Genomic DNA, 55,824 nt, shown 5'->3' with positions numbered 1-55,824 from the left:
CTCGCCAGCTCACTCGTCGGAGATGGCCAGTCGCGCGGAGCGTTCGCGACGATCGAAGCTGCACGACGCGGCATGGCGGGCCTGAGCACATACGAGGTGGAACGGATCATGCAGGCTTCGAAGGACTGGACTAGTAGCCAGGGTCGCGAGCGCCTCGACCAGGCAGCGCGCGACATCGAGCGAGTGACGGACGAACTCGACGCCGATCAGCGCCACCTCCCCCAGAGCTGAACGCGCAGCAGATCACCACGACGTTTTCGAGGGGCAGGCACCTCCCGACAGCAGACGACGTGCCGGCTCGGGAACTGTCGCGGGTTGGTGAACCGGGCGACGACGCGCGGTCCACAAGGACACGCGACGAGCACGGCACGCATCGCCGCGGACAGGGCATGGCGCGAGAGCTTCGGCCGGTGCCGTCGAGTGGCGCCGGGCCACAGACGAGCCCCGACCACCAGGGGGACGCGGTCGGGGCTTCGTGTGCGCGAGCGCACGAGACCCACTGACACGACGCCGCCAGGGACCGCGCTGCGAGCCCGCCGCGGGCCGCGCCTGGAGTGTGGGTGGCTGGAGGTATTCTGATCTTGTCAGCAAACAAGACAGGAGGCGTCATCGATGAACGCACCCACCATCCGGCCCCTGACCTCCGACGAAACGCGCGCACTCACCGCGGCCCGGCTCGTCGCCCTCGAGCACGTGCCCTACTTCGCAGCCGCGCTGTTCGCGGTGCGACCCGTCGCTGCCGAGGGCCTCGGGACCTTCGCTGTCGATGGGCAGTGGCGGCTGTACATCGACCCGCAGACCCTGCGCGAGTGGGGACCGCAGCTGAGCGGCGGCGTGCTCGCGCACGAAGTGTCGCACCTGCTGCGCGACCACGCCGGTCGCGCCCAGGCGCGCGGCGCGCAGCGCGACCACGTGCGCTGGAACTATGCGACCGACGCCGCGATCAACGACGACCTCGTGGCTGCACGCATCCCGCTTCCGGAGGGGGCCGTCACGCCCGAGGCGCTCGGGCTGAGCCCGAACGGCATCGAGGAGGCGTACTACGCGGCGATCGCACCCCAGGACCCCGAGGACGAGGGTGGCTGCGGCTCGGGCGCCGGAGACCCCTCGCCGTCGTGGGAGCTAGACGGCGCAGCGCCCGCTGCGCCCGGCCTGAGTCCGGCCCGAGCGGCGATCACGCGCAAGCGCGTGGCCCAGCAGGTGCTCGACGCCTCATCGAAGGGCCGCGGCACCGTCCCCGCGGGCCTGCGCCGCTGGGCAGACGACGCGCTCTCACCAAGGCCGCTGCCATGGAAGCAGGTCCTCTCGGGAATCGTGCGTCGCGCGGCGGCGCTCACCAGCGGTCGCGTCACGTACACCTACTCCCGCCCGGGACGGCGCCACCTGCCCGGAATCGTGACCCCGGCGCTGCGCGCACCGCGCGTGCAGGTCGGGGTCGTCGTCGACACGTCCGGAAGCATGAGGCCGGACGACCTCGGCGCGGCGATCAACGAGGTCTCGGGGATCGTCAAGGCCGTCGGCGGCGGCGTGCAGGTCATCACGTGCGACGCGGAGGCTGGTGCGGCCCAACTCGTGCGCAGCGCACGCGACCTCAACCTCACCGGAGGCGGCGGGACGGACATGCGCGTCGGGATCGCCGCCGCCGAGGCGCTTCGCGAGCGGCCAGACGTGGTCGTCGTCCTCACCGACGGCATGACGCCGTGGCCCGACCGGCCCACGCGAGCGCGACTGATCGTGGTGGTGATCGGCGGCTACAGCACCGCCAACGTGCCCGCATGGGCGACGCCACTCGCCGTGCCCACCCTCACAGCCGCCTGACACGCGAGTGCGCGACGGCGCGTCGCCGTTGCGCACTCGCCACTTGGGGTCTAGTCTGATTTTGTCAGCAAACAAGACTCCAAGGGAGCACCCATGGCAACCCGACGAGCACGAGACGCGGCACCCGAGCGCCGCGACTGGAGCGACGCGGTCCACACGATCGCCCAACCCCTGCCGCTCACCCGGCACCGGGTCGTGCGCCACCACAAGATCCACGGAGCCCCGTGGCCGGCGCACCTCATCGAAGACCCGCGCACCGCACGCGTCACCCTCTACATCGAGGGCCGCAAAGTCTCGGACTACGCCGACGTCGACGCCGCGATGGCCGACGTCCTCGCCCGCGCGACCACCGCGCACACCCACTGACCGCCGCCGGGCGGCGTGACCCGCCTCCGCCGCCCGGCGAGCCCTCACCTCGATCGGAGCCCGTCATGTTCCGCACCGCCCACACCCGCGCCGCCAGCCACCTGAGCAAGGCGCTCAAGCACCTCCACCGCGCCAGCGAGCTCACCGCGAGCGACCCGCACCCCCACTGGATGATCAGCGAGCTCCTCACCCTCGACACGCTGCAGCACCTGCCCGGGAACCGGAGCCTCACCACCGACGCGACCCACGCGACCGCCGTCGTCCTCGCCGCCGCCCCCAGCCCCGTCCTCGGGGATCCCGCTGGCGGGATGTACGAGCGCCACGAGGACGAGGTGCTGGCGATCGCGGAAGCGGTCGGGGTCGTCCACGACCACCGCCGGCGCACCGCCGCCGGGAGGGCCGTCGTCGTTCCGCTGCGGCCTCGAGGGCAGGAGGGGTGATGAGCACCGCGCCCGTCGTCGCAGCCCTTTTGGCGGCGGTGCTCACCCTCGGACTCGTCAGCTCGCGAGCGGTCGTGGGCGACGCCGCCACCGCCGCCTGGACGCGGCTGACCATCGCGCTCGCGATCCTCCTGGTCGTCGCAGTCGGCACCGTCGGCGCTGTCGCGATCTCCTGAACCATCGGGACCCCGCCTCGCCGCGGGGTCCCGATGCGCGCGCCCATGTGGGTGGCTGGTTCTAGACTGGACATGTAAGCAACCAAGGAGGCCTGTCCATGACGAACCCACCACCGACCACCGGACTCGACGAGTACACCGAGCAGATCGCCACCAGCGTCGGGCGCGACGCCACCGAACTCGTCACCAGCGTCGAGCATGACGCCGCCAGCGAAGGCCTGGCCGCGCTCCGCGCCGGCTACACCCTGGCAGCGGCGGTGGGCCGATGAGCGCGACTCTCTTCGACCTCGGCATGCGCCTGCGCGCCGCGCACGAGCAGCACCCGGTCGCGCGCACACACCACAGCCTGGCGCTCCCCCCGAACGGAGCCCTGGCGGTCATGACCACCCGCGAGGACGGCGAGCTCACGGTGTCCGCGAGCGACGGTGACCACGAGGCCTCCCACGCCGGGGAGGACGCGCTCGAGGCGCTCGACGAGTTCGCGGTCTCGGTCGATGGCGCGCACAGGACACTGGTGGTCGCGGATCACGGCACGCTGCGCGACCTGCTCAGCCTGGCGCTGCGAGCACCCGAGCGGCCGTGCGCACCGGTCATCGCCTGGTGGGACCAGCGCGCCGACCACCCGGGGTCCGGCGCGGTGCACATGTGCATCGCGGCGGCGCGCGCACGGTTCGCCCTCGGCACGTCCCCGGAGGCCGAGCGGGACCTCGGGACGTGGCTGCGCTGGTTCGGCATCGACGACGCGGGGCCCAGTGCGCTGCTCCAGCTTGCCCGCGCCACGGCTGTCGGCCCGGTCCTGCCGGGCCTGCTGGACTGCGCCGGGGCGGACTCGCGGTCGTGGGACGCGTTCGCCAAGCGGCTGCGCAAGGGGCAGGACTGGCGACGACCCGACTCTCGAACCGACGCGGCCCTCGGCCTCGCGACGCGCAGCGACGCGGCCGAGCTGTTCGACTCCCTGCTCCTGGGTGATCCCCTCGCCGCCGTCGCCGCATCGTTCGCCGGGTCCGTGGTGTGCGGCACGGTGACCTCCGCGACGAAGGGACGCTTCACGGTCCGGGCGGACCGCCCGGTCTCACGCCTGCGCCCGGGAGCCCGGGTCGCCGGGTGGGAGGGCGAAGCCTGCGACGTCCAGGACAGTGAGACCCGTCTGCGAGACGGTGAGATCGAGGCCGCGGTCATGGGCACGGACGCCGCGCTCGACATCGCGGTGCGCGACGCGGTGTTCCGCCCCTCGCCGCTCGGGGTCGGGGACCGGGTGAGTCTGCGGGCACGGCCCGTCGATCCGTTCCAGCAGCAGCGCGCGCGCCGGAACCTCTCCCAGCGCCACCGCACGGCGGGGAACTGGCTCGCCGGACGCGGCACGCCGACGCCGCGGCGCGGGTACGTCCCGCTGGACGTCGTCCTCGCCGCCGCCGACGAGTCCTGAACCCTCCCGGTCGGGTGCCGTCAGCACTGGACGGCGGCACCCGGCGGGTGTAGAATGATTTTATGAGGACAGCGAGAGGCATGGTGACGGCCGAGGCGCCGCCGCGGGCAAACCCTCCTCGGGTGCCCGCCGCGCACGTGGCGAACCCGACGCTCGCCCGAGCCCTGTTCGCCATGATGGCCGGCGACCGGGCGGTCGTGGTCGACTCCCCGCCCGGAGCCGGCAAGACCCACCTCATCACGAACCTCGCCCAGCAGCTGCACGACCGCGCCGGGATGACCGTGGCGATCGCGGCGCAGACCCGCGCGCAGGCCCTCGACGTCGCCAACCGCACCGCCGAGACAGGGGCCGCGGTGTCGCTCCTGGTCAAGCACAAGTCCGTCCGCCCGCCGGGGCTGTCCCCCGACGTCACCCTCGTCTCCCAGGGCCGGCTGCGCCCGGGCCTCGGGATCGTCGTTGCGACCACCGCGCGGTGGCTGTGGACGCCGACGCACACGTTCCGGACCGACGCGCTCCTCGTCGACGAGGCCTACCAGCTGACCTACGCCGACCTCGGCGGGCTCGGGACGCTCGCCGACCAGGTCACCCTCGTAGGCGACCCCGGCCAGATCGACCCGGTGGTGACAGGCGAGACCCGACGCTGGGACGGCTGGGCCGCCGGGCCGCACCAGCCCGCGCCCAGCGCCCTGCTCGCCAGCGATAGCGACGGGCACGTGACGTCGCTCCGGCTTCCCAAGACCTGGCGGCTCGGCCCGGCCACGACCGACCTGATCCGGCCGCTGTACTCGATCCCGTTCGAGTCAGCGCGCCCGCCCAGCCACATCGAGGACTCCACCGGGCCGCTGCCGGAGTACTGGGTCCAGCACGTCACCGTCACCGGCGGCCAGGCCGACCCGGCGATCGCCCTCGCCGCCGCGACCCGGGTACGGGCCCTGCTCGCGTCCGGCAGCGTGCACACCCTCGACGGTGCGCGCCCCCTGACCGCGCGCGACGTTGCAGTGGTCGCCCCGCACGTGGAGCAGACCACCATGCTGGCCGCGGCGCTGGCCGACCAGCCCGACGTCTTCGTCGGCACGATCAACCAGGCCCAGGGCCTGGAGCGACACGCCGTTGTCGCGGTGCACCCGCTCGCCGGCTACGCCACGGTGTCGCCGTTCGCGACGGACCTCGGGCGCACCTGTGTCGCGCTCTCGCGCCACCGCTCCCACCTGACGGTCGTCGCTGACGACCGCACCTCTGCCGTTCTCGCCCGCACGCTGCGCGACCACCCCGAGGACACTGCGACGCGAACCCAACAGCACCTGCTCGACACCCTCACCAACCAAGGAGCCCGACCGTGACCTCCATCCTCGCCACGCTCACCGTGAGCACGGCCGCCGAGCGCGATGTGCTGCCTGCCGGCACCGTGGTGCGCTCGGCCTCAGGGACCATCGCCGGGCGCTTCGACGCCACCGTCGGCGTCGTCCTGGGCGATGAGCGGCCGTTCCCGTGGACCAACCTCGAGCTGCCCCTGACGATCCTCCATCACCCCGAGCTGGACGTCCCGGAGATCACCCGTGCCGCTCGAGCAGCGACGGCGAGCAGCGCCGTGCGCGCAGCGGCCGACCGCGTCGCCGCGTGGCCCGACGACGCCGCGGTCCCCGTCGGCGCGGTGCGCGCCCTCCTCGAGGAGTTCGCCGACGACCTCGAGCGGGAAGGGGCCGGACGTGACTGACCCGGCGCGGCAGAGCACCCGGGCTCCCCGCCGCACGACATCTACCCACCGCCGCCCCACCCAGCCGCGCGACGTCCCCACCGGCGTCTTCCTCACGGCAGATCGAGTCGAGGAGCCTACATTGCCCACCCCTACGCACCGCACCTACCGTGAACTTGTCCGGGCCGGCGATGGCAGGTACACCCGCACAAGCGGTTTGCTCGAGGTTGATAGCTCCCCGCAGTCCCCTCACGCCGGCCCGGACATCACCCCCACCCACGGAGCGCACGCATGAGCGCCGCGCGCGTCCCCTCCATGCCCGGGGACTGGGACCTCTTCCTTCGCGAGCTCGACTGGTGGGTCGCCGAGCACGGCAACGCCCGAGTACCCCAGCACGCCACCAGCCGCCCCGTCGACGGGAAGCCCTACCCGCTCGGACGACACGTCTCCAAGCTCCGCGTGAGGAAGGCGATGGACGGGCTCGACCCCGAGCTCGCCGCCCAGCTCGAGTCCCGGACCGGATGGGCCTGGGACGCCGCCAGCGCCCAGTGGCAGGAGAAGGCCGCCCAGCTGCGCGCCTACTTCGACGAGCACGGCAGCCTCGACGGGCTCACCGCCAACCAGCGCGCCGTCGGAGCGTGGCTGGTCCGCCAGCGCGCCCGGGTCGACGAGCTCACCGACGCCCAGCAGCAGGCGCTCCGGGCGATCCCGGGCGCGCTCGAGGACCGCAAGAGCATGGTCGACCCCTTCGTCGATCGAGTGCACACCTGGCTCGCCGCTCATCCCGGGGCGACCGCGGCCGACATCGCGGTGAAGACCACGCTCACCCTCGCCGACGGGACCGAGGTCGCTCTCGGCAAGCAGGCCTCGAACTACCGCACGCGCTACGCCGCCGGCAAGCTCGACGACGCGTCCGCACGCAAGATCGAGTCCCTGCCTGGCTGGACGTGGGGACCGCGCACGGACCTGTGGTGGCAGCGCCTGGGCGAGCTGCGCGCGCACCACCGCGCACATCGCTCCCTTGCCGGCCTGTCCGCGGCGAACCCCACGCTGCAGACGTGGCTGCGTCAGCAGCCCTCGCGCGCGCTGACCCCCGAACGAGCCGTGGCCCTCGCGCAGGTGCCGGGCGCTCTGCCCACCGTGTCGAAGACCGAGGAGATCGTCCTGGCCGCGCGTGCCTGGCTCGGTCAGGACACCTCCCGCACCCTGTCGAGCGTGACGACCCGGACCAAGCTCGAGCTGCCCGACGGGACGACCGTCCCGCTCGGGCGCCGTCTCGCCGAGCTGCGGCGCGCGCACGCCGCCGGCGAGCTCTCCCCCACCGACATCGAGACCGTAGCGACGCTGCCCGGCTGGACCTGGCAGCGCGGCGCGCACGCCTGAGCGGAGACCAAGATGGACGCGGACCTGCGAACCCTGGACGTGCTCGCGACCGCCGTCGCCAGCGGCAAGCTCGCCGACGCGCACGCGACCGAGTTGCTGCACGCCCTCACGCGCCCGCTCATGCGCGACGCGATCCTCGCCGCGGCGGTTGGCCGCCTCGACGACGCCCGTGCCCTGGCCTCAGGGCGCCGCGTCGACGCGCGGTGGCTGACGGCAGGCCCCCTCGATCCCTCGGCGATCGAGGCTGCACGTCCGGTCGTCGCCCAGCTGGAGGCAGCCGCGCTCGGAGCCGGCGAGCAGTACCAGTGGCCCGTCACCACCATCCTCGGGTACCTCGACTGGGCGACGGGGCGAACGCTGGCCGCCGCGACCCGACTGCGGCGCGTGCCGCCGTCGTACGCGATGGCCACCATGCTCAAGGAGGCGATCGCGCACCCGTTCATCCCGGCACCGCGGCTGCTTGCCCTCGTCGGGAGCCCGCGATGAACCCCGAGCAGTGGACCCCCGACCTCGTGCGCGAGCTGCTGACCGTGGTGTACGGGGGCACGCGTGACGAGGACGGGCGCTGGCACCCCGACATCGCGCAGGTCGCCCGCCGCCGCCGGGTCGCGCGGTCCACGGTCCGGCGCTGGATCTCCGGCACCCAACTGGCGATGCCGCCGGCGCGCCTCGAGCCGATCCTGCGACGTCGACGCCCGCTCCGGCGAGTGCTCCACCAGGAGGAGCTGCAGCACCGGCGGAACCTGAAGCTTCTCGAGCGGGCCGCGCTCGGCCGCGGTCGCGGGAACCTGCAGGAGTACGCGGGGCGCGGCTGGCTCGACCAGCACCTCGTCCTCGTCCTCGAAGACCCCGAGCGCCCGCTCCGCCGGATCGCGATCGTGCGCGACCAGCGCCGGGCACGTCAGGACGCCGCTCGTGGAGCACGCATCGTCGACGTGACGCTGGCCGACACGAAGTTCGCGGCTGAGGAGGTCCGCCACGAGATCCTCACCGCGGTCGAACCGTGGCGCGTCGTCGTCCCCCCGCCCGGCAAGCGGGGTCCTGGCACAGAGCGGCGCGGCCGCGGGCACACCCAGACATGGCTCGCGTCCGCTCCCATGCCTCCGACGCCGTTGCAGGTGCGGACACGACCGGACGCCTGAGCGCCGCTACTCCGCTGCCGACCTGATCGCCGCAGCGAGCTCGCCGTACGGCGTCGGGCCGCCACTCTGTGCCTGGACCCAGGCCAGCGACATCCCGGCGCCATCGCGATCCACCACGACCTGGCGGGGCAGCACGTAGAACGCCCACTGGGCGACGTCCAGGACGTCGTACGTGTCGTGCTCACGTGCGGTGTGCACGCACAGCACGTAGACGTCCGCGTTCCAGCCCGGCTTCCCAGCAGCGCCCGTCGAGTGGTCCCACGGGGCAGCAGGCTTGACCTTGAACGGCGTGAGCTGCACGCGCTTCTGCGCCCATGCCTGCAGGTACCCGCGAACCTTCACCTCGACACGCACCCCGTCCGGGGTCAACACGTCGTAGGCGTCCCACTCGACCCGGTTCCTCGTCGCTCCGACGGCGCGGGCCACAAGGAACTCGGCGAGGTAGCCACGCACGTTGTTCATGCGCAGGTCGCTCATCGCGAACCGCCAGAAGTCCAGCACGCTCGCGTCCACGCCCGCGAACTGTTCCGATCCGTCGAGCGCGATCGGGTCGGGCACCACCGTCATCTCGTCCACAGCGGACATCCAACCGCGCCGGGCCCACAGCGCCGTCGCTACGCTCGGCGCCATGGCGAACGACGACGTGGTCACCCCTGCCGACCTCGAGCGAGTGCTCGGCGTGCCCGCCAAGCAGATCCGCGATCTCCTGCGCGCCGAGTACGGCCGGCTCGCCGAGCAAGGCGAGACGCGCTGGGAGCTCACCGACGAGCAGGTCGCGCACGTGCGCCGCGCCCTCGGCCGTGGCTGACCGGGCTCTCACACCGCGTGAGCTCGCGCTCGAGCTCGACGTGTCGGCATCCATCGTGCGCCGGTGGCTGCGGACCAACGCCGTCCGCGGGAACACCGTCTGGCGCATCGACGAACAGACGGCCGCCGCCGCACGCACCCACTTCGCCGCCACCGCGGCCCGGCGACTTGCCCAGCGGCAGAAGTGCTCCGTCGAGGGGTGCGAGCGCACCGCGGTCGGCCGCGACCTGTGCCACATGCACTACCAGCGCCGCTGGCGCACCGGCTCGACCGACGGTGTCGAGCGCGGAGCTCACCAGAAGGCCAAGACGCACTGCCCCGCCGGGCACCCGTACGACGAAGCGAACACGCTGGTCTACTCCGACGGACGGCGTCGGTGCCGCACGTGCCGCCGCACAAGGCGCGCCAGCTAGACCTGACGGACGCCGACCGCATCTCGGGAGTCCGAGCCGTAGGGCGAAGAAGAGGCCCCCGACACCGTGTGGTGTCGGGGGCCTCTCCTCGCGGCGCCAAGGAGGGGGGCGGAGCGCCGCGAGCTGGGGGCGGCTATGCCTGGGCGCGGGGTGCGCGAAGGTGCCGCACGAGGGACCGGGCGCGGGTCGCGGCCCATGCGAGGAGGCCGAGGACGATCGCTCCCACGAGCGCGAGCCTCGGCAGATCGAGGCCGGCGCCCTCGGCTCCTGGGAGGGTCAGGACGACGCTCGTTGTCACGATGAGGTGGTGCTCGATGAGCCACTGCCCTGCGGCGGCCCAGATCTGGTCCCACTTCGCGACGACGACGCCGATCGCGATCGTGACTCCGACGAGCACCCAGATGTCGTCGTTCCTACGGTCCACTGTCCGTCCTTCCTCTGCGTGAAGTGCTCTCCTACCACCACCAACGGGCCAAGAAGAGGTGCGTGTGACACGTCAGCACCGATCGAGCACCCGCTCGATCGCCTGACGTTCGGCCGCCGTGACCGCGAGCCCGTAGGTCGCCTTCACGTTCACCTGCGCCGCGACGTACTGGCACCGGTACGCACGTGCCGGCGGGAGCCAGGTCGCGGCGTCGCCGGCACCCTTCGCGGCGTTCGTCGGACCGTCGACCGCCAGCAGGTTGTCCGGGTCGTTCGCGAACTGCACCCTGGTCTGCGGGTCCCAGCCCTGGGCTCCCTTCTGCCAGGCATCAGCGAGTGCGACGACGTGGTCGATCTGCACGTGCGCCGAGGTCGACTCGCCGCGCTGGAACGCGATCTCGCCCCCCGTGTAGGGGTCGAGGAGCGTTCCGGAGAGCACGACGCACTCGTGGGTTCCGGGCTTGTGCTCGACGTCGACAAGGTCGCGGTTCAGCACGTCGTTGCGGGTGTCGCACCCGTTGCGGTCGATGTCGGCCCAGGCCGTTCCGAACTGCTCGCGTGCGTAGCCGGTCAACGGGGCGCGCCCTGCGGTGCGCAACGCCGCCAGCTGGGTCCGTGCGCTCGAGACATCGACCGGGGTCGCCTCTGCGGCCACCGTCGTCGGTCCGGGGTTCGAGGCTTCATGCGCGGAGCCGTGGACGAACGCTGCGGCGGCGAGTGCAGCGGCGGCGAGCACGACAGGTGCGCGCCACCTCCGCTGCGTCATCGGGCCCGGCCCGGGCGGGACGCGGGCGCGGGCGCGGGCGCGGGGACGAGGCTGCTCATCGAGAGACGCGCTTCGTGATCGAGCGGACGTTGACCACGCGCCGGCGCGAGAGCTCCCACTCGCCCGATCGCAGGGCCGGGATGATCTGCTCGCTGCCGGTGCCGTCTGCCTCGATGCTCCAGCCGCCCCCGAGGGTGTTGAGCGAGGATCGGACGATCCCGTTGCCCGCACCGTTGTACGTGTAGTCCTGCCATCCCGTCAGGTCGACGACGGTGTACAGCAGGTCGCCCTTCGGCGCGAACGGCTGCTGGCGGGTGGCCACGATGTAGCGGTCGTCGCGGTCGCGCACGGTCCACCACGGACGGTCGGGGTCGAACCGGATCTGATCGCCGACCTTGACGTCCTCGGCGGTCTGCGGTGCTGCGGTGGTGCTCATCTCTCTCCTTCGGGTGTTCGGTCGTTGTCGAATCTCGCGGCGCCCCGGACCGGCACGCCCGTCCCTTGGCGTGATTCCTCACGGTCGCGGGCCGTTGGCTCAGAGGTCTTCGCGCTCCCCGGCTGCGGCCCGCTGCCGGTCGTAGACCGGCGTCACCGCGGGTCGGGCCTCCACGCGGCACAGTGCGCATCTGTGGGGTCGGGGGTCGCCGTGAGTGCAGCTGCGGTGGGCGGGACGCGGGTTGGCGGCGGCCAGCTGACCCAGGAGACGCGCGCGCTCCTGCAGCGTGACCACGGTCGTGGCACTCATCGAGGGCGACCCTCGCGGCTCGCCGTCGTGCCCAGCGAATCCGCGAGGGCGGAGATCTGATCAGGCCTGAATCCGCTCCAGGACTCGTCCCCGGCGACGACGACCGGGGCCTGGAGGTACCCGAGCGCGCGCACGAACTCAAGCGCCTCGGTGTCCTGGCTGATGTCCACGACGGAGTACTCGATGCCCTTCTTGTCCAGGGCCCGGTACGTCGCGTCGCACTGCACGCACGCCGGCTTGCTGTAGACCGTGATGCTCATGCTGCTGTCCTCTCGTCGTTGTCTCGCAGGGCGTGGTACAGATCGAGCCGGTTGGCCCGCATCAGACGCATGTGGAAGGTGTCGAGCTGGGTCGGGGCATAGCCGGTCTGGGCGAGCGCCTCGGCCATCCCTGCACCACAGATGACGAGCTCGCTGACCGCCGCGACGAACCGCTCGCGCACGCCCCCCTTGCTCGGCGTAGTGGCTGCGGCAGCGATGCGCTCTCGATATGCCGCGGTGAGTCCGGCGCGCATTCCGACGCGCTCGGTGCTCGGTGCGGACTCGAGCGACTCCGCGTCGAGGAGGCATGACGCCGCGACAGGGCAGAGCGCGCAGACGTCGCGTTGGGCTGTGACGGTCGCCGGCGCGGGTTTCGAGTTCGCGTAGAAGCGCTCGTCGCCGAGGCATCTCGCTTCCCAGCGCCACCCTCGTGCGATGCGGCGACGCGACGGCTCCCCCAGCAGGAGTTCGCGTAAGACGATGGCCCGCGTGGTCTTGCTCAGCGTTCGGGCCCCGTGGTGCCGCCCGGGGTTCTTCATCACGCGGCGACCTCCTCACCGGTGTCCCGGCTCGGCGCCGCGATCGTCGGGGTGCTCACTGGGCGAAGACCTCCTCCTCGATGTCGGCGAGAGGGCGGCGCACGACGAGGGCGTCGTCGACGCTCAGCGCGAGGTCTCCGCTGCCGTCCTCGTCGTCGCGCCAGGCGATGCTGACGAGGTCGTCGTCGACCTCGACCGCCTCGACCACGGCCCACAGCCCGAGCGAGTCGTCGTAGAGCACGAGGTCGCCGATCTCGACGTGCTCGGCCGCGGCGGTCTGCTCCTCGGCGTACCCCTCGTACTCGTCGGCGAGGTCCTCCACGACGTCGTCGACGACGTCGGACGTGCCGAAGTTCGCGCGCGGCACGGGGTCGCCGCCGCCCGCGGGCGGCGAGAGTCGGCGAGTGGCTGTGACGGTCGTGGCCGGCATCAGCTGCGCCTCGAGGATCCGGGCCCACTCCCCCAGTTCGTCGCCGTCGATGGTTCGCTCGTCGCCGAGCTCGACTGCGCACGCGACGTGCGAGACCGTCTCCGGCCGCAGCGGCTCGAGGAGGGCGAGAGCGGCCTCGTCCTGGTCGAGCTCGGCCCAGTGCGGGTCCGGGGTCCACAGCACCTGGACCTCGCCGGGAGTTCCGTCCTCGAGCACACCCGTGCCGCGGCCCTTGACCTTGCGCGGGATCGCAACGCCGACGGCGGTCGACTCCCACATCATCTGGGCGCCCTGCGGTGACAGCGGCCCGAGCGCGAGACGACCCTCGAAGTTGTCGCGGGTCGAGCCGCCGAAGAAGTCCGCGTCAGGACGTTGCGTCCCGATGATCAGGTGCACGCCGGCCGAGCGCCCCATCTCCGCGATGGAGTCCACCCACTCGAAGACCGGGCAGCGCGAGGGCATGCCCTTCTCCTTGGTCGCAGACTTCAGGGCAGCCCACCAGGCGGTCACCTGTCGGTGGAAGTTGCGGTACTCGTCGAGGACCAGGACGACGGGGTCGAAGTCTGATGGGCGTGCGGTGCCGCGGGTGACCGCGTCGTAACGCTGCATCATGACGTCGTGCGTGTCCTTGATCGTCGCGACCATCTCCGCGGGAGTCGTCGCGACGATCTCGACGTTCGGCCACGTCCTCATCCCGAGGAACTCGATCCGCTTCGGGTCGCAGATCCGCACCTTGAAGCCTCGCCGGGCCGCCTCCATCCCGATGCCGTTGATCGCGACCGTCTTGCCGCGGCCCGTCTTGCCGACGATGACCATGTGGGGCGTCATGGACAGGTCCCACACCACGGGGCGGTTGTCCTCGTCGATCGCGAGCGGGAGGCGGCGGCGGTTCTCCTTCGTCAGCGGCTCAGCGATGTGCGGGACGCTCGTCGGCATGACCGGGCGGCGCTCGATGCGCACCGTGCCCTGGGTCAGTTCCCAGTGCAGGCGCCAGCGACCCTCGACCAGAGCGTTGACCTTGTTGTCGAACGCGCGGCGCACCCGCGCTTCTGCTGCCCGATGCCCGAGCCCGTGCATCACGTCGAGCGCGTGCAGCTCGTTGTCCTTGCCGAGCTCGACGGACACCTGGGCGCGCTCGCCGAGGATGTCGCGCACGACGTTCTTGGCCGCCTGCACCTGCGGGTCGGTGCTCGCGGCGATCTCAGCGGGCGACGCCGTGAGCACCACGCGGCAGTGCCGCTGGTCGCGCTTGTTGACGGCCATCGTGAACTCGAGGCCCAGACGGCGCTCGACGGTCTTGCGCACCCTGTTCTGCCACTCCGCGGCGCTCTCGTCGACGACCGGTGCATGGGAGATCACGAGTCGAGTCGGGATGCCGGTCCACCAGCTGCTCCAGCGTGAGGCCCGGATCGCGGACGGTGCCGGGCCCCCGAAGCCCTGGAGCGGGGCGAGTGCCTGAGCGAGTTGATCGACGACCGCGGCACGGCATCGGGACCTCGCACCGATGACCGCGGTCCCGGTCGCCGCCGCGACGCCGCCGGCGAGCAGCGGTGTTGCCCACACCTCATGACCGGTCAGCGGCGCGATCCCGTAGCCCCCGACCCCGACCGCCAGCACACCGAGGGTGCGCGATGTCCAGGAGATCGGCCTCTCCCCCACACCCCGGCCCGCACGGTCCCTCGCCTGACCAGATCCCACAGCACGTCCTCCCTCTTCCGTCCACGACTGCCTCACCCACACCAACGGGGCGAGCGCGCGCCCGTGTGACAGCACGGACAGCCCGGGCTGTAGTGGACGGCTCGTGAGCGAAGGCGCTTCCGCGCACCGAGCGGGGTCCGCGGCCCCGTGACGGAGGACAGCTCACGAGGTCGATCACCAGCGATCCCGGTGTAGCGGCCGGCTCTGCCACAAGAGCCTTGCCCGCGAGCCATCGCGTTCTTGCGATGTTGTTGCCGCCCTACATTGACCCTCGGGCTACGCTCGCGATGACCGAACGGAGTTCGCAGCTGAGCGAGCGGTACCCCGCGGATCACCGCAGATCAGACCGTTGCCCGAGGTTCACCGGCAGCGAGGTCCTCACCCCAGCCCCGCGCGAGGAGCGCGTCGCCATCGGCTGTGTCGGTGCGGCGCTCCACACGCGAAGGGAAGCTCCAACACACCCCGGCGAGCATCGCCCAATGCATGCGCAGCGAGGTCTGGTCGAACGCCTCGCTCGGTGCGAGGCGTCGGCGCTCGGCCGCGGCCTTCACGAGGCACTTCGACGGCGCCGACGCTCCACCCCCAGCGGAGATCCGGCCGTGACCAGCCGCACCGAGTGCATCGCCAGGCGCATGTGCAACGGGTCGGGCAACAGGCCACCGTCGGTCCCCGCGGTCTCGCACGCGCTGTGCAACAGGTCGTGTGGGCGTCCGAAGGTGGCCCTCGACCTCCTGCGCGCCAGCTGCTGGCCGTGACCGGGCCACGGGCCGGGGAACCAGGCCGGGCCACCGGGCCGGGCCACCGGGCCGGGCCACCGGGCCACGGGCCGGGCCACGGGCCGGGCCACGGGCCGGGCCACGGGCCGGGCCACCGGGTCAGGCCACCGGGCCGGGCCACCGGGCCACGGGCCGGGCCACCCGGCCGGGCCACCGGGTCACGCCACCGGGCCGGGCCACCGGGCCACGGGCCGGGCCACCGGGTCAGGCCACCGGGCCGGGCCACGGGCCGGGCCACCGGGTCAGGCCACCGGGCCGGGCCACCGGGCCACGGGCCGGGCCACCGGGTCAGGCCACCAGGTCAGGCCACCGGGCCACGGGCCGGGCCACCGGGTCAGGCCACCGGCCACGGGCCGGGCCACCGGGTCAGGCCACCCGGCCGGGCCACCGGGTCAGGCCTCCGGGCCGGGCCACCGGGCCACGGGCCGGGCCACCGGGTCAGGCCACCGGGTCACGCCACCGGGTCACGCCACCGGGCCACCGGGCCGGGCCACCGGGTCAGGCCACCGGGCCGGGCCACCGGGCCGGGCCACCGGGTCAGGCCACCGGGTCAGGCCACCGGGCCACGGGCCGGGCCACCGGGTCAGGCCACCCGGCCGGGCCATGGGCCGGGCCACCGGGTCAGGCCACCAGGCCGGGCCACCGGGAACCCCGGTCAGGCCGCCGGGCCAGCACGGTCACCAGGTCCAAGGGCCAGCACGAGTCGTCGAGGTTAGGCAGATGCGGCCGAGGCCGACCCGAGCTGGATCCCACGCTCGGCCATGAAGGGTTCGGGATCGAGTTCCTTGCCGTCGATGGCGACCTCGAAGTGGAGATGGCAGCCCGAGCTTGTACCTGCGCCCTGAGGGTCACGAGCTCGGTCGCCTCCCATCGACGCGATCTGCTGTCCGGCGGTGACGGTGTCGCCCACCTTCACGAGGAAGGTGCCGGAGAGCACGTGGCCGTAGAGGGTGGTCACGCCGTTGCCGTGATCGATCTTGACCATGTTCCCGACCCCCCAAGGGGTCAGGCCGGCCGAGACGACGGTGCCAGCTGCGGCGGCGTGCAGCGAGGTGCCGCAGGTGTTCGCGATGTCCTGGCCCAGGTGATAGGTCGACGCACCGGGGATACCCGTGTTACGAGGCCCGAAGCCGCTCGCCTTGCGGCCGACTGCGGGGTTGGACCAGCCGTCGCTGGTCGCCACGACGTCCCCCGCGACCGGACCCGCGCACGGCGCGGAAGGGGCGGTGTCCGTGAGGCCCGGGATCTTCTCGAGCCCGGTCAGGGACTGCATGACGAGCAAGGCGTCGTCCCAGTAGCGCTGGTAGTGGAATGGGTCGGCGTTGCGCTGCGCCTTGTGAGCCGCGATCGTCGGCTCGAGGCTCTCCCAGCCCGGGACGGCGAGGAGGCGGTCGTAGTACCTGCTGCTCGACTCCCAGGGGTTCATCCGGCTCTCGACCGAGCCGTACCACTTCTGCTCCTGGAACATCCCGATCGAGCTGGTCAGGGTTCCGTCGGGGTTCCGTACCCCGTGGATGTCGTCGCCGTAGGAGAGGTTCCGCATCCCCGACTCACCCATCGCGGTCATGACCGCGATCGCCTGCGCTCGGACGGGAGCCCCCCGCTCTTCGCCGACCCGGATGATGATGCTCGCGTTGACGAGCTGCTCCCCGGCGTAGGCGCCGACGGCCCCGAGGCCAGCGACGGCGGCCTCGTCGACGGACCCAGCAGAGGGGCCCTCCGCGCTGCAGCCGCTCTGAGGTGTGGCAGTGATGACTGCCAGTACGCCGAGGCCCCCGACCGCGACGGGGATCGCCAGCGCGCCACCACCCAGCACGAGTGCGGCCGCGACGACGGCGCCGGTGGCCTTCTTCATGACTCCTCCTGGGGGCGGATCTCTTCGACCAGCCACGGGCTCGCGCCGTCGAGGCGCACCAGCACCACGGTGTAGGGGCCGCCGTCGGTGGGTACGCTCGCCCGCGCCAGCAGCGGGCTGTCGGCCTCCTCGACGTCGGGGGGGCCGGTCACCGTGCTGATGGGCACGAGGCGTACGTCGACGCTCTCGTAGATCTGCGCCGCGTTTCGCGTCAGATGCGGGTCCAGCTGGGCCCACCACGCATCCTGGGCGAGGTCGGTGCGCGCAAAGGTGGCTACCGCCGCGGCCGCCGCCTCGCTCGCCGTGCCAGCAGCCGCGGCGTCCCACACCGCCGGTGCCGGGGCCGCAGACACGTCAGCCTCGTCGAACCCTTCCTCGTGCGCGTCGTGGTCGTGGTCGTGCTCGTCCACGGCACCTACGTCGCCCGGCGAGGCCGAGGACGGCTGGCTCGGGGCCTGTGGTGCTCGCGGTGAGGACGACGAGGTCTCGGCCGGTCTCGGGTCCTCGGAATCCGTCGTCGTCGGCCATCCGTGCCAAGCCAGCAGCAGCACGCCCACCACGACGAGCGCGATCGCGAGCCTGCGCCTCACTGTCCGCCTCCCGAACTCGCGCGGCCGGCGAGCCGCTCGCGCAGCCGCGCCGCGACGGCGCCGGCACCGGGGTCGCTGACCTCGACCGGCTTCGGGCGCGCCACAGAGGGCGCCGGCGCGACGGTGGTGTGCTCGCGCTCGAAGAGCTCCACTCGGCCACCACCGGTCTCGACGGTCCGGGACCGGTATCGCACGCCCGTGCCCTCATCCACCGCGCCGCGGTCCGTGGGGCGCATCCGAGCCGCCTGCAGCTTCTCCCGCAGCGCCGCGTTGCGCTCCGACCGCGCGGCCCCGGCGACATCGACGGCGCCCTGCACCACCTTGGCCGCCCTCGCGACCTTGGCGGCCTTCGCGCTGGCAGTGGCGACCTTGGCGCTCGTCGCGGCTGCCGAGGTACCGCCCGAGGCGAGCATCGCCCCTCCCTGGGCGGCGAGGCTGACGGCCTTCTTTGTGCGCTGGCGCAGCTTCTCCGCGGCCGTGATTTGCGGGCGGCGCGGCGCTCCTCCGAGGAGCCCAGGGGTGGAGTTGCTCGGCTTGTCCACGCCTGATCCGCCCGGGGGCAGTGCCAGCGGCGCGGTTCCGGGCTGCAGCTCGGGGCGGACCCGCGGGGGCGCCTGGTTCGACGCAGGTGCGGGCAGAGGCGCGGGCGTCGTCCTCGGCGCGATCGGCGGCCGGCTGGGGATCGGAGGCTTCTTGCGGTGCAGCCAGGCCTGGTAGCCCATCCGCATGGCCTTGCCGGCGGCGGCCGACGCCGCGGGCATGAGGACCGGCTTCGGCAGCGTCGACGGCTTCGGGCCGAGGGCAGCAACGCGGGCCGCCAGGTTCGTCAGGCCCTTCTTCACCTTGTGCCTCATGAGGAACAGCACGATGAGGCCGACCACGAGCAGGGTGTTGAAGATGCGCATGCGCATCGCCCACGGGATCACCGTCGAGTTGGAGAAGTAGAGCTCGAGGAGCTTCATCCACCCGACGATGAAGACGGCGACCAGAGCGATCAGGACCGCGGCGTAGAGCGCCATCGCGAGCGACTTGAAGAGGGCAGCGCGCGGCGCGCCGGGCACGACGCCCATCGGGAGCAGGAGGATCGTCTTGATCCCCTGCCAGCCGGCTCCGAGGACCGTGGCGATCATGAGCGCGACGAGCACGTACGTGAAGAGGGCGAAGACGAGCGAGCTCGGGAACATCTCCCAGACGTTCGCGGCTCCGTAGGGAGACGGGTTGTCGGCGTAGGCCTTGAACCAGGGGTCGCACTCGCGGATGTTCTCGCGTGCGTCCTCTTTGCCGACCCACTCGTCGTAGGTCGCTTCGCAGGAGGTGCCGTCGATCGGCGCTCCGTAGTTCGCGATCTGATGCGGGATGCGGATCATCGTGTCGACGAGCTGGGCGCTGATCCCGGTGACGAAGGTGTCGGTGTCCGAACCACTCATCGACTCACCGTCGGTGGCAAGAGCGGTCGCCAGGTCGATACCCGCGTCGCGCCCGCCCATGATGAGCCCGTCGTCTCCGCCGATCACACCCATGGGGTTCGCGAGGATTCCGGTGGCCAGAGCGGCGACAGTGCAGCCGATGAGGAGCTCGGCGATCCCCCCGCCGTAGCGGCCGCGGAAGAGCCAGTACGCCACGACGGCGCCCAGCACGGTGAGCATGAGGGGCCCGATGCCGATCATCGAGACGGCGCGGTCGGTGACTTTGGCGAACCCGATGAGCGGCGCGAAGATCCAGTCGATCCACTCCATCCGCATGACCCACTCGAGCATGAAGATCATGCCGGCGACGTTGAGCTTGTAGAGCTCCCACCCGGCCTGCATGATCAGCGCCCACACGAGCTTGCCGGTGTCACCGGGGTTCAGCCGGTTGCCGTCGTTGAGGTCGAGGGTGAAGCTCGACAGCGGGATCCCGCGCGAGTCCTGGAGCAGGTCCCCGAGGCCGCCACCCTGGGTAGGCGCGGGGTCGTCGGCTGCGGTCGCGCTCGACGCGCCGACCGCCACCGCACCCACCGCGGCGGCCACGGTGAGCGCGGTGCGCAGGATGATGCGGCGGTTCACGCGGCCTTCTCCCCGCTCGAGGTCGTGGGCGTGGTCAGGACTGCCTGAGCTCGCGTCTCTACCGCGGGCACGAGGACCTTGACCCGCCCGACGCGAGCCTGGAAGTCGCGGACGAGACACTCGCCGCGGCGCTCGAAGGGGACGCCGTCGCCGTTGAGCACGGGCGATGTCTCTTCCGCGATGAGGCTGACGAGGGCAGGGTCGACGTCCTCGCCGGGGTTCAGCCCGAGCAGCCAGCGCAGACCTCGCTGGGCGAGGGTCTTGTCGCGGTGCCGCATCAGGATGCGGAACGGGATGAGGCCGCGCATGACCTCGTCCCCGAAGTCCGCCTCGGGGTCGTGGGAGCCGATCACGAGCGCGGCCAGGTGCTTGCGGCCGTCGCGGACGAAGCGGCGAAGCTCGCCGGCGCCCTCGGGCGAGCACGTGACGGAGTGCGCCTCGTCGACGACGAACACGCCGAGCTGGCTCGAGGAGGCGAAGCACCGGGCGCGGGCGATGGCGGCGACGAGGGCGTAGACGGCGCGGCCGAACACCTTCTCGAGCTTGAGCTGGGCGAACAGGTGCTCCTGTCGGATCTCGTCGGGGTCGGGAAGCTCGAGCAGCCGAGTCCAGAAGACGAGGGCGGGGGCGTCCATGTCGACGGGCGGCAGGGTCTCGTCGAACAGCGCGCGGCCGAAGTCTTTCGTCGAGAAGACGTGGATCTTGCGCGCGACGTCGTCGGACCCGGGGATGATGCAGTCCGTCGAAGCCAGGTGCTCGGTGAGGGTGCCGAGGCTGGTGATGCGGTGCCGCTCGAGGTAGGCGGCGCCGAGGACCTCGTTGAGCACGATGCCCTGGTCGCTGGTCGCCGAGACGTTGAGCAGCGCGGTCAGGAACGACTGCGTGATGCGGCCGGCGGAGGCCGGCGGGAAGATCCTGAGCGGGTCGAAGGAGTGTGCGGCGTGCTCGGAGACGTCGACGACGACGGACCCCGGTATGGACGCCACGGCGTGTCCCCACTCGCCCATGTCGGTGCGGTCGATCGCGATCAGGGTCGCGCCGCGGTCGACGGCGTCCATCGTGATCTTCTTCATGACGACCGACTTGCCTGCACCGAGCTCACCGACGACTCCGACGGCCATTGCCACGTCGAGCTTCGCGCCTGACCCCTTGAGGTCGATCAGGACGGCGCGCGGGAGGCCGGAGGAGATCTCGAGGCCGAGCAGCGAGCCCTGGGAGTCCCCCACCGCACTCGACGTCACGGGAACCGCCGCGGCGAGATGGCGGGCGGTCGTGATCTGGCTGTACTGATGCACGACGCGGGTCGTGGGGACGCCCGGCAGCATCGCCCACCACAGCGCCTCTTGTGCGGTCGGGTCCGCGACGACCTTGAACTGGGCGGACGCGTAGTAGCTGGTCAGGTCCCGTGCTGCGTCCTGGACCTGGTCGGGGGTGTGGCCGGCGACGGCGAAGATCGTCGTGGAGGCGGCCTCGACCTCGAGCTTGTCGTTGTCCATCAGGGACTGGTACTCGGCCAGGTCGTAGGCCGCGTGCGAGAGCTGGCTGCCCGCGCCGGCGCGATTCTCGCCCTGGCGCTGCACCAGCTGGTCCTCGAGGTTCGCGTTGGCGCGCCGGTTCTTCGACGTGACCTCCTCGCGCGTGCGGATGGTGATCCGCTGCGCGAAGTCCACGAGGACGCCGGACTCGTCCAGACGCCCGAGCCACTCACCCCCCGGGAAGCGCACGCCTCCGTCGGGGGTGTCGGCCAGGACCAGCATCGTCTGGTAGGACGCCGCGCCCGTGTCCGGGTTGGTGATCTTGAGGTACCTGCGCTTGAGGATGTCGTTCGGCCCCAGGGGCTTCGGTCGGCGGCCGTCGGTGTCCGACTGGCCGCAGGGGTCGATGACGGGACTCGGGATCGCGGAGGGCGACTGCAGCAGGAGCGACTCGGGCTGGTTCGCGTCGGCACCGGGGACGGGCAGGTCGAGGCCGAGTCCGCGCTGCTGGGCGTGCAGGTGCATCCAGACGATCTCCGCCTGGGTCGCGGGGCGGGCGTCGAAGCCTCGTTGCCCACCCGGCAGCGCCTTGCGCAGCTCCTCCGCCTGGGCCTGGCGGGCGGAGATCTCACGCAGGGACGGACCCGTTCGGGGCATGGCGAGTGCGTCCTCGAGGTTGGCGAACGCGGCACGAAGGGGCTCGGCCCACGACCGGTTGCCCTCGTTGCGCAGCGGTGTGGCGAGCCAGAAGACGCGCTCGCCGAGCTCGATGCCCTCGAGGAAGTCGAGGGTGGCTTCGCACTCGGCCACGAGCTCGGGGTGCTGCTCGAGCTCGATCATGTCCGAGCCGTCCCGCAGCATCTGCGCGACGACGGACGCCGGGTCGACGGTGGCCGTCGCGCCGAGGAGCAGCGCCTCGCCACGCAGCGCGCGCAGCAGGCCGGTGTGCATCGCGCGCACCTCGCTCTTCGCGGCGTCGGGACGCAGCCCGTAGGGCAGAGCCTCCAGGCGCCACACCGCCCACACCACGCCGGAGCGCGTCCACATGAGGCCGGGCGCGAGTCCGGCAATCTGGCTACGCATCATGGTTCGAGTCCTTCCCTGCGACGGCGGACGCGAGAAGGCGCCCGACGCCCGTCAGCTGTGATGGTGCTGTGCCGGCTACCTCAACTACCTCGGCCGCCGCGGCAGGCGGTTCCTCAGCCACCGCGGCGGTCTGTGCAGGCGCGGCCGTGGTCGCTCGGGTGGCGCTCACACCGCCGCTCGCGGCGATCTGGTGTCGAACCGCGTGAGGCCGAGCAACGCGCATCGCCCGCCCGTTCTGGACGCCGCCGGGAGTGCTGATGAGCAGCCCAAGGCCGTCCGCAGCCCACGCGATCGGGTTACGCCCGGTGGACGGCAGCCGGCCCGCGAGAAACGTCAGGCCCAGGACCACGGCGACGAAGACGACGACGTTGATCAGCAGGCCGAAGACCGCCCAGATCGCGGTGGTCTTGGCCATCACGAGCGCGCTACCACCGCCCACCGCGAGCTGGGTGATCGTGTAGGGGCCGCCCGGGATGGCCGTGCCGTCATGCAGGCGACCGATCAGGATCGGGATTCGACGCGCACGCGTGTAGAACTTGGCGCTCTCGATCTCCTCGGACATGGCGTCCTCCTCTCAGGGGCACGACGGCACGCGCCGTTCGCGGATTACTGGGCGTCGACGCGGTCGAGCTGCGTGAGGGAGGGCGGAGCGGACTGGATCGTCTCGTCGACCGAGCCCGCGATCATGTCCACGCCGCCGAACACGACGAGCCACAGGGCGACTGCGGCCACGAGACCGGCACCGATGAGAGCTCCGACGGCGCCACGCGCCTTGACGAAGATGACGAGGATGATCACCACGGCAGCCAGTCCGATGACGGCCTTCACCGCCCCCGTCGCCTGCGCGGTCTGGTCGTTGACGATGTCCCAGATGCTCGCCGTCGGGACCGGGCCGGCTCCGTGGAGCGCGCCCCCGGACGCGAAGACCTGCTCCGTAGCCCGCGTGATCGCCGCGGGCACCACGATGTCAACCATTGATCTCTCCTTCGTCAGCGGCTTCTGCCGCGGGTGTGACCGTCTCGCCGTCGGCGAGGCGGAGGTTGGGGAAGGGCGTGAGGTCGCTGACCTCCCACCGACCGGCACGCGCGGTGAGCTCGACGCCGTACTCGGCGGTGCTCGCCTGACCGTCCACGCGGGCGAGTTCCACCCGCGCATGCACGTGCACGACTTGGCCCTCAGCCGGGGTGGCCTCGTCCTCGACCGCCGTCGTCGCGTCGAGGCGGCGGAGGTCGACCGCGGTGTACGGCGCGGGCACCACCGCCGACACGACGACGCCCGGGCTCGTGAAGCGCGAGATGTCGCCCTCCCCCGCGAGCATGGCCGCGAGAAACTGCGTCACCGCCTCGCTGAGCGCGCCGGTCGTGGGGACTGAGACCGGGTACTCCAGGGCCGTGCCCTCCCCGACGGCCGGGCCAGCGACCGGCGCCGGCAGCGTCAGCGCCTGAGCCGCGGCGCCCGACTCGGTCACCGCGACCTGGATGGGCACGGCGAAGTAGCGGCGGGACCAGGTGGGTTCGTCCTCGGTGCCCTCAGCGGCAGGGACCTGGACGTCGACGCCGACAGTGATCGACCAGACGCCCCGCTCCCCCTCCGTGACGGAGGCGACGGCGACGTCGCGCACGGTCTCCCCGACCTCGGGGAGGCGTCCCGTGTCGCCGGCGTAGAGCTCTGCGAGGCGATCGCTGTCCTCGCGCGAGGCGGTCAGCCAGGTCTCCACCAGCACCCGGGCGCGCTCCCCCGCGACGCTGGCCTCAGACCAGGCCACGTCCGTGGTGCTGGCCGGCACGGGCGGGGGTGCGCTCGACGAGCCGCCCGCCAAGGAGATTCCGAGGCCGAGCGGCCCCATGGCGACCAGGCACCACAGGCCGGCGGTCGCTGCCTTGGCCGTCAGAGCCGTGCCCCCTGTCCAGGCGTTGGTGCGCACCGGCTCCGGTGTGCCGTAGTTCGGCTCGGTGGGCGGGGGTGTGTTCGCGTGGGCCGGCCTGTGCCGTTCCGCGGGCACGCGCTCCCGCCGTCTCTTCGTCGTGAGGGGGCTCATGTCGCGCTCCCGACGGAGTCTTCGTCCGGGATCGCCGCGAGGTGCGCGTCGATTCGACCGCGCGCCTCGCGTCCCTGCTGGGCCCGCGCGCTCGTGAGCGCCGCGTTCAGCGCGCGCGCCGTCTGCGCGCTCGACTCGCTTCCCAGCGGGTCGCGGCCCAGCTGCTCACGCAGGTCGTCGACAAGGCGCGAGACGACGGGCCCCACCTCGCGCCGTGCCGACATCACGGTCGACAGGTCGAGGATGCAGGCGCCCTCCGGGTCGCTGTAGACGTCGGGCATAGATGTCATCTCCGCGCTCCTGGCACTCGTAGTAGTGGTTCCTCACCCACAACCAACGGGTCCCGAGGGAAGCCGTGTGACATCACCCAGCGCGCGGTCCGGTTGGGCCACAGTCTGCGAAATGGCCACTGACCTGCGGAAACATCGAGGCGGAGTCAATGTGATCTAGATCACACTCTGCGCTAGGTCGTGAGCAACAGGTCCGGGCAACACCCCGTGAGGAACGTCAAGTGCGGACGTTCGAGGGGAGATTCAACATGTCCGCACAGACACTTCACGAGCTCGACCGCGAGTGGGCCGCACTCATCGAGCAGGGCGACTTCGCCGACCGCGTCGACGACTGGATCCAGCGCTGGCCCGCCCTCGCGCCGATGGCGCGCATCGACGGCGGCGCCCCCGGCAAGGCGCGCTTCACGGCCCCTGAGGCCGACGAGATCTTCGCCGCGCTCCTTGAGGAGCGAGCGCGCGGCGACTACCCCGCAGGCCGCCTGGTGCTGCAGTGCATGCTCCCGGCTATCGCGCGCATGGCTCGGCGCTGCCGGGGCCGCTACGAGGATCTCGACGAGGCCACCTCCGACGCTACGGCCGCGATGTGGTCTGCGATCGCCACATATGACGTGGCGCGCAACCCGTCGAACATCGCTCGGCGGCTGTGGTCGAGGACGCTCGAGTCCGTCGCCGGAACCGCCCGCGCCAGCGCCGCACACCGCAGAATCGTCACCGTCGCCGTCGCCGACCCCGTCGGCCTGCTCGACGGCGGCCAAGGTCGATCCCTCGCGGACAGGGAGACCCACTCCCCCATCTCGATCGAAGAGATCTCGCACCTCGACCTCGGACCGACCGGTGAAGTTCTTCGGCTCATTGCGTGGGGCGTCGACATCCAGGCGCTCTCTTCCGACGACGCACTTCTGCTGGAGCGCCTCTACGCACCCGATCCAGACCGCCCCGAGTACGCAGAGCTCCAGACTGGCCGATACCAGGAGTGCGTCGCCCGCCAGCTCGGCATCTCGCACGCCGCGCTCCGAGCGCGAGCGAGCCGCGCCGTCCGCCGTCTCGCCAGAGCGGTCCAGGCGGCCCTGTAGGGCCCGATCAACCCTCCCCCGGTGTCTTCGTCCGGGCGACGCGAGAACGGCCGCCAGAGGCGCCCGCAAGTCGCCGCGGCTGGTGCCCGGCCTCGGGGCAGGAATCGAAGGGGCATGGTGACCAGCCCACCGACGTACCGTGCGGGACAGGCGATCCCTCCATTGGATGTTCGCTTCGGACACATCTTCCGTACGTGCTGGGTCTACTGGCTACCCCGTGGCTTTCAACATGCTTATTGCTGCCCACTTGCGTCCCTGTAGTACGTCTTGTGTTTGATGCTTGTGTGCCTACTGACGGCTGGCCATGTTAGATCGACAAGAGCATCACGCGTCTTACGCTTGTGGGTCGTGTTTGACACGCGTAGTGTTCGCCCTGTACCTGCCATAACTCCATGCTGCGCCGCAGGGAGGCCAACACCTCTCACCCGGAGTCATCATGGTGTCAACCGAGAGCGATCACGATGCTTCCACCACTAGTCCGTATCCTCCTCCGAAGAGTGATCACGGTCGCCAACTCCAAGGGTGGAGTTGGCAAGACTGCCATCACCGCGAACGTCGGCGGCCTGCTCGCAGCTGCGGGCCTCCGAGTGCTGCTGATCGGCCTCGACTCACAGGACAACCTCGGCGAGGACCTCGGCTACACGTACGACCAGAAGTCGGATGACGGGCAGGCCCTCCTGACCGCCATCCTGACGGGCAAGCCGCTCGAGCCCACGAAGGGCATCCGGCCGAACCTCGACGTCGTGATGGCGGGGGAGCACACCAAGGAGCTCGCCTGGCTGCTGGAGCAGCGCAGGGCCGCGGCCTCGACCAACGAGCAGCGAGAGAAGGTGCTCAACAGCCTCGCGATCTCGCTCGCACCCATCGCCGAGCGCTACGACGTCGTCCTGATCGACTGCCCTCCGATGGGTGACCTCCTCCAGGAGATCGCGCTCGCGGCCTCGCGCTGGCTGCTCATTCCGACGCAGGCCGATGCCTCGTCCAGGAAGAGCGTCCGCTTGCTCGCCGAGCGATACCAGGTCGCCCTGGAGTCGAACCCGACCCTCGGGCTTCTCGGCATCGTGCTCTTCGCCACCGCGTCGTCAGGCACCAAGATCCGCGAGCGTGCGCGGCGCGACATCGCTGCCGACCTCGGCACCGCCGAGCCGCTATTCGATGCCTACATCCGATGGGCTCAGGCACCTGCGATCCAGGCACGTAACGCCGGGCTCCTGGTCCACGAGCTCGAGCAAGAGGCAGCCGACCAGCCCAAGTGGTGGGAGTCGCTGCGGCTCAAGGTCGCCGGTGAAGAGGTCGCGACCAACGTCGGACAGGCGGACGAGACAGAGGAGCGGGTCGCCGGCTCGGTGTCGAGCCTCGCGGGGGACTACCAGACGCTCACCCAGCAGATCGTCACCAAGCTCCAGCACGAAGAGGACGTCGCCGCGGCGGCAGTAGGGGAGGGCCAGGCATGAACGCGCAGCGCAAGGGGCTCCCGCCCAAGGACCTGGGGGGCGTGTTCGGGACGGGCCGCACTTCCGGTCTCGTCGGCTCTCTTTCCCCGGTAACTCCGAGCGTCGGTGCCGACGCTCTGGCCGAGGAGCTCGCGGCCGAGCAGGTGCAGGAAGAAGAGCAGACTCGCACGCCCGAGCCCGCCTCCCGCAGCGAAGCGGACCCGGCGGCCGCGGCCGATGACAGTGGCGCGAAGAAGGCCACGACCTCGCGGCCGCGGCGCACGCGCAGCGCCAAGAAGGGGGCGGACGCGAGCGCGCCCGAGCGCGAGCCGAAGCACAACTACCCGGTCTATGTCCCCTCCGTGTTGCGGGCCGAGTTCAACGAGCGGCGCGCCGAGCTCGGCACCGAGAACACCCTTCTGTACTTCGACGCCATCGATGCCCTCATCGATCACGACGCCGCCGACCCGTACGCGCGCCTGCGGGGGTTGGTCGGCGAGTCGCTGGTGGGGCCGGCGCCGAAGTCGCTGTTCGACCGGGCGCCCGCTCGGAAGCGAGCTCCCCAGGAGAACCTGGGCGCGCCCACGCAGCTCGTGCTCCGGGTCACCCAGCACAACCAGACCGTCCTGGACTCGCTCGTGACCGAGACCGGGGCCAAGGACCGCAGCCACCTCGCCACCGTTGTCCTGTCCGCATACCTCAAGCAGCAGGGGGAGAAGAAGAGATGAGCACGCCCACCCAGACCCGCGTCGAGGCCCGGCGCGCGGCAGACACCGCGCCTTCGGTGCAGATGCCGGCACCACCGGCGAAGACGACCAAGCTCTCACGTCGTCCGGCCATCTACGGCCTCGGCGCAGCGCTCATCGCGCTCGGCGGCCTGACGAGCTACTACCTCGTCACCACGCTCGGCGACACCGTCCAGGTCGTGGCTGTCGCCGGCCCCGTCTCGCGAGGCGACGTCATCGCGGCCGAGGACCTCACCGCAGTTGATCTGCCCGCCGGTCCCACGACGCTGTCCACGGTGCCGGCCGAGGAGATCGGCAGCCTCATCGGACAGCGCGCCGCCGTCGACCTGCTCCCCGGAAGCATCCTCACCCCCGCGGGCGTCGTCGACGTGCTCACGCCGCCCACCGGGGAGTCCATCGTCGGTGTCGCGCTGGCGAGCTACCAGATGCCCACCGAGACGCTGCACGCCGGCGACCAGGTCCGCATCGTCGAGACGCCGGTCAACCAGGGCGAGCCCCCCGTCGAGGAGCCGCGAGCGATCGAGGCCGTCGTCGTCTCCGTCGAGCCGAGCGCGCAGAACGTGGACCAGACGATCGTCAACGTCCAGGTCGACAGTTCCGACGCCGCGGGCCTCGCCGCCCGCTCCGCGACCGGCCGCGTAGCCCTGGTCCTCGACTCTCTGGAGAACTGACGTGGCCGTCATCGCACTCGCCTCCGCCAAGGGCTCTCCCGGCGTCACCACGACCGCCCTCGCCCTGACCCTGCTTTGGCCGCGCCCCGCGCTCTACGTCGAGGCCGACATCGCGGGGTCGACGGTCATCCCTGGTCTGCTCCAGGGCCAGGTCGACGCCGAGAAGGGCCTTCGCGACCTCGCGATCTCGTACGCGACCAAGGGGGATCTCTCCGACCTGTGGCAGCAGACCTACCACCCGCAGCAGGCGGCCAACCTTCCGTGGAAGGCGCTCTCGGGTCTCGACGGCGTCAACGAGACCAAGGCCCTGCTGCCCGGGATCGCCGGGCCGCAGATGTCACCCATCCTGCGCGAGGTCTGGCGGCCGCTGGCCGAGCACCTCGTCTCCCTCGAGCGCGGGGGAGTGGACGTCATCGTCGACCTCGGCCGCATCAGCGCTGGCCGTGACGAGCGAGACCCGCTCATCGCCGCCGCCGATCTCGTGCTGCTCACCACGCGTTCGAGCCTCGCGAACATCGCTGTCACCGTGCAGCTGCACGCCGAGCGCGCCCAGGGTCAGGACGCGAGCGCGCGCGAGCTGTCGAACCTCGGCCTGCTCGTCGTCGGTCCTGGCCAGCCGCACTCGGTGGCCGAGATCTCGCGTCTGACGGAGCTCAGCCCGCTGAGCGAGACGATCGCGGCCGACGGCCCGGCGGCCGACGTGCTCGCCAACGGAGCCCCAGCCGGGAAGTTCACGCGGTCCGCCCTCGTGCGCTCTATCCCGCCCACCATCAGTGCCATCCAGGCCCGGGTCGCCGCGCGCCGGGCTCGGCTCGATGCACCCGTAGGAGCACGCTCATGACCACCGAGACCCAGCGCGAGGAGCAGGACCTCGCCGCACTGCCGATGTTCCGCAGCCGCCCGGCCTCCGTCGACGTCCGCGCCGCGCTCGCAGGGACCTCGGCGCTGGCGCCGGCCACGAACCATCCAGCCAGCCAGCCCGGCGGCGGAGACGTTCCGACGAGCCTGCCGGCCACTGCCGCGGGCGAAGTAGTCGACGCCGCTGCGGACCGTGAGTTCTGGCGCACCGTCCGCGAGCTGCGCGAGGAGGTCTCTCGTCGCCTCACCGATGACCTCGAAGCCCGAGGCGTCGGCGGTACCGATGTCGCCGCGCGCGAGGCGCTCGGCCAGCGTCACATCCAGCAGGTCGTGAAGGACGAGAGCGAGAGGCGCCTGGCACGCAACCTGCCTGCCCTCGACGCCGACTACGAGCGGCGGCTGCTCAAGGCGCTGTTCGACGCGATGTTCCGCCTCGGGCGACTGCAGCCCCTCGTGGACCGCGAGAACGTGGTCAACATCGAGATCTCCGGCCACGACCGGGTCCTGCTGCTGTTCGCGGACGGCAGCCACGAGTGGGTCGCGCCCGTCGCGGACTCCGACGACGACCTGATCGCGTTCGTCGCGTTCCTCGCCGCGCGTGACCCGAACATCGAGCACACCTTCACCAGGTCCAGCCCGCACCTGGAGATGCCGCTTCCGGGACGAGCCCGCCTCGCCGCTGCGGCCTGGGTCACCCCTCGCCCGCGCGTCACCATCCGACTGCAGCACCTGAAGGAAGTCGATCTCCCGATCCTGCGCGACCTCGGCACCATCGACCGCGTGCTCGAGGAGTTCCTGAAGAGCGCGGTCCTGGCCCGCAAGACCTTCGTGATCGCCGGCCAGGGCCAGGGATCGGGCAAGACCACCCTCCTTCGAGGCCTGGCCAGCGCCCTGCCCCCGATGGAGTCCATCGCGACGATCGAGACCGACTTCGAGCTCTACCTCCATGAAGAGCCCGAGCGCCACGGGCGCGTCTTCGCTCAGCAGGCACGACCAGGATCGGGAGAGCTCACCGCCGCCGGCACGCGTGCTGGCGCCATCACCACCTCCATGGCACTCGAGAAGGCCCTTCGCCACAACATCGACCGCATCATCGTCGGTGAGGTACGCGGGCAAGAGGTCGTCGCGATGTTCGAAGCCATGCAGGGCGGCAACGGCTCGATGAGCACGGTCCACGCGGACGCCGCGCGCGACGCCATCGAACGTCTCGCCGGGATCGCGGCCAAGGACAAGACGCTGTCGGAGACCTACGCCTACCGGCAGATCGCGCAGACCATCGACCTGATCATCTACATCTCCGTCGAGAGGGACGACTCGGGCGCGCCCCACCGGTTCATCTCCCAGATCATCGAACCCGTCAAGGGAGAGCGCGAGAACCCCTACAACGTCACCGACGTCTTCGTCCCGGGGGCCGACGGGCGCGCCGTCCCTGCGAACGCGCCGTCGTTCGTCGACGACCTCGTCCGTGTCGGATTCGACCGCCAGCTGCTCAACGCCCGCCAGGGCCTGTGGCACGAGGGAGCCTCCCGATGAGAGCACTCGCCATCACCGCGGCCACGATCGCCGTCGCCGTCGGGATCTGGCTCGTCGTCGTCGGCCTGCACAAGGTCGACCGCACGCCAGAGGCCAAGCCCACCCGGACCGCCCCGTTCGGCCACGAACTCGCACGCTTCCTCGGCCTCGCCGATGGAGGGCCACTCGCCCGCCACCGGTGGGTCTTCCTCGGCTCCATCGTGGTCGGGATCGTCGCCGCCATCACCACCGGCTGGTACATCCTCATCCTCATCCTCCCGGCCGCCGTCGTCGGGCTGCCGTCGCTGGTGCGCAAGGACTCCAGCTCGCGCGAGGCGGAACGGCTCTCCGACCTGGAGGCCTGGATCCGCAGCCTCGCCGGCATCCTCGTCGGTGGCGCGGCAGGTCTGGAACAGGCGCTGCGCGCGTCCCTGGCCTCCGCACCGCCCACCGTGCGTCCGGCGCTCTCGCGGCTCGTAGCCCGTCTCGACGCCCAGCAGCCGATCAAGCCTGCGCTGCGCCTGTGGGCCGACGAGATGAACGACGCCACCGCCGACCTCATCGCCGCGGCCCTGATCCTCGAGTCCGACCGGCGCGAGGGCGCCATCAGCCGCGCGCTCGAGGAGCTCGCCGACACCGTCGGCCAGCGCGCGAGCTCCATGCTGGAGATCGAGTCCGAGCGCGAGTCCCCGCGCTCCAACGCCCGCTGGATCACGCTCATCACGCTGGGATTCCTCGGGCTCATGGCATTCACCAACCCCGTCTACATGGAGGCGTACGAGGGCCCGTTCGGCCAGCTCCTGGCCCTGGTCTTCATCGCCGCCTACGTCGGGTGCCTGCTGTGGATGCGCAAGATCGCGATGGGCCGCCCCCAGCCGCGGTTCCTCACCGCCACTGAGAGGTCATGATGCTCACCTGGATCCTCGCCGCTCTCGCCGGGGCCGTCGCCGCCGCCGGCCTGTTCCTGATCATCCGCGAGCTCGCGCCGGCGCACCCGAACCTGCGCTCCGCCATCGACCGCATGTCCGGGGCCGACCGGCCCGCAGTCGTCGCGGTCCCGGACGACGCAGACGTCACCGACCGGGTCGGTGCCTGGGTGCAGCGCCGCGGTGGACTGCTCACCGTCAAGGGCGTCAGCCCCAGCAACTCCGACCTCGATCTCATCGGTCTGACCACCACGCGCCTGGTGGGCAAGAAGGTCACCTTCGCCCTCGTCGGCCTCTTCGTCGGTCCCATGATCGGAGCGATCTTCGCGGCCTTCGGCACCACGCTCCCGGTCACCGTGCCCGCCGGGCTCGCCCTCGCGGCCGGTGCGCTCGGGTGGTTCTTCCCCGACCTCGAGGCCAAGAGCCTCGCGGAGAAGGCCCGCAGGCAGTTCTCCCAGGCGGTCAGCGCGTACATGGACCTGCTCGCCATCGAGCGAATCTCCGGCGCCGGTGTCGCGCAGGCGACCCAGGGCGCCGCGGAGGTCGCCACGTCGTGGCCGTTCCGCCGCATCGCGGCCGCGCTCGAGCGCGGCCGCTGGGCGGGCCAGGCACCGTGGGACGCGCTGACCGAGCTCGGCGACGAGCTCGACGTGCGCGACCTACGCGACGTCGCGAACATCATGCGGGACGCCGGCAAGGAAGGCAGTGCGATCGTCGAGCCGCTGCGCCGCCAGGCCGCGACCAAACGCAAGGCGGACCTGGCAGCAGATGTCCGCCAGGCCAAGCGAGAATCGGTCCAGATCTGGGTCCCGGTGACGGCGATCGCGATGATCTTCATCTCGATCGCGATGTACGCCGTCATCTACCAGCTCTGAGATCTCGCCGACACCCACCCGGGTGTCACACGACGGCCCTTCCGGGCCGTTAGTTCAGGTATCAGGGGTTACATCGCCAAGCAGGAGGCACAGCATGAGCACCAAGTTCGCAGCCAAGTTCCGCACCAGGACGGCGAAGCTCGCCGAGCGACTCAACGACGACCGGGGCGACGTCAGCCTCACCCAGGTCCTCGTCACCATCGGGCTCCTCGCCCTCGCCGCGATCGTCATCGCCGCGCTCACGACCAAGGGCACGACCCTCACGGGCCAGCTCTGACCGCCACGACGCCCACGCCGGCCCGATCGTGATCTCGCGAACGGGCCGGCGCGGGTGTAGGGTGGCTTTGTCAGCAAACAATCTTCCTCGGGCGTCTTTCCCGAGGTAGGGGGCCCACATGGCAACGCGTACGATCCGACACCGCCTCCGCGCCCGCTGGGCGGCGGCCCGAGCCGACGACAGCGGGGCCGTCGCGCTCGAGGCGGCAGTCGTCGTCCCCGTGCTCCTCATCGTCGCCTTCGCGCTGATCCAGATCGGGCTCTACCAGCACGCGAACAACGTCGCCCAGAGCGTCGCGAACGGCGCCGTCCAGGTCGCCCGGATCGACGGCGGCACCGACCAGGCCGGCTACGCCGAGGCCCACTCCCGGCTCTCGAACGCGAACGGCGGGCTGCCCGAGGCGTCGGTGTCCATCGCCCGCGGAGCACAGAACGTCACGGTGACGGTGACCGGCAAGGTCATCTCCATCGTCCCGCTCCTGCCGAACCTCACCGTCTCGCAGACCGCGACCGGTGCCATCGAGCGATTCGAGGGCCAGCCGTGATCGCCTACCTTCGCCAGCGCCTGTCGGAGGACCGCGGGAGCATGTCCCTCGGCGCGGCGGCCACCGTTCCAGCGCTGTTTCTCATCGGCGCGATCCTGCTGATGGCCGGTCGCCTCGCCCTGGCCGAGGGGAGCGTGCAGTCCGCAGCGAACGAGGCCGCGCGCGCCGCGTCCATCTCGCGCACCCAGGCGATCGCCGGCGCACAGGCTTCGTCCACCGCAGCAAGCACGCTCGCCAACGCGAACCTCAAGTGCTCCTCGACGAACGTCGCCACCGACCTGTCAGCTTTCAACCAGCCCGTCGGGCAGGTCGGCGCCGTCACCGTCACCGTCACGTGCGTCGTCCCGCTCGCCGACCTCGCGATCCCGGGCGTTGGCGGGACCCGCACGATCACGTCCACCGGCACCTCCGTCATCGATGCCTACCGGGAGCGAGCATGAGCTGGATCCGCACCCGCCTGCGTTCAGACCGGGGCGACTCCTCGCTGCTGATCATCATGCTCGCCGCAGCGGTCATCATCGCGATCGGCATCGTCGTCGACGGCGGCGGGAAGCTGCGAGCGAACGACACCGCCGAGTACGCCGCCCAGCAGGCCGCGCGCGCGGCGGGGCAGCAGATCAACGTCGCCGCCGTGCGTGACGGCGCCCGGCCCGGGATGTCGACCAACGCCGCCGTGGCCGCCGCCCAGAACACCCTCGCTGCGTCCGGAGTCACCGGGCGGGTGTCCGTCAACGGCGACGAGGTCACGGTTACCGCGCAGACGACGTACAAGGCCAAGATCCTCGTCTTCCTCGGCGAGAGGAACAGCACCGCGACCGCGACCGCGCGGATCGCCCGAGGCGTGACCCAGGAGATCCCATGAGCACCTCGACCACAGCCCGCGTCCTGCGTGGACTCGGCGCCCTGCTCGCCGTGCTCGTGCTCCTGGTGGGCATCCCCGTCGCGCTCTGGCTCGTCGCGGGCAGCCCCATCCCGACCTCGCTCCCGACCTGGGACGAGGTCACCGGCACGCTCTCGCGTCCCGACGTCACCGGCACACTCACGCTCGGCGTCATCAAGACCATCGCGTGGATCGGCTGGGCGACGTTCGCGATCGCCGTACTCCTCGAGATCCCCGCCCAGCTGCGCGGCCTCCGCGCGCCACGCCTGCGCGGGCTCGGCGTGCAGCAGCGCGCCGCCTCCGCGCTCATCGCCACCGTGATCGCGATGTTCACCGCCGGCCCGGTCATCGCCACGTCCGCCACTGCCCAGGCGCTGCCCGCCACGACCGTCGCCGTCGCGACGTACGACACCGCCACGCCCGACACCGCCACTGACATCGAGGCCCCCGCCGAGGCAGCGCTGGCCGCCATGGAGACGGCGCCGGCGGTCCAGTACACCGTCCAGCGCGGGGACTCGCTGTGGTCGATCGCGGAGACGCAGCTCGGCGACGGCATGCGGTTCCAGGAGATCGCCGACCTGAACTACGGCCGCGACCAGCCCGGCGGGTACGCCCTGGACACCTCGCACTGGATCGACCCGGGCTGGGTGCTGCAGCTGCCCTCGGACGCAGCGGTGCCCGCGCCCGAGGCCGCATCTGCGACCTCAGCGCGGACGCACATCGTCGCGCCGGGGGAGTCGTTGTGGGACATCGCCCAGGCCGAGCTCGGCGACGGCGACCGCTACCCAGAGATCGTGGAGGCCTCGCGTGACATCGACCAGGGCGGGGGAGCCCGGCTCACCGACCCCGACCTCATCCGCCCCGGTTGGACCCTCGCACTTCCCTCGACGAGCGCGCCGGCCGAGGCCGAGGCCCCTGCGACTCCTGACCCCACCACGACGCCGGCACCGGCCCCCGTCGCTGAGGTCGAGGCGTCTACGCCCGCAGCGCCGACCACACCTGAGGCACCCGCCGCGAGCGAGACCGTCGACGCCCCGGTCGAGGCCGTCGAGGAGCCGGCTGGCGCTGATCTCGATGAGCCCGCACCTGCCGAGCTCGACGACCTCGTCGACGCCCCGGTTGCCGACGACGACGTCGACGACAACGCCGTGGTCGACGTACGCACCGCCGCGGGCGTCGGCGGCATCCTGGCCGCCGGCGTCCTCGCCCTGCTCGGCGGGAAGCGAGCCGCGGCGCGCCGGCGCCGCCGCACCGGCCAGCGCATCGCACTGCCCGAGCCCGCCTCCGCAGAGTCCGTGCTCGAGCAGGAGCTCCGTGCCGTCACCGACCCGCTCAGCGTCCAGACCGTCGACGTCGCGCTCCGATCCATGGCCGCGTGGCACCGTGAGCAGCAGCTCGCGCTGCCCGACGTCCGCGCCGCCCGGCTGACCCCCGACTCCTTCGAGGTCTACCTCTACGCGCCCGCCGAGCTGCCCACGCCCTGGGTTCCCGTCCACGAGCGCACCGTCTGGCAGATCAGCGCGCACGACGCTCAGACCGCCACGCTCTCCGAGGCCGCGGCTCACGGCGCAGCCCCATACCCGTCGCTGGTCACTATCGGTCACGACCAGGACGACGCCCACCTGCTCCTCGACCTCGAGCGCCTCGAGTGTCTCGACGTCCGCGGCGATGCCGACGCGTCCCACGCCACCCTCGCTGCTCTCGCCCTCGAGCTGGCGACCAGCACCTGGGCCGACGACCTGCAGGTCACGCTCGTCGGGATCATGCCCGGCCTCGAGGGCGTCGTCGACACCGGCCGCATCCGACATGTCTCCGGCCTCTCCAACATCGTTCGAGAGCTCGAAGCGCGCGCCGCCGACGTCACCGCAACGCTCGACGCCGTCGAGGCGACGTCCATCCCCGACGCTCGCGGCCGCGGACTGCGCGGGGACGCCTGGACCCCCGAGGTACTGCTCGTCGGCGAGCGGCTCGACCCCGAGGTGCGCGACATGCTTGAGAACCTCGTGTCCCGGGTCCCGCGTGTTGGCGTCGCCGCGGTCACCACTGACGCTCAGATCGGCGAGTGGGTCCTCGACATCGACGCCGACGACACCCAGAGCGCGCGGCTGTCGCCCGTCGGGATCACCGTGCGTCCCCAGCAGGTCGACGCCTCCACGTACGCCCACCTTCTCGGTCTGCTCCGCCAGGCCGATGCCGACCCCGTTGACGGGCCCACCTGGACGACCACCCTCACCGCCATCGAGGACGAGCCCACGCTCACCGATCTCGCCGTCACGGTGCCCGACGAGCCTGCGCTGACGGTCGTCGAGGAGCAGCCGGCGGAGGTGTCCTCCAACCTCACAGCGCCCGCCGGGCCGAGCGCTGGGGAGCTCCTGCAGCTGCACCACCCCATCGTGAAGCTGCTGGGACCGGTCGAGGTCGACGGGACCGCCGGCGTCACCCCCGAGTCCCGGTACCGTCGCCAGACCACCGAGCTCATCACCCTGCTCGCGCTGCACCCCGAGGGCATGAGCACCGACGAGCTCACCCGCGCCCTGTGGCCGACCTCCACGCCGGAGAAGGCGCTCGGAACGCGTCGCTCGGCCGTGTCTCGAGCGCGCCGCTGGCTCGGCGCCGACGCCGACGGCGAGCTTTACCTGCCGCGGTTCTGGAGCAAGGACGCCGACGCCGATGGCGAGGTCGTCTCGGAGTACCGCCTGCGTGGCGTCCCGACGGACTGGCACGTCGTGCTCGAGCTCATCGGCGACGACATCGCGGCCGCCCCCACCGAGAACCTGCTCGCCGCCCTGGACATGGTCCGGGGGCGCCCGTTCGAGGATGCCAAGGCCACCCGGTACGTCTGGGCCGAGAACCTCGCGCAGGAGATCATGGCCACGATCGTCGACGTCGCGCACGAGGTCGCCGCCAGGGCGCTCGCCAACGGGGACGCCGCCACCGCACGCCGCGCCGCGGAAGCCGGCCGCCGCGTCGACCCCGCCGACGAGCGCGTCTGGCGCGACAGCATCCGGGCTGAAGTCGCCGCTGGCCGCCGCCACGACGCGAACCGACTCGTTCAGCAGCTGCGCACCCAGCTCGACGGACTCGACCCCGACCCCGAGACCGAGGACCTCCTCGACGAGCTCGCAGACCTCGACCACACCGCACGACAGGGGGCATGAAGATGACCACCACGCCGTTCCACGACCCGCACGCCGAGCCCGTTCAGCCGATCCGCATCGAGCTCAACGGCGCCACCCTGGACCCGTTCGCCGAGCACACGACGCTGGACGCCGAGAACGGTCGAGACGTCGTAGGTCGGCTCGGGACAACGCGAAGCGGCGTCGCGAGGACGATCGCCACACGAGGACTGGAGCCCCGATGAGCACCCCGACCACGATGCCTCAGCCGACGCCGTCGCGACGCCGACCGCTCTTCCTGACGATCGGCATCGCCGCCGCGCTCCTCATCGCGCTCGGGATCTTCCTCGTCGCCTGCACCGGGGGCGACGACCCCGACCCGACCCCCACCACCCCGACTCCGACCGAGACCACGCCTGAGCCCACACCCACGGAGCCCACGCCAGAGGACCCCGCCGAAGCAGCTCGCCAGGAGGCCATCGACGCCGCGCAGGCGCGCTACGCGGAGTTCATCGCGACCAGCAACGAGGTCAACAAGGCCGGTGGGGCAGGAGGCTATGACGCCCTCATCATGTTCCTCGGCACGCCGGAGCTGATGCAGATGTACGAGACCGTCTACGCGCAGTGGACCGAACAGGGCCTGCGCCAGACGGGCGACACGAAGATCGCGGCCAGCAAGGTCACCGACCTGCAGGGCGACCCCGCAGCCGGCCAGACCTTGATCGCGGACCTCGAAGTCTGTCTGGACAACACCGGCGTCGAGATCGTCAACCCCGCAGGCGAGAGCGTGACCCTTGAGGACTACCCGGATCGCGTACTTCAGCGTGTTCAGATGCAAACCCAGGACGACGGACGCTGGACCGTTGTCAAGGACGAGCCGACGGAGGAGTGCTGATCATGAGCATGCGCAGGGGGGTCCTCACGATCATCGTCGCGCTGCTTGGAGCACTGTTCCTTGCCTCGCCGACCGCAACTGCTGCGGGCGGTGTCACATGCCCGCCCGGGAGCACTCCGATCAAGGGCAGCTGCGTCATCACGGTCGACCCAGGCGGTGGCGGGGGAGGAGGAGGCGGCACGACTCCCGTCGACAACCCCGGTGCGGGTGGTGGATCTCAGGAGTGCCGCAATGCGTCCGGTGAGGTCGTTCCGTGCCAGACCGAGCACGGATACTGGAACGGCTCTTGCTATGACCGCGACGTCAGCTCCGAGTACCCCGCCGACGATCCAATCTGGGGAGGTCGCTCCGAGGGAGTCATCGTGCGCACTACCTGCCCGTCGGTGGGCGGTAACGCGGTAGTCAATCACTGGGAGGCCTCAGCACCCGGCGCGACGGGCCCCTCACCGCGCGAGCTTGCCGACCGCGCCGTCGCGGCGATGGACTTTCAGGCCGGTCAGATCGCTACCGCACCTCCGCCGCTCAGCGTGCAGCCGGACAGCATGGCCATCGTCGGGATCCCGGTCTGGCTCTGGGTCGGAGACCCCGGCGAGTCGACCACCGGCCCGATCACACGCAGCGCCTCCGGCGGCGGAACCACCGTGACCGCAACCGGCACGCTCGACCGCATCGTCTACACGATGGGCGACGGCGGACAGGTCACCTGCACCGGCCCCGGCACGCCGTACCGCACCGAGTACGGGGACCGCACCTCTCCGGACTGCGGCTACACCTACACCAAGACCTCGGCCGGCAAGGCTGGCGAGGCCCACACCATCACCGCGACGTCGTACTGGACCGTCGAGTGGGCCGGCGGCGGCCAGACCGGCACGATCCCGTTGGAGTTCACTCGCACCGAACAGCTTCGTGTCGGCGAGCTCCAGGTCCTCCTCACCACGCCGTGACCAGCGACGAGCCCTCGCCCCTCGAGCGCGAGCTCCAGGCCCACCTGGAGCTCGCGCGATGGGACCAGGCGGATCACCACGCTGTCGCGCTCGCCATCCATCGTGTGACGTGCCCCGACGATCCGTGTCACCACGAGATCGACGACGTCGACGCGCTCGACCAGGAGCGGGCCGCCGCGGCGCTCGCGGCGCTTCGCGGAAGGCTCCACGGCGCGCCGTAGACCTGCACGAAGCATCACCGACGAGACCGCCCGCTCCCTCTCTGGAGCAGGCGGTCTCGTTGTACGTGGGGATGGCTACGCTGCGCCCATGGTTCAGGCGAGCGAGGTGCGACGACTCTGGCATGCAGGCGCACCTGGGCGACGGCCTGGTGAGCTACTGCTGCCGCCGTCGGAGACAGGGATCCCTTCGCAGGTTCGAAGGATCTCCGAGGAGGAGGGCATGACGGAGATCGCGCAGCGCGATGACCGGGTCTACCTCACTTCGGACCGCGAGCTCGCCCGGGCATGGGCAGGCCTCTGGACGCCGGACGGCGAGCACTTCGGCAACGGCTCGCTGTACCAGGTCGATGCGGAGTTGGCAGCCCTTGAGCCGGACGAGGACTTGTTGTCGCTCGAAGGTGTGTCGTTCCAGGTCCCGCGGGCAGTGGTTCGAGTCGTCTACGACGCCGCCGTCCGGTACTCCGAGAAGCACCTACTCGTCCTGGAGGCGCGGCTCCAACAACACAAGGAGGCGAAGGAGGCCAACGACTGAGGAACCGCCTGGCTCAGGTCGACCGGAGCGGTGCGCGGCGCGTTGCACGTGCACCATTGAGCGGCTCCGACTCCGAGGAATCGGCGTCGGGGTCATTCTCGCCGGGATCGCGACGGAGTTGAGACCGGTCCAACGCTCGCGCGAGCACATCGCGGAAGAGGGCGTACTTCGCCTCCAGGCGTTCACGTGTCGCGCCGTCGAGCTGCTCGACGCGGGTCGGGTCGGTGTTGTCGGCGAGGTCGGCGTACTTGACGTCTGCGGCCAGCGGCGTCGCGGCGATGCGCTCGGCGTAGTCCGCGGGGGACTCGCCCTCGCGCTTGGTGACCGCCTCGACAGCAGCGATCGCGTCCTCCGGGATCCCCGCCGCACGAAGATCTACCGCGGTCAGCGTGGTGTCCTCGAGGACGTCGTGGAGCCACCCTGCGACGATCGCCGCGACCGGAGCGCCGCCGCGCTCAAGGCGCTCGGCGACCCGACGGGGGTGGTCGATGTACGGGTGCCCCGCCTTGTCGACCTGCAGGCCGTGTGCACGCTCAGCGATCCGGCGCGCCGTCCCGATGATCTGCTCGCCCGTGACGGCTCGCCGCAGCCTCGCCTCAAGCAGGTCCTGCACGGGGCGCACGTCCACCTCGAGCGGGCCCAGAGCCGCCAGGCGCTTCTTCTTGCCGCTCCTGATCTCGTACGCCCAGGTCCGCGCGGCGGTGCGTCCGCGCGCGTCGTCCGGGAAGGTGCGCACCGTGACCCAGGCGCCCGGAGCCGCCTTCTCGATCGACTCCAGCGTGTGCGGGTCCGCCGTCGGTCGCGGCTGCCCGACGTCGACGGGAAGGCCGAGCTCGGCGGACGTGAGCCGCTCGGGCTGGGTCTTGAACTGCGCGACCGTCCAGCGGTCGAGGGCAGGTGCCTCACGGATGAGGGCAGCCGCCTGGAGCGGGTCGATCTCCTCGTACGCGTTCTCGCGGTCGCCCTCGAAGGACCGGAAGTCACGCAGGATGTCGTCGTCCAGGACCCACGCGCCGAGGCTGGGGACCCAGAAGTAGAGGCGCTCGTCGCCGGGGCCTCGCAGTTGAGCGGTCTCCGCCATGACGCCAGCGAGCGCACGGGTGTCGGGGTCGCGGACTGCGTAGTAGGTGGTCATGGCGGTCACTCTCCTCTCGTCCCGAGTCTACCGCTTTCCTCACGCATGCGCACTTTTCCTCACGCCTGGTCGAGTGATCTCGCAGCCGAAGAACGCGGTGCGCTCGGCGAGACCGCGGGGCGTCGGGACGACGCTGCTGATCGTGACGAGCTGCTCGGTGAGTCGGTCCGCGTCCGCCTTCGTCGTCGCGGGGTCGCGGACCGCCTCGTAGATCGGGTGCACCTCGTCCTTGACCTGCTGGGAGAGCTCGGAGTGGACCTGGAGCTCGAAGGTAGTGTCCTCCGGTGTGCGCAGTAGGAAGTGCAGCCCCTTGTAGGGGGCGCCCTCGCGGTACTTGTCGTCGGCCTCGACGACGGTCATCCCTCGGTCGACGAGCGCGCCCAGCGCGCTGTCGGCCGCCGCGACGATGTCGTCGTGGTCGCGCGCACAGACGGTGTACCGCAAGGTGTCGGTGAACTTCGCTGCGCGCTCGGTGGGTGATCCACCTCGCCTGGAGAAGATCTTGCGCGCCGTGCTCGCCGGGGACTTCATGCGCCACTCGAGCCCGTGCAGCCGGCACCCGTCGGGGAGGCTGGAGACGAGGGAGTCGGTGATCTCGGCTTCAACCTTCCGGTCTCGCACGAGGCGGTCGACGGCGGCCGCAAGGACGGCATGTCCGTCAGCGCGCTCGCTCATCGCCTTCCACAGGGAGGGCATGTCGTCGTGAATCCAGGTGACGTCGGGGACGCCGTCGCGGGGGTCGGGGGCGATCTGCGCGGCCGTCATCGCCGAGAGCCGGCGGTGGTCGGCGCACCGGGCGCCGCCCTCAGCGAGCGATCTGCACATGCTGCGTCCCCACCATCCAGGTTCCTCACGTCGCGACGTCACGCCTCGCGAAGATCTTCCCCCAGACGCCGCCGCACCCGCGACGTCCGTGCCGTCAGCTCAGCCTTGTGGCGTCACGCCGGGGGCCGGTCTCGCACCTTCCAGAGGCATGAGGGCGAACGAGAAGGTGACCAGGTACGCAGCGGGGGCGGCGGCGTCTGCCGTGCGTGTCGTGTGGGACGTGGCGGTCGCGACGCCGCCGGCAGCTGGTGGGGAGCTGCTGATCACGGTCGCGGCCGCGGCCGCTGGCTACGTCGGGGCGGGTGTCGTCGTCGAGGCGCTGGTCGCCGCGGCGCGTCGGGCTCGGTCGTGGTCTAGGCGAGGGCGTCGCCGGGAACCCATGCAGCGGCCGTCGGCGACCAGGTCTGGTCCTCGCCGATCACGGCCACGAGCGCTGGGGCGAGGAACTGCGCGACGAGGGCTACCGCGGCCGCGAAGTCGAGCCCGGCGCAGTGCCGGGTCGAGCCCGAGACCCCCGGGTACTGGTCCGCCCAGGCGGCCGGGACGCTGAACGTCTCCCGGTTCGGCAGGTCGCGGTGGTGGCGCTCGGAGGCGATCGCGGCCCGCAGGGCGCGCAGGCTCATGGTCTCTGTGCGAGCGATCACGACCAGGTCGACGAGGTCTCGCACCCGGCTCGAGGGCTTCCCGCCTGGGTAGGTGGACTCGGTCGCGCAGAGCTTGTCGGCGACGTGGTCAACGACCGGGTACAGGCGCACGGTCGGCGGCACGACGCCGGGCACAGCCACCACGGTTGTGACGACCCGCTCGTCCGGTTCGGCCGTCATCAGGGACCCGGTCACGAGGTCGATGTGGAACGACCCCGCCTGCTTCAGGCCGGCGTACACCTTGATGCCGACCTGCCGCCCAGTCACGCCCGGCTGCTGGCCCGCTCCCATCGGGTCGACCGTCGTGGCTGTGAAGGAGAGCATGTCGCCGCGATCGAGCGCGAGCGCGGCGCGGAGCTGCTCCACGGCTTCGTCGAGGTCGGCGACGCGGTAGAGCAGGTCGACGTCCTTGCTGTGGCGCGCATCGTCGGCGCGCACGAGGAGGGCGGTGCCACCCTTGAGCACCCACGGAGCTTCTGGCTGGGCGAAGACGCGGTCGAGAAGGCGCTCGTAGAGGAACTCACGCACGACCTCGTGCGCGGGCTGCCCAGAGACGGCGGCCGCGGTCTTCGCTCGCGCGGTGACCGCGGCCCACATCGCCCGAGGCGTCGCGTACGACTTCTCGCTGGCCGTCACTGGTCCTCCTGCTCCTCGTCCGAGCGCTCGCGAACGCTGTTGCGCACGAGGTCAAGCGCCTTGACGTTCTCGGCCTGCTCGACCACGGCCCAGGCCTTGGCGCTCTCACCGGAGACTGCCCAGTCCGCCGCCCGTGCCGCTTCGAGCGCCGGCAGCATGCTCGCGCGCACTGCCGCGAGCGCGTCGCCCACCCCTGCCGCGTCGAGCGCCGGCAGCATGCTCGCGCGCACTGCCGCGAGCGCGTCGCCAACCCCTGCCGTGTCGATGATGTCTGCAGCGCGGAGCTTGAAGACATCGAGCCCTCCAGCCAGGTTCACCAGGCCTTCGGCCGGGTTCCAGTCCGGAGCGATGCGCTTCATGAGATCTGGGCTGAGCAGGCTCAGCTGCGCGTTTGCCAGACTACGAGCGGCCAGCTCGCCGGCGACACGACGGACGACGTCCGAGTCTGCGATCGCCGCCTCGGCGCTCGCTTCGTCGAGGCCCGCGGCCGTGACGAGCTCGTCTAGCACCTCGACGCCGCGCTCCTTGCCCAGGTGGCGCACGAGCGCGTCTCGGACGTCTCGGGGCGTGGCCAGGCCCCTGCGCAGGGCCTCGCGAAGGATCGTGGCGACGTGGTCGCGGTCGTTGCCGATGCTGACGAGGTCGACGATCGTTCGTGCGGCGGTGGTCACAGGCAGGCCGTCGACGCGGGTGACCTCGTAGGGCCTGAGCTCACCACGATGGGTCCGCAGCTCGGGGCGTCGCGAACGATGACGACGGGGGAGCGTCACCTCGACGCGATCGTCGAGCAGGTCGCCGATGCCGTGCAGCGCGGCCGCGGTGGCATGGGAGAGGACGCCCGAGGTGGGTAGGTCCTCAAGTCGTTCGTAGGCGGGCCGTGCGGGGTCGAGCGTGAGCCACAGGGCCTTGGTCTCGAGGAGCTCGTCGGTCGCGGCCGCAGGCGTGGCGTAGACACCATGGGTGACGCGTTCGAGCTCTCCCGAGCTCGTCATGCGCGAGAGGAGCACCCTGCTCACGCCGACGGCGGCCGCCTGCGACGTCGTGATCAGACCCCACTGGTCAGCCGCAATCTGCGCGATCTGTGCGCGCGCCTCTCGCCCTGCCATGGATCAATAGTATCACTGAGTGCAACTTTTGATCCACGCGCGCGAGTCGCTGCGGATCGTGTTGGCACGAAGGTTTCACAGCATGCAACTTTCGCTCCACCTGCGCCCGGCGTAACCCTAACCGTGCATGTAGGCTGCTCATGTCAGCAAACAAGCAGTGCGCGGAGTGGTCCCTACGTCAACGCGCCCATCGAGGCGGGCTCGGTGACGACGGAGAGCTCCGGCGCTGAGTCATCACCGGAGGCTCCGGACATGTCCGTCGAGAACATCATCGTCATCTCGCTCATCACCTTCCTCATCGTCGTCGTGCTCGCGATCGCGCAGCGGCGCGTCGCACCGCTCGTCATCAGCACAGCGGTACTCGCCACGACCGTCGTCACCGCCGCCACGGGTCGCCTCGACGGGTTCGCACGCGCCCTCGACGTCGACCGAGCCGTCCTCGTCGTCATCGCCCTCGCGATCGCGCTGCTCGCGTTCGCCTTCTTCCCGGCCGACGAGCACCGTCGATGAGCTACACCCGCAACGTCACACGACGCCCGATTCGGCCCGTTGATGAGGGTACGGACCGCATATCGACCTCCGGAGGCACACGTTGACCCGCAACCCCCACCGTCAGGGCCGCCGTCGCCCTGCGAAGACCGCGCGAGACGCTGCCCTGCCGGGCGCGGTCCGAAGGCTCCAGGTCTCGACCGAGCATCCAGCACTGCTCGTCGCGTCGCTCCTCGGGCTGCTGCTGCTCTCGGCCGTCACGTTCATGCTCTCGTTCGCCGCGCTCGCCGAGATCGCACCGTGGGCGAACATCATGCACCGCCTGGCCTGGGGTCTTCCGGTCTTCGTCGACGGCGCGATCGTCGTGTACACCCTCGCGGTCATCATCCAGAAGGGACGCGGAGAGAAGGCAGCAGCGGCGAACGTGTTCCTGGTCCTGTTTACCGCCGTCTCCGTGATCGCCAACGGGTCCCACGCCTTCTCGGCGGGCGACCCCAACGACTGGCGCACCTGGTTCGGCACCGCCATCGCGGCGCTTCCGCCGATCGGGCAGTACGCCGCGACGCACACGATCGCGAAGATCCTGATCCTGCCTCCGCAAGCTGCGACGGTCGTCCACCAGGCAGCGGAGCAGGAGCGCGCCAAGCGCGAGCGCGCGGAGCAGGAGCGCGCGGAGCAGGAGCGCGCGGAGCAGGAGCGCGCGGAGCAGGAGCGCGCGGAGCAGGAGCGCGCCGAGCGCGAGCGCGCCGAGCGCGAGCGCGCCGAGCAGGAGCGCGCCGAGCAGGAGCGCGCCGAGCAGGAGCGCGCCGAGCAGGAGCGCGCGCGCACGGCGGCATCTCGACCGCGGGTAACCGCGGCTTCGCCCGACGAGGAGGAGCGCAACCGGCGGATCGTCGAGCTCGGGGAAGAGGGCCTGAGCGCAGCGAAGATCGCGCCGCTCGCCGGCACGAGCGAGTCCACGGTGAAGCGCGTCCTGCGCCGCCACCGCGCCGAGCAGGCCGAGCAGGCCGAGCACGCCGAGCAGGCCGCGGCCAGCGGTCGCGAGCTCGTCGCCGCGTGACCTCAGAGACCCAGGACCGAGGAGGACTCATCATGTACACCGAAACGCCCACGCTCGAGGGCGAGGAGAAGCGCGCGCGTGCTCTGCTCGTCCGACAGCTCAGCGGCATCGCCGCGAGCCGTGCAGCTCGCGGTGAGCAAACCGACGGCGTCGAGTCGCTGCTCGCTGCGGCGATCACCGTCCCGGACCTGTTTGGCCTCCGAGGCCAGAGCGAACACCGTCCGCTCGCACCGAGGGACGAGCCGGATCAGAGAACGTCCAGCGTCTAGCGCTCGCGAGCGTACGAGAGGCCCCGCGCGTCACCGACGCGCGGGGCCTCTTCGCTGCTCGGTCAGAGCCCGGCGCCCGAGGCGCCGAGCGCGATGAGGTACGCCGCGAGCATGTAGGGGCCGAGCGCGATGCGTCGCTCGCGCCGGCGGCGGGCGAGCGCCCACGCTGTGGGAGCAAGCGCCAGGAGGAAGGGGAGCGCACCCGTGATCACGACTGAGGTCCAGCCGAGCCAGCCGGCGTACAGCCCGAGCAGCACAGCAAAGCGTGCGTCTCCAGCACCCAAGCCCGACGGGTGAGCCAGAACCATCACGAGGTAGACGACGCCGAGGGCCGCGGCGCCGGCGATCGCGCGTCCGAAGGATGTCCAGCCGTCGACCACAGCGAGGATCGCCATCGCCGGCACACCCGTCCCGATCCCGAGGTAGACCAGCTGGCGCGGGATCGTGTGGCTGGTCGCGTCCGTGACCACGACCGCGGCCCCCACGACAGCGAGTGGCAGGTGCGCGAGCGTCGCAGACACCGACCGTGTCGCGACCGCGGCGACGACTACGACGAGTACTGCAACCAGGGTGATTGGGATGGGCTGAGCGACGAGCGCGGCGCGCATCGCCTCGTGCAGGCTCGAGGTGGGCACTCGCGGGGTGCGGGTCGTCATCGAAAAACTCCCTGCGCTTGTTTGCTGACAGAGAACAGACTACACCCACACGGGGTGGCGCACCCCTCGGCGCTCCCGCGACCACGCACGGTCCAGCGGACGCGGGCACGGAGAAGGCGCCCTCGCGCAGGAGGCCCGTAAGTGTCAGCAAACAAGCTCGCGCGAGGACGCCGTCGCACCAGTATGCCGCACCGGGTACCCCGTGCCGAGGCGAGCCGAACGGCCACGGGTCCGAGTGTCTTGCCGAGGAATCCGGGGCGTCTTGCCGAGCGATCATGCGTCTTCCCACGGTCGTTCGGTGTCTTGCCGCGCGGTTTGAGCGTCTTCCCACGCCCTCGACACCGTGGCAACGGCCGATTCTCGCGTCTTCCCACGGCTTCCAGGGTCGCTCTCCCAGATTCCTGGGAGAGCGGCGAAAAGACGGCCTGACCTGCAAAAACGCGCACATCGGGCACCCAGCGAGCACCGTGCCTTCCCAGGCCTGGGAGAGCACATTTGTACGCTCTGACCTGCGCGGATGTCCCCACTTTCCCAGATCTCCCGCACTTCCCCGATCTAGATGCCTACGTGGGAAGGCACCCCCTCCCGACCGGGGCCCGCACGCCCCTGGATCACGAGCTCGGTGCACCTCGAGGACCTGCGAGAAACTTCTCCACCGGCACGTGTCACACGACCGCCCGTCCGACCCGTTGTAGTGGGCATGGGGATCCTGGTGGCCGCCGAGGTGGCGTCGAGCTGTGACGACACGCCGCGCACCCTCGCCTCCGAAACTGTGAATCCGGATTCCGCTATACATGTCGCATGGCTGGTGGAAAGCGAGGCCCGAAGGGCCGCGGGAAGCGGGTGCAGCACACGTTGCGCACGCCCGAAGAGCACTGGGCCGTCTACGAGGAGCAGGCGCGCGCGGCGGGACTGGACGTCAACGCCTACATCGTCGCGCGCTTGGCTGCTGACCACGGGCTGCCGGAGCCGGCGTGGGCCCGGCCTCCAGGACCAGCTTCGGGCCACGAGCCACGAATCGTTCAAGGCCAGTTCGACGAGCTGGCTGTGGGGGCGTGATCTAGCCCCGGACAGTGAGAAGCGCCCCGATTGCTTGGCGGCGGTGGGGCGCTTCTCGAAGGTGTTACCGAACAGGAGGATCCTTGAAGACCAGGGCCGAGGCCCGGGTTTCGCGTACCCCCTGGGGGCTGTTGTGCTCCCTATCGTAACGCGCGACCCGCACACGGGTGCGCTGACGCACGCATCGGCGTGGCGAACAGCAACAACCCTGTGTGAACAGGACAACAACGGCTCCGGCCTCCCGAAGCGGAGGTGGGCCGCTTGAGCGCGCTCACCGTCGCCGGCGGCTGGGGCCCGATGTCGTCCCTCGACCGCGTCTTCAACGCCCTCTCCGACGGCGGGTTCCAGCCCACCGGCCGCAAGCGGCACTTCATGGCCCTGTGCCCCGTGCACGCGGAGAAGACCGGCTCGCTGAGCGTTGACTGGAAGCCCCGCAACGGCAACGGTCTCGTCCTGCTCAACTGCCATGGCTGCGACGCCACGACCGAGGAGATCGCCGCGGCGCTCGGCCTCGGCCTGGTCGACCTGTACGACAACCCGCCGCCAGAGCGGCCCCTCGACGCGCCCCGCGTCGGCCGATCGGTGAAGTCCCGTCAGGCCGGCAAGCGTCGCGGCAAGCTGGGCCCCCTGCCCAAGCGCCGCACCGCCCCGGCGCTCGACCACGCTCACGAGTTCGTCGAGGTCGACCGGTACCCGTACACCGACGTCGACGGGACGATCGTCCAGGAGGTTGTTCGCCAGCAGTGCCGCGTGTGCGGCGCGAAGAACTTCCCGCAGGCCTACGCCTGGCCCGACGGGCACATGCACGGGAAGAAGCCTGAGGGTTTCGTACCCGTCCTCTACCGCATGCCCGAGCTCGTCGCGGCGCTCGCGGCCGGCGAGGAGGTGTGGCTGCTCGAGGGTGAGAAGGACGTCCACACCGCGGAGTCGCTGGGTCTGGTCGCGACGACGAACACCGGCGGGGGTGGCTCGTTCTCCGACGCGCTCGCTCCGCTGTTCGCCGGCGCCGTTGTGAACGTCGTCCTCGACTGCGACGCCACCGGGTGGGAGCGGGGCCTCACGGCCCATGAGGTCATCGCCGCTGCCGGGGCTCGTGTCCTCACCTGGGTGCCAGCGATCACCTCGGCCAAGGCGGACTTCACCGATCACGTGGAGGCGGGTCTCGGCGTCGACGACCTCGTCGCGATCGACGTCGACGAGCTGCGTGTTCGCAAGGCTCTCGCGAAGCTCGAGGAGGTCCTCGACAAGCTCACCGTCGCCCAGGACGAGATCGAGTTCCACCTGGCCGAGGCCAGCACCCGCTCGACGTCGGCGCCGAAGGCTGCCGACGAGGCCCGTCGGCTGGCCGAGCGCTGGGTCGTGGAGACGGAGCTGCGCTGGGAGTCGCTCGTCGACGCGGCGGATCTCGTCGCATCGGCAGCGCGCGCCAACGGCGCTGAGAGCGTCGAGGAGGCGCACCGGCTCGCCGAGCGCATCGTGGAGCAGGCCGCGATCCTCGTGCGCTCCGCCCATGACACGCTCGAGCGTCCGCTGCCCTCGGACTTCGACGAGCGCCTGAGCGCAGCCCGCTCGGCGCTGCGCTCCCAGGATGGCGCGAGCGTGTCTGCGACGGCGGGCGCCATCCCCGCGGGCGAAGCCGGTACCGCCCCGGAGCGTGACGACGCTCCTAGCGCGCAGATCCTCGACTTCCCCGGTGCCGGCGGCAGCAGCGGCGGCGGCAACGGCGGTGGTGCTCGCCCGATGCGCGCCGTCACCGAGCGCAAGGAGTACCGCTACGTCGCTCGCGAGGAGGACGGGCGGGTCGTGCTCAGCGAGGTCAAGAAGTCCGCCGGCGGTCATCTGAGGTTCCCGCAGGTCATCGGCATCGACCTGCACCTCGACGGGCGCGAGTACGTCGACGACACCTCCGACATCGAGGACGAGATCCACCAGGTCCTGGCCGGCCAGCATGTCGAGGTCGCCGCGAGCCCGATCGCCAACGAGCGCAAGGTCTCCCACTACCTGTTCTCCTACACCGACCCCGCCAGCGGCGAGCGCGTCCGCTTCCGGGTCGAGGCCGACCGCGCGATGTCGGGTGACTTCCTCGACAACATCCACGTCCCCGGCCTGGAGTACGGGCACACGAAGTCGGCGAAGCAGCGCGTCCTGGAGGCGGTGCGCGCCGTCAGCCAGGACTCGCGGGACGTCGTGCAGTACCGCGGCACTGGCTGGCGCCGCGACCCCGACCTCGGCTGGGTCTACGTGAACTACACCGGCCTGATCGGCTCCGACGGCGTGCACCCCGGCCACCAGCTCCTCCAGGGCGCGCTGAAGCGCTACGCGCTGCCGCAGCCAAGCACTGACGCGAGCGAGCTCCGCGAGTTCTTCCTCGAGCACTCCGGCCCGGCGTTCATGACCCGCTTCGCGCCCCGGATCGGCGCTGTGCTGTGCGGGCACGCCTTCGTCGCCCCGATCCGTCGCAACCCGTACTCCGTCGTGGTCGTCGGGTCCCCGGGATCGATGAAGACCGGTCTGTGCGCCCTGGCGATGCACCACTACGGGTCCGCCTGGGACCGCACCCGTCCGACCGTCTCCATGACCGAGCAGGGCGCGACCGCGATCGCCACGGCGATCATCGCCAACCAGGCCCGCGACGCGATGGCACTGTTCGACGACGTCACCCCGGGCGGGAACAGCTCCGCCGCGCAGGCCAAGCTCGGCGCGATGCTGCAGATGATGTTCAACCAGTCCGAGCGCACCCGCTCTGAGCGCACCGGCGCCGACCTGCGCGAGGCACCCATCCCGCACGCCACCGTGCTGTTCTCCTCCGAGCTCATGCCGAAGTTCGGCGCCAACGCCCGCCGCGCGCTCATCGTCCCGCTGCAGCGTCACGAGCTCGAGCTCCAGGCCATCCTCGACCTCGACCGCGCACCGTCACGCATCGCCCGCGCCACCCTGACGTCGTCGATGCTGTCCTGGGCCGCTCGCGACCTTCCGCGAGCACGTCAGATCGTGCACGAGGCCAGCGCCCGGTACGCCGAGACCGTGCGCGCGGCGGGCCGCACGCCGGAGGAGGCCGACGCCGCGGCGAACCTGTGGGGCGGCTGGACCGTCATGACGACGTTCCTGGAGGAGATCGGCGCGCTGCGCCGCGAGGAGGTCACCAAGGTCCTCGAGCAGGTGCACGAGGGCCTGTTCAGCGCGCTGGACGCCGCGCAGGATCCGGACAGCCCGACGAACGCTGGCGCACGTCTGCGCGAGCTCATCGCGTCCGGGCTGCGCATGGGTGTCGGGCACGTCGTCGACATCCGCAGCGGTGACGCGCCCGAGGACGACGGCCTCGCGATCCGTCTCGGCTGGCGCCGGGTCAATCTCGGTCCCGGGTTCCAGGGAGACCCCCCGAAGTTCCGCGTCGAGTCGAGCGGCCGGTTCATCGGCTACGTGAACACCGAGGCGGACGAGCTCGTGCTCGAGTCCACCGCGCTCGAAGCCTTCGTCAAGGCGGCCGCCGGCGGGCTCTCCGAGCCGTTCTCGATGGACGTCGCCACCGTGCGCCGCGCGCTGCACGAGGTCGACGTCCTCAAGGCCCAGTGGGACAAGCACGGCAAGATCGGGGGCCGCTGGCGCTACACCATGAAGCGCAAGATCTACTGCGAGACTCACGCCACCGACGCCAGCCGCAGCTCCGAGCGCCCCATGACCGTCCTTCGCCTGTCCACGCTTCTCGGCGACGGCCCAGACGAGGGCACCGTCCTGCCTCCCGCACCGCTGCCTCCCGCGCCCGACGACGAGCCGACCGCGCCGCCCACCACCGACGACCACGGCCAGCAGGCCGACCCCGCCCCTGCCGAGCATGCGCAGCCCACCCTCGCGGAGGCCGCAGCACCCCAGGAGGCTCCCCACGACGAGGAGGCCGAGATGCGTTCCGCCACACCCCCCACCGTCGACGTCCTGGTCGGTGTCGAGCCCACCGCCGCCCCGGGACGGTGCTTCCTCTGCCGGCAGCCCGCCCACACCGCGATCGGCGGTGACCACGTCCACGATCAGTGCTGGCGCTCGTACTGGGTCGAGCTCCCGGCCCCCGCGCCGTGCTACGTCTGTGACGGGCCCACGCCCCGCTCCGCGGACGGACAGCCGCTGCACGTGACGTGCTGGCAGCTCCTGTGCTCCGATCCCGAGCTCCTCGAGGCAACGGTCGCCCGTCACCAGGCCACGACCGATCCCACGTCGACGTCCACCCCTGAGCCCGTCTCCTCGCCGTCGACGCCGCCCGCGTCGAGCCTGCCTGTCGAGCCGCCCACCGCCCAGACCAAGCCCCAGACCACACGCACCCACCGCCCCGCCTCGGCCACAGCACCGCTGACCCACGCGGCAGCGGTCGTCGACGTCGACGTGCTCTACCTCCCCGACGGAACCACCCAGCCTGCCCCGACGATCGAGCACCTCGGCGACCTCGCCCAGCTCGCCTACGACCTCCGCCTCGGCACCCAGGTGGTCCCCGGCAGCGACGGGTGGCGCGGCCGCCGCGACCCGGGCGTCGTCGTCGCGACCGAGCGCCTCGCACGCGCGCTCGGCATCGACCCGGACGTCGCGCTCAACGCCGACGTGAGCAAGCGCAACAGCGCTTTCGGTGAAGCCCACCGAGCCCACCCCGCGATCACCGAGGCGCTCGCGGCCGGGTGGGTGACGCCGCACCCGGAGGGCAGCGAGCCTGAGGTGCAGCTGTGGACCAAGCTCTACCGCCCGGAGCAGGACTCGGTGCTGGTCACCTTCATGCCGCTGCTCGGCGCGACGCTGCTGAGTGGTGACGCCTCCGCCGCGCAGGTCGCGCGCCGGCTTGGGGAGTACTCCCGGCTGACCGGCGCCGGCTGGCACCTGAGCCCGCACGCGACGGGCCTCGACCTCATGGCGCACCTGCGGCGAGGTCGGGCCGAGGAGTTCGCTCGCACGACGGTTCCCGACGTCGCGCGCCGGATCGGGGACCCGGACCTGAACTGGTGCCGGCCGCCGAGCACGGAGGAGTCGGGGATGACGTACGTCCACGCCTACGACCGTGGTGGTAGCTACCTCGCCGGAGTCGCTGGCCTAGAGCTGCCGGTGGGGGAGTTCGAGGCCTTCCCCGAGGGGCGTGAGTTCGACGCCTCCCTGCCGGGCTACTGGAAGATCCGGATGCCGGAGGCGGGGGACTGGCGTCACCCGCACCCGCTGTTCAAGCTGCGCAAGCGCGAGGTGGACTGGGTCACCACGCCCGCTCTCGCCTACGCCCACGAGCTGGAGTACGAGCCGGAGATCCTCGAGGCGGTCGTCTGGCCGCAGCACGCGCGGATCCTGGACCCCTGGTACGCCAGGATGCGTGATGCGCGCACGGCGGCCGACGTGCCGGGCGACCCCGACCTCGCGGTCGTGCGCTCGATGATCAAGGAGACCTACACCCAGTCGATCGGCATGCTGACCTCGCACCACGTGGAGGACAAGGCGATCTACGCACCGCAGCGACGACACATGATCGTGGCGAAGGCGCGGACAAACCTCCTGCGCGCGGTGGTTCGCATCGGGAACGAGACGGGCCAGTGGCCGCTCGCGGTGCAGACCGACACCGTCGTCTACGCCTCCGACGAACCGGACGCGGAGAAGGCCTGGCCCGGCCAGCTGCTCGCGCGGCCCGTGAAGTACGGCCGCGGCCTCGGGCAGTTCAAGCACGAGGGAACCGGCACCCTGCAGGACCAGCTGCCGTTCCTCGAAGAGCACGGAGCGATCTGGCACCGCGACGCCAAGCGGCTCATCACCGGAGCCCCGGAGCCGGGAGCCGAGTGATGACGACGACCGTGACGACGCAGCAGGAGGTGCCCTGTGCCCACCGATGACGAGATGTCGACCGACTGGGGCGATACCCGCGGGCGCCTCTTCCAGGCGCTGACGGGGCGCCGCGGTGCCGACGTCAGCGGGGCGGGCTCGAACATGCGGGGCATGCTGCTGGCAGCGTTCGGTGCGTCGCGACGTGACCCGAGCAAGCCCGACACAGCGGCCGCCGCGAAGGGCCTGGGGGTCTCTCAGCGCACGGTCCAGCGCTGGCTCGCACCCTCCACCCGCCAGCACCAGCGCCCGAAGCCGGCGACCGTGCAGAAGCTCACCACGAAGGCGCGCCAGGCCGCGACCACGAAGACGGGCCGAGCGCGCGCCCTAGCCCAGGTCGCAGCCGCCAGAGGCCTTCCGTCGGGCGGGTTCCGGGTCGGCGTCACCGGGTACCAGGGCCTGGAGCTCGACCCGAGCTACGCCCGGGTCCGGCACGTCCCGTTCGACCTCGACAGCCCCGAGCTCACGCAGGGCTTCCTGAACGCCTATGTCCAGGGCGGGGAGAAGGGCGCCATGGGGTGGCTGACCAAGAACGTCGATGAGATCTACGGCGTCGACCGCTGGGAGTTCGGACGGATCGACAGCATCGACGTGACCGGTCTCCACGGCAGGTGACCACGAGAGCTCCTACATCGGACAGCGGGGCCCGGCTCGATACGCTCGAGCCGGGCCCCGCTGCCATTGGAGGTGATGGGCGATGACCGCCGACCGGGTGTTCTACGGTGTGCGCCTCGAGCCGCTCTACGGAGCCGACGCACTCATCCTGAGCGGCTCCCGCCCTCCGCGCGTGCACCAGCTCGACGGAAGCAGCGACACGTACCTGACGTGGAAGACCGGGAACGGGTGCACCCACCGGTACGCCGCGAGCATCAACGAGAACGGCGCGCTCAGCGTCTGGGAGACGCGTTCCGTCCCGGGCTCCGATGACGTCACCACCCTTCTCGTGACCTACGCCCCTGGCCTCTGGGTCAAGGTCGAGGGCGACCTCGTCGAGGTGTCATAGCGGCCCTGTGGCCAACGGCCAGCGCTCGGACGCTGTGCCGGATCGATCACGGCGCGGATCTCCTCGTTCAGCCGGCCCATGTCGCTGCCGTGAACCGTGACGCATGCGCCGGTGAGCGGGTGCGCGAACCGAGCGGAGTAGCCCGCCGACCCGAGCCCCGCGGCGAGGATCCGCCCCGCCACGAGCACCCGTGCGGCCCGGCCACTCACCGAGCGGCCCTCGCGGCACGCGTCTGCCCGAAGGGCACCGGCTCCCAGTCCAGCTCACGCTCGACGACCTGGGGGAGCCCGCGGGTCGTCCTGAGCTCCTCGAGCTCCGTGAGCGCGATGTACCCCCACTCGCCGTGCCCGAGCCCGAGATCGGCAAATCCCCATCCCTCCCCGGTCGTCCAGTCGACCTCGACGATGAACCAGTCGGCCGACCCGAGGAAGTAGTGCAGGTGCACCACCTTCTCCTCGAGCGCCTCACCGGCAGAGGCTCCGAGTGCGGGGACGGCGGCGCGCTGCGCCTTCGGCGGATAGAAGTTGTGCCCGCGCAGCCTGCGCTGGGTCTCCGGAAGAACGTTGCTCTGGCCCATGGCCCCTCCCATGTTGACGGGATGCTCATTTGCTGACATTCCACACTCTATCCACAATCGCCCACACTGAGGGGCGGATTTAGATAACGGCTAGATAACAGCGCAGCCAGGCCCCCAAGACCCCGGCACGGCCAGCCTCACCGCGAAAGCGAAGCGAGCTCGCCAACCGAGCACCACAAACCGAAGAGCCGCGACCTGATCGAGCAGCCCGGCAAGAGCGAGTTCCGGGCCGGTCGGAGCCGAGCCACCCCGCCCGGCGCGCAGCGCCGGGCCCTCCGCGAGAACAGCGGGCCGGCTTGCCGGCACGCCCGAGCCCCTGCGAGGCGCAGCCTCGCAACCCTCCGGGTCGG

Annotated in this window: 60 protein-coding genes (1 of these 60 only partly in view); 39 read left to right on the top strand and 21 right to left on the bottom strand. The window is 71.3% G+C overall.

Annotated features, from left to right (window positions below):
• From E1O70_RS18340 to E1O70_RS18295, 12 genes are all read left to right on the top strand, one after another.
• Positions 1-231, top strand: the 3' portion of a protein-coding gene (locus tag E1O70_RS18340; RefSeq protein ID WP_128957764.1) for a PIN-like domain-containing protein. 1,164 nt of this gene lie to the left of the window's left edge; the window shows 231 of its 1,395 coding nt (coding positions 1,165-1,395); its start codon lies off the left edge, out of view; its stop codon occupies positions 229-231.
• A 381-nt stretch (positions 232-612) separates the two neighbouring features.
• Positions 613-1,818, top strand: a complete 1,206-nt coding sequence (locus E1O70_RS18335; RefSeq protein WP_061269120.1) for a vWA domain-containing protein — start codon at positions 613-615, stop codon at positions 1,816-1,818.
• 93 nt (positions 1,819-1,911) lie between these two features.
• The gene (locus tag E1O70_RS18330; RefSeq protein WP_128957765.1) at positions 1,912-2,184 is read left to right on the top strand and encodes a hypothetical protein; all 273 of its coding nucleotides are present in this window, start codon (positions 1,912-1,914) and stop codon (positions 2,182-2,184) included.
• 65 nt (positions 2,185-2,249) lie between these two features.
• Entirely contained in the window at positions 2,250-2,624 is a 375-nt protein-coding gene (locus E1O70_RS18325; protein WP_061269119.1) for a hypothetical protein, read from the top strand.
• Positions 2,624-2,800 (top strand): hypothetical protein, encoded by a 177-nt coding sequence (locus E1O70_RS20000; RefSeq protein WP_157464320.1) that lies wholly within the window; start codon positions 2,624-2,626, stop codon positions 2,798-2,800. The genes E1O70_RS18325 and E1O70_RS20000 overlap by 1 nt, the downstream gene beginning before the upstream one ends.
• Before the next feature lie 98 nt (positions 2,801-2,898).
• A complete protein-coding gene (locus E1O70_RS19995) occupies positions 2,899-3,069 on the top strand; it encodes a hypothetical protein (protein WP_157464319.1) in 171 nt (56 codons plus the stop codon).
• A complete protein-coding gene (locus tag E1O70_RS18320) occupies positions 3,066-4,226 on the top strand; it encodes a hypothetical protein (RefSeq protein WP_061269118.1) in 1,161 nt (386 codons plus the stop codon). The genes E1O70_RS19995 and E1O70_RS18320 overlap by 4 nt, the downstream gene beginning before the upstream one ends.
• Positions 4,227-4,348: 122 nt before the next feature.
• The gene (locus E1O70_RS18315; protein ID WP_061269117.1) at positions 4,349-5,566 is read left to right on the top strand and encodes an AAA family ATPase; all 1,218 of its coding nucleotides are present in this window, start codon (positions 4,349-4,351) and stop codon (positions 5,564-5,566) included.
• Entirely contained in the window at positions 5,563-5,940 is a 378-nt protein-coding gene (locus tag E1O70_RS18310; protein WP_061269116.1) for a hypothetical protein, read from the top strand. Before E1O70_RS18315 ends, E1O70_RS18310 begins: the two co-directional genes overlap by 4 nt.
• A 270-nt stretch (positions 5,941-6,210) precedes the next feature.
• Entirely contained in the window at positions 6,211-7,302 is a 1,092-nt protein-coding gene (locus E1O70_RS18305) for a helicase associated domain-containing protein (protein WP_061269115.1), read from the top strand.
• Positions 7,303-7,314: 12 nt separating this feature from the next.
• On the top strand, positions 7,315-7,788 hold the full coding sequence (locus E1O70_RS18300; RefSeq protein WP_061269114.1) for a hypothetical protein: 474 nt from the start codon (positions 7,315-7,317) through the stop codon (positions 7,786-7,788).
• The gene (locus tag E1O70_RS18295; RefSeq protein ID WP_061269113.1) at positions 7,785-8,444 is read left to right on the top strand and encodes a hypothetical protein; all 660 of its coding nucleotides are present in this window, start codon (positions 7,785-7,787) and stop codon (positions 8,442-8,444) included. Before E1O70_RS18300 ends, E1O70_RS18295 begins: the two co-directional genes overlap by 4 nt.
• Positions 8,445-8,450: 6 nt before the next feature.
• Here the strand turns inward: E1O70_RS18295 and E1O70_RS18290 are convergent, their stop codons facing one another.
• Positions 8,451-9,020 (bottom strand): hypothetical protein, encoded by a 570-nt coding sequence (locus E1O70_RS18290; protein WP_128957766.1) that lies wholly within the window; start codon positions 9,018-9,020, stop codon positions 8,451-8,453.
• 52 nt (positions 9,021-9,072) lie between these two features.
• Between E1O70_RS18290 and E1O70_RS18285 the strand changes: the two genes are divergently transcribed.
• Together E1O70_RS18285 and E1O70_RS18280 are read left to right on the top strand one after the other, a co-directional pair.
• Positions 9,073-9,252, top strand: a complete 180-nt coding sequence (locus E1O70_RS18285; RefSeq protein ID WP_128957767.1) for a hypothetical protein — start codon at positions 9,073-9,075, stop codon at positions 9,250-9,252.
• A gap of 40 nt (positions 9,253-9,292) precedes the next feature.
• Positions 9,293-9,664: a hypothetical protein gene (locus tag E1O70_RS18280; RefSeq protein WP_128957768.1), complete on the top strand. Its 372-nt coding sequence runs from the start codon at positions 9,293-9,295 to the stop codon at positions 9,662-9,664.
• 133 nt (positions 9,665-9,797) lie between these two features.
• Here the strand turns inward: E1O70_RS18280 and E1O70_RS18275 are convergent, their stop codons facing one another.
• From E1O70_RS18275 to E1O70_RS18210, 14 genes are all read right to left on the bottom strand, one after another.
• Positions 9,798-10,088 (bottom strand): hypothetical protein, encoded by a 291-nt coding sequence (locus E1O70_RS18275; RefSeq protein ID WP_061269110.1) that lies wholly within the window; start codon positions 10,086-10,088, stop codon positions 9,798-9,800.
• A gap of 72 nt (positions 10,089-10,160) precedes the next feature.
• Complete coding sequence (locus E1O70_RS18270) at positions 10,161-10,823, bottom strand: HNH endonuclease family protein (RefSeq protein WP_240696761.1); 663 nt, start codon at positions 10,821-10,823, stop codon at positions 10,161-10,163.
• 85 nt (positions 10,824-10,908) lie between these two features.
• Positions 10,909-11,289 (bottom strand): hypothetical protein, encoded by a 381-nt coding sequence (locus tag E1O70_RS18265; protein ID WP_061269108.1) that lies wholly within the window; start codon positions 11,287-11,289, stop codon positions 10,909-10,911.
• Between the two features lie 305 nt (positions 11,290-11,594).
• On the bottom strand, positions 11,595-11,858 hold the full coding sequence (gene nrdH / locus E1O70_RS18260) for a glutaredoxin-like protein NrdH (protein WP_061269107.1): 264 nt from the start codon (positions 11,856-11,858) through the stop codon (positions 11,595-11,597).
• Entirely contained in the window at positions 11,855-12,397 is a 543-nt protein-coding gene (locus tag E1O70_RS18255; RefSeq protein ID WP_240696767.1) for a WhiB family transcriptional regulator, read from the bottom strand. The genes nrdH and E1O70_RS18255 overlap by 4 nt, the downstream gene beginning before the upstream one ends.
• A 55-nt stretch (positions 12,398-12,452) precedes the next feature.
• Complete coding sequence (locus E1O70_RS18250) at positions 12,453-14,186, bottom strand: FtsK/SpoIIIE domain-containing protein (RefSeq protein ID WP_061269105.1); 1,734 nt, start codon at positions 14,184-14,186, stop codon at positions 12,453-12,455.
• A 1,827-nt stretch (positions 14,187-16,013) separates the two neighbouring features.
• The gene (locus E1O70_RS18245) at positions 16,014-17,156 is read right to left on the bottom strand and encodes a M23 family metallopeptidase (protein WP_061268921.1); all 1,143 of its coding nucleotides are present in this window, start codon (positions 17,154-17,156) and stop codon (positions 16,014-16,016) included.
• Positions 17,153-17,566 (bottom strand): hypothetical protein, encoded by a 414-nt coding sequence (locus E1O70_RS18240; protein ID WP_061268920.1) that lies wholly within the window; start codon positions 17,564-17,566, stop codon positions 17,153-17,155. The genes E1O70_RS18245 and E1O70_RS18240 overlap by 4 nt, the downstream gene beginning before the upstream one ends.
• A gap of 176 nt (positions 17,567-17,742) precedes the next feature.
• A complete protein-coding gene (locus E1O70_RS18235; protein ID WP_061268919.1) occupies positions 17,743-19,791 on the bottom strand; it encodes a hypothetical protein in 2,049 nt (682 codons plus the stop codon).
• Complete coding sequence (locus E1O70_RS18230; protein ID WP_128957769.1) at positions 19,788-22,352, bottom strand: ATP-binding protein; 2,565 nt, start codon at positions 22,350-22,352, stop codon at positions 19,788-19,790. The genes E1O70_RS18235 and E1O70_RS18230 overlap by 4 nt, the downstream gene beginning before the upstream one ends.
• Complete coding sequence (locus E1O70_RS18225) at positions 22,342-22,914, bottom strand: hypothetical protein (protein ID WP_061268917.1); 573 nt, start codon at positions 22,912-22,914, stop codon at positions 22,342-22,344. The genes E1O70_RS18230 and E1O70_RS18225 overlap by 11 nt, the downstream gene beginning before the upstream one ends.
• Before the next feature lie 44 nt (positions 22,915-22,958).
• The gene (locus E1O70_RS18220; RefSeq protein ID WP_061268916.1) at positions 22,959-23,327 is read right to left on the bottom strand and encodes a hypothetical protein; all 369 of its coding nucleotides are present in this window, start codon (positions 23,325-23,327) and stop codon (positions 22,959-22,961) included.
• A complete protein-coding gene (locus E1O70_RS18215; protein WP_167496906.1) occupies positions 23,320-24,117 on the bottom strand; it encodes a conjugal transfer protein in 798 nt (265 codons plus the stop codon). The genes E1O70_RS18220 and E1O70_RS18215 overlap by 8 nt, the downstream gene beginning before the upstream one ends.
• A gap of 269 nt (positions 24,118-24,386) precedes the next feature.
• Entirely contained in the window at positions 24,387-24,680 is a 294-nt protein-coding gene (locus E1O70_RS18210) for a hypothetical protein (RefSeq protein ID WP_128957770.1), read from the bottom strand.
• Positions 24,681-24,901: 221 nt separating this feature from the next.
• Between E1O70_RS18210 and E1O70_RS18205 the strand changes: the two genes are divergently transcribed.
• The 18 genes from E1O70_RS18205 (at position 24,902) to E1O70_RS18120 (ending at position 40,183) form a co-directional block, all read left to right on the top strand.
• On the top strand, positions 24,902-25,753 hold the full coding sequence (locus tag E1O70_RS18205) for a sigma factor (RefSeq protein WP_061268913.1): 852 nt from the start codon (positions 24,902-24,904) through the stop codon (positions 25,751-25,753).
• A 497-nt stretch (positions 25,754-26,250) separates the two neighbouring features.
• Complete coding sequence (locus tag E1O70_RS18200; protein WP_061268912.1) at positions 26,251-27,207, top strand: ParA family protein; 957 nt, start codon at positions 26,251-26,253, stop codon at positions 27,205-27,207.
• Positions 27,204-27,914 (top strand): hypothetical protein, encoded by a 711-nt coding sequence (locus tag E1O70_RS18195; protein WP_061268911.1) that lies wholly within the window; start codon positions 27,204-27,206, stop codon positions 27,912-27,914. Before E1O70_RS18200 ends, E1O70_RS18195 begins: the two co-directional genes overlap by 4 nt.
• Positions 27,911-28,603: an SAF domain-containing protein gene (locus tag E1O70_RS18190; RefSeq protein WP_061268910.1), complete on the top strand. Its 693-nt coding sequence runs from the start codon at positions 27,911-27,913 to the stop codon at positions 28,601-28,603. The genes E1O70_RS18195 and E1O70_RS18190 overlap by 4 nt, the downstream gene beginning before the upstream one ends.
• 1 nt (position 28,604) lies before the next feature.
• Entirely contained in the window at positions 28,605-29,444 is an 840-nt protein-coding gene (locus E1O70_RS18185) for a hypothetical protein (RefSeq protein WP_061268909.1), read from the top strand.
• The gene (locus E1O70_RS18180; protein WP_061268908.1) at positions 29,441-30,994 is read left to right on the top strand and encodes a TadA family conjugal transfer-associated ATPase; all 1,554 of its coding nucleotides are present in this window, start codon (positions 29,441-29,443) and stop codon (positions 30,992-30,994) included. Before E1O70_RS18185 ends, E1O70_RS18180 begins: the two co-directional genes overlap by 4 nt.
• Positions 30,991-31,881 carry a type II secretion system F family protein gene (locus E1O70_RS18175; protein ID WP_061268907.1) on the top strand — a complete coding sequence of 297 codons (891 nt, stop codon included), beginning with the start codon at positions 30,991-30,993 and terminating at the stop codon, positions 31,879-31,881. Before E1O70_RS18180 ends, E1O70_RS18175 begins: the two co-directional genes overlap by 4 nt.
• A complete protein-coding gene (locus E1O70_RS18170) occupies positions 31,878-32,774 on the top strand; it encodes a type II secretion system F family protein (RefSeq protein WP_128957771.1) in 897 nt (298 codons plus the stop codon). The genes E1O70_RS18175 and E1O70_RS18170 overlap by 4 nt, the downstream gene beginning before the upstream one ends.
• A gap of 94 nt (positions 32,775-32,868) precedes the next feature.
• Positions 32,869-33,051, top strand: coding sequence for a hypothetical protein (locus E1O70_RS18165; RefSeq protein WP_061268905.1), 183 nt, complete (start codon positions 32,869-32,871; stop codon positions 33,049-33,051).
• A 118-nt stretch (positions 33,052-33,169) separates the two neighbouring features.
• Positions 33,170-33,595: a TadE/TadG family type IV pilus assembly protein gene (locus tag E1O70_RS18160; protein ID WP_061268904.1), complete on the top strand. Its 426-nt coding sequence runs from the start codon at positions 33,170-33,172 to the stop codon at positions 33,593-33,595.
• Positions 33,596-33,636: 41 nt separating this feature from the next.
• Complete coding sequence (locus E1O70_RS18155) at positions 33,637-34,035, top strand: hypothetical protein (protein WP_061268922.1); 399 nt, start codon at positions 33,637-33,639, stop codon at positions 34,033-34,035.
• Positions 34,032-34,457: a pilus assembly protein TadG-related protein gene (locus E1O70_RS18150; RefSeq protein WP_061268903.1), complete on the top strand. Its 426-nt coding sequence runs from the start codon at positions 34,032-34,034 to the stop codon at positions 34,455-34,457. The genes E1O70_RS18155 and E1O70_RS18150 overlap by 4 nt, the downstream gene beginning before the upstream one ends.
• Positions 34,454-37,633 carry an AfsR/SARP family transcriptional regulator gene (locus E1O70_RS18145; RefSeq protein ID WP_061268902.1) on the top strand — a complete coding sequence of 1,060 codons (3,180 nt, stop codon included), beginning with the start codon at positions 34,454-34,456 and terminating at the stop codon, positions 37,631-37,633. Before E1O70_RS18150 ends, E1O70_RS18145 begins: the two co-directional genes overlap by 4 nt.
• Positions 37,634-37,635: 2 nt before the next feature.
• A complete protein-coding gene (locus tag E1O70_RS18140; RefSeq protein WP_134724204.1) occupies positions 37,636-37,836 on the top strand; it encodes a hypothetical protein in 201 nt (66 codons plus the stop codon).
• On the top strand, positions 37,833-38,486 hold the full coding sequence (locus E1O70_RS18135; RefSeq protein ID WP_061268900.1) for a hypothetical protein: 654 nt from the start codon (positions 37,833-37,835) through the stop codon (positions 38,484-38,486). Before E1O70_RS18140 ends, E1O70_RS18135 begins: the two co-directional genes overlap by 4 nt.
• A 2-nt stretch (positions 38,487-38,488) precedes the next feature.
• Positions 38,489-39,430, top strand: a complete 942-nt coding sequence (locus tag E1O70_RS18130; RefSeq protein WP_128957772.1) for a hypothetical protein — start codon at positions 38,489-38,491, stop codon at positions 39,428-39,430.
• Positions 39,427-39,651 (top strand): hypothetical protein, encoded by a 225-nt coding sequence (locus E1O70_RS18125; protein WP_061268898.1) that lies wholly within the window; start codon positions 39,427-39,429, stop codon positions 39,649-39,651. The genes E1O70_RS18130 and E1O70_RS18125 overlap by 4 nt, the downstream gene beginning before the upstream one ends.
• A 220-nt stretch (positions 39,652-39,871) precedes the next feature.
• On the top strand, positions 39,872-40,183 hold the full coding sequence (locus E1O70_RS18120; protein ID WP_061268897.1) for a hypothetical protein: 312 nt from the start codon (positions 39,872-39,874) through the stop codon (positions 40,181-40,183).
• Positions 40,184-40,196: 13 nt separating this feature from the next.
• On the opposite strand, the gene E1O70_RS20200 is transcribed toward E1O70_RS18120, so the two are convergent.
• From E1O70_RS20200 to E1O70_RS18100, 4 genes are all read right to left on the bottom strand, one after another.
• Positions 40,197-41,318: a bifunctional (p)ppGpp synthetase/guanosine-3',5'-bis(diphosphate) 3'-pyrophosphohydrolase gene (locus E1O70_RS20200; protein WP_205688672.1), complete on the bottom strand. Its 1,122-nt coding sequence runs from the start codon at positions 41,316-41,318 to the stop codon at positions 40,197-40,199.
• 39 nt (positions 41,319-41,357) lie between these two features.
• Complete coding sequence (locus E1O70_RS18110; RefSeq protein ID WP_134724203.1) at positions 41,358-42,083, bottom strand: hypothetical protein; 726 nt, start codon at positions 42,081-42,083, stop codon at positions 41,358-41,360.
• 413 nt (positions 42,084-42,496) lie between these two features.
• Entirely contained in the window at positions 42,497-43,423 is a 927-nt protein-coding gene (locus tag E1O70_RS18105) for a nucleotidyl transferase AbiEii/AbiGii toxin family protein (RefSeq protein WP_128957773.1), read from the bottom strand.
• A complete protein-coding gene (locus E1O70_RS18100) occupies positions 43,420-44,529 on the bottom strand; it encodes a type IV toxin-antitoxin system AbiEi family antitoxin domain-containing protein (protein WP_061268895.1) in 1,110 nt (369 codons plus the stop codon). The genes E1O70_RS18105 and E1O70_RS18100 overlap by 4 nt, the downstream gene beginning before the upstream one ends.
• A 252-nt stretch (positions 44,530-44,781) precedes the next feature.
• Here E1O70_RS18100 and E1O70_RS18095 point away from each other — a divergent pair, with 252 nt between their 5' ends.
• The 3 genes from E1O70_RS18095 (at position 44,782) to E1O70_RS18085 (ending at position 46,347) form a co-directional block, all read left to right on the top strand.
• Complete coding sequence (locus E1O70_RS18095) at positions 44,782-45,039, top strand: hypothetical protein (protein ID WP_061268894.1); 258 nt, start codon at positions 44,782-44,784, stop codon at positions 45,037-45,039.
• Between the two features lie 82 nt (positions 45,040-45,121).
• Entirely contained in the window at positions 45,122-46,078 is a 957-nt protein-coding gene (locus E1O70_RS18090) for a helix-turn-helix domain-containing protein (RefSeq protein WP_061268893.1), read from the top strand.
• A gap of 32 nt (positions 46,079-46,110) precedes the next feature.
• Positions 46,111-46,347, top strand: coding sequence for a hypothetical protein (locus E1O70_RS18085; protein ID WP_061268892.1), 237 nt, complete (start codon positions 46,111-46,113; stop codon positions 46,345-46,347).
• 62 nt (positions 46,348-46,409) lie between these two features.
• Here E1O70_RS18085 and E1O70_RS18080 read toward each other — a convergent pair whose 3' ends face one another.
• A complete protein-coding gene (locus tag E1O70_RS18080) occupies positions 46,410-47,003 on the bottom strand; it encodes a prepilin peptidase (protein WP_082774736.1) in 594 nt (197 codons plus the stop codon).
• Between the two features lie 801 nt (positions 47,004-47,804).
• Between E1O70_RS18080 and E1O70_RS18075 the strand changes: the two genes are divergently transcribed.
• The 4 genes from E1O70_RS18075 (at position 47,805) to E1O70_RS18060 (ending at position 54,897) form a co-directional block, all read left to right on the top strand.
• The gene (locus tag E1O70_RS18075; RefSeq protein WP_128957775.1) at positions 47,805-48,062 is read left to right on the top strand and encodes a hypothetical protein; all 258 of its coding nucleotides are present in this window, start codon (positions 47,805-47,807) and stop codon (positions 48,060-48,062) included.
• A 261-nt stretch (positions 48,063-48,323) separates the two neighbouring features.
• On the top strand, positions 48,324-53,855 hold the full coding sequence (locus E1O70_RS18070) for a hypothetical protein (protein WP_061268889.1): 5,532 nt from the start codon (positions 48,324-48,326) through the stop codon (positions 53,853-53,855).
• Positions 53,856-53,891: 36 nt separating this feature from the next.
• A complete protein-coding gene (locus E1O70_RS18065; RefSeq protein WP_061268888.1) occupies positions 53,892-54,509 on the top strand; it encodes a hypothetical protein in 618 nt (205 codons plus the stop codon).
• An 82-nt stretch (positions 54,510-54,591) separates the two neighbouring features.
• Positions 54,592-54,897: a hypothetical protein gene (locus E1O70_RS18060; RefSeq protein ID WP_061268887.1), complete on the top strand. Its 306-nt coding sequence runs from the start codon at positions 54,592-54,594 to the stop codon at positions 54,895-54,897.
• Positions 54,898-55,102: 205 nt separating this feature from the next.
• Here E1O70_RS18060 and E1O70_RS18055 read toward each other — a convergent pair whose 3' ends face one another.
• Positions 55,103-55,474: a DUF2958 domain-containing protein gene (locus tag E1O70_RS18055; protein ID WP_167496907.1), complete on the bottom strand. Its 372-nt coding sequence runs from the start codon at positions 55,472-55,474 to the stop codon at positions 55,103-55,105.
• Between the last annotated feature and the right edge of the window lie 350 nt (positions 55,475-55,824).

This window comes from Cellulosimicrobium funkei (genome assembly GCF_004519295.1).
In the GTDB taxonomy this organism is placed as follows: Bacteria; Actinomycetota; Actinomycetes; order Actinomycetales; family Cellulomonadaceae; genus Cellulosimicrobium; species Cellulosimicrobium funkei.
This window is presented reverse-complemented; position numbering and strand designations above follow the sequence as displayed.

What these genes read in the sequence shown, in the direction of transcription:
- E1O70_RS18335 (WP_061269120.1), top strand. Translation starts at nt 613, where the DNA reads ATGAACGCACCCACCATCCGGCCCCTGACCTCCGACGAAACGCGCGCA.
- E1O70_RS18330 (WP_128957765.1), top strand. Translation starts at nt 1,912, where the DNA reads ATGGCAACCCGACGAGCACGAGACGCGGCACCCGAGCGCCGCGACTGG.
- E1O70_RS18325 (WP_061269119.1), top strand. Translation starts at nt 2,250, where the DNA reads ATGTTCCGCACCGCCCACACCCGCGCCGCCAGCCACCTGAGCAAGGCG.
- E1O70_RS20000 (WP_157464320.1), top strand. Translation starts at nt 2,624, where the DNA reads ATGAGCACCGCGCCCGTCGTCGCAGCCCTTTTGGCGGCGGTGCTCACC.
- E1O70_RS19995 (WP_157464319.1), top strand. Translation starts at nt 2,899, where the DNA reads ATGACGAACCCACCACCGACCACCGGACTCGACGAGTACACCGAGCAG.
- E1O70_RS18320 (WP_061269118.1), top strand. Translation starts at nt 3,066, where the DNA reads ATGAGCGCGACTCTCTTCGACCTCGGCATGCGCCTGCGCGCCGCGCAC.
- E1O70_RS18305 (WP_061269115.1), top strand. Translation starts at nt 6,211, where the DNA reads ATGAGCGCCGCGCGCGTCCCCTCCATGCCCGGGGACTGGGACCTCTTC.
- E1O70_RS18300 (WP_061269114.1), top strand. Translation starts at nt 7,315, where the DNA reads ATGGACGCGGACCTGCGAACCCTGGACGTGCTCGCGACCGCCGTCGCC.
- E1O70_RS18295 (WP_061269113.1), top strand. Translation starts at nt 7,785, where the DNA reads ATGAACCCCGAGCAGTGGACCCCCGACCTCGTGCGCGAGCTGCTGACC.
- E1O70_RS18285 (WP_128957767.1), top strand. Translation starts at nt 9,073, where the DNA reads ATGGCGAACGACGACGTGGTCACCCCTGCCGACCTCGAGCGAGTGCTC.
- E1O70_RS18265 (WP_061269108.1), bottom strand. Translation starts at nt 11,289, where the DNA reads ATGAGCACCACCGCAGCACCGCAGACCGCCGAGGACGTCAAGGTCGGC.
- nrdH (WP_061269107.1), bottom strand. Translation starts at nt 11,858, where the DNA reads ATGAGCATCACGGTCTACAGCAAGCCGGCGTGCGTGCAGTGCGACGCG.
- E1O70_RS18255 (WP_240696767.1), bottom strand. Translation starts at nt 12,397, where the DNA reads ATGAAGAACCCCGGGCGGCACCACGGGGCCCGAACGCTGAGCAAGACC.
- E1O70_RS18245 (WP_061268921.1), bottom strand. Translation starts at nt 17,156, where the DNA reads ATGAAGAAGGCCACCGGCGCCGTCGTCGCGGCCGCACTCGTGCTGGGT.
- E1O70_RS18230 (WP_128957769.1), bottom strand. Translation starts at nt 22,352, where the DNA reads ATGATGCGTAGCCAGATTGCCGGACTCGCGCCCGGCCTCATGTGGACG.
- E1O70_RS18225 (WP_061268917.1), bottom strand. Translation starts at nt 22,914, where the DNA reads ATGTCCGAGGAGATCGAGAGCGCCAAGTTCTACACGCGTGCGCGTCGA.
- E1O70_RS18220 (WP_061268916.1), bottom strand. Translation starts at nt 23,327, where the DNA reads ATGGTTGACATCGTGGTGCCCGCGGCGATCACGCGGGCTACGGAGCAG.
- E1O70_RS18210 (WP_128957770.1), bottom strand. Translation starts at nt 24,680, where the DNA reads ATGACATCTATGCCCGACGTCTACAGCGACCCGGAGGGCGCCTGCATC.
- E1O70_RS18195 (WP_061268911.1), top strand. Translation starts at nt 27,204, where the DNA reads ATGAACGCGCAGCGCAAGGGGCTCCCGCCCAAGGACCTGGGGGGCGTG.
- E1O70_RS18190 (WP_061268910.1), top strand. Translation starts at nt 27,911, where the DNA reads ATGAGCACGCCCACCCAGACCCGCGTCGAGGCCCGGCGCGCGGCAGAC.
- E1O70_RS18180 (WP_061268908.1), top strand. Translation starts at nt 29,441, where the DNA reads ATGACCACCGAGACCCAGCGCGAGGAGCAGGACCTCGCCGCACTGCCG.
- E1O70_RS18175 (WP_061268907.1), top strand. Translation starts at nt 30,991, where the DNA reads ATGAGAGCACTCGCCATCACCGCGGCCACGATCGCCGTCGCCGTCGGG.
- E1O70_RS18170 (WP_128957771.1), top strand. Translation starts at nt 31,878, where the DNA reads ATGATGCTCACCTGGATCCTCGCCGCTCTCGCCGGGGCCGTCGCCGCC.
- E1O70_RS18165 (WP_061268905.1), top strand. Translation starts at nt 32,869, where the DNA reads ATGAGCACCAAGTTCGCAGCCAAGTTCCGCACCAGGACGGCGAAGCTC.
- E1O70_RS18160 (WP_061268904.1), top strand. Translation starts at nt 33,170, where the DNA reads ATGGCAACGCGTACGATCCGACACCGCCTCCGCGCCCGCTGGGCGGCG.
- E1O70_RS18155 (WP_061268922.1), top strand. Translation starts at nt 33,637, where the DNA reads ATGTCCCTCGGCGCGGCGGCCACCGTTCCAGCGCTGTTTCTCATCGGC.
- E1O70_RS18150 (WP_061268903.1), top strand. Translation starts at nt 34,032, where the DNA reads ATGAGCTGGATCCGCACCCGCCTGCGTTCAGACCGGGGCGACTCCTCG.
- E1O70_RS18145 (WP_061268902.1), top strand. Translation starts at nt 34,454, where the DNA reads ATGAGCACCTCGACCACAGCCCGCGTCCTGCGTGGACTCGGCGCCCTG.
- E1O70_RS18140 (WP_134724204.1), top strand. Translation starts at nt 37,636, where the DNA reads ATGACCACCACGCCGTTCCACGACCCGCACGCCGAGCCCGTTCAGCCG.
- E1O70_RS18135 (WP_061268900.1), top strand. Translation starts at nt 37,833, where the DNA reads ATGAGCACCCCGACCACGATGCCTCAGCCGACGCCGTCGCGACGCCGA.
- E1O70_RS18130 (WP_128957772.1), top strand. Translation starts at nt 38,489, where the DNA reads ATGAGCATGCGCAGGGGGGTCCTCACGATCATCGTCGCGCTGCTTGGA.
- E1O70_RS18120 (WP_061268897.1), top strand. Translation starts at nt 39,872, where the DNA reads ATGACGGAGATCGCGCAGCGCGATGACCGGGTCTACCTCACTTCGGAC.
- E1O70_RS20200 (WP_205688672.1), bottom strand. Translation starts at nt 41,318, where the DNA reads ATGACCACCTACTACGCAGTCCGCGACCCCGACACCCGTGCGCTCGCT.
- E1O70_RS18110 (WP_134724203.1), bottom strand. Translation starts at nt 42,083, where the DNA reads ATGACGGCCGCGCAGATCGCCCCCGACCCCCGCGACGGCGTCCCCGAC.
- E1O70_RS18100 (WP_061268895.1), bottom strand. Translation starts at nt 44,529, where the DNA reads ATGGCAGGGCGAGAGGCGCGCGCACAGATCGCGCAGATTGCGGCTGAC.
- E1O70_RS18095 (WP_061268894.1), top strand. Translation starts at nt 44,782, where the DNA reads ATGTCCGTCGAGAACATCATCGTCATCTCGCTCATCACCTTCCTCATC.
- E1O70_RS18085 (WP_061268892.1), top strand. Translation starts at nt 46,111, where the DNA reads ATGTACACCGAAACGCCCACGCTCGAGGGCGAGGAGAAGCGCGCGCGT.
- E1O70_RS18080 (WP_082774736.1), bottom strand. Translation starts at nt 47,003, where the DNA reads ATGACGACCCGCACCCCGCGAGTGCCCACCTCGAGCCTGCACGAGGCG.
- E1O70_RS18075 (WP_128957775.1), top strand. Translation starts at nt 47,805, where the DNA reads ATGGCTGGTGGAAAGCGAGGCCCGAAGGGCCGCGGGAAGCGGGTGCAG.
- E1O70_RS18060 (WP_061268887.1), top strand. Translation starts at nt 54,592, where the DNA reads ATGACCGCCGACCGGGTGTTCTACGGTGTGCGCCTCGAGCCGCTCTAC.
- E1O70_RS18055 (WP_167496907.1), bottom strand. Translation starts at nt 55,474, where the DNA reads ATGGGCCAGAGCAACGTTCTTCCGGAGACCCAGCGCAGGCTGCGCGGG.